Below are 56,131 nucleotides of genomic sequence, written 5' to 3'. Positions count from 1 at the left end.
GCCCGTACTTCGCGGTCGCCGAACTGGCTTGCCTGATACTTGATGTCGATGCCGTAGGCGCTTGTGTCCTGCGAAATGACGAGGATCTCCTTGACGCCGGCCTTGGCCAGCTTCTCGGCTTCGCGCAACACGTCGGCGGCGGGCCGCGATACGAGGTTGCCACGCAGCGCCGGTATGATGCAGAAGGTGCAGCGGTTGTTGCAGCCTTCCGAAATCTTGAGATATGCATAGTGGCGCGGCGTCAGCTTGACGCCCTGCGGCGGCAAAAGGTCGATGTAGGGATCGTGGCTCGGGGGGGCAGCCTCATGCACTGCCGCCATCACGCTTTCATAGGCTTGCGGGCCGGTGATGGCGAGGACGTTGGGATGTCTTTCACGGATGACGTCCGGCTCGGCGCCGAGGCAGCCGGTGACGATGACTTTGCCATTCTCTGAAAGTGCCGAGCCGATAGCGTTGAGTGATTCGTCGCGGGCCGAATCGAGGAAGCCACAAGTGTTGACGACGACCAGGTCGGCACCGTCGTGCTTGCGGGCGATCTCGTAGCCTTCGGCGCGCAGGCGCGTGATGATGCGCTCCGAATCCACAAGGGCTTTCGGGCATCCAAGGCTGACGAAACTGACGCGAGGGGCGGACATCAAAGCTTTCCGGATTTTCAGGATTGGCGGCGCAGTATCACACTTGTTGCCGCATTGGTATGGGCAGCGGCTGCGGCGAAACGCAACCGCCAGCTTCGACGAAGGCTCGCCGAAGCTGAAAGGCCGGCCGATGCGAATTCGAGTCGACGCGTCAGCTCACCGCACTGCTGACATGCGGCAAGACTTCCACCGCGCCCCGGTAGACCATGTCGAGTGCGACATAGAAGATGATCAAAAGGCCGATATAGGCGATCCAGCGATGGCGGTGCAGCAGCTTGGCGATGAAGCTCGCGGCAAGGCCCATCAGCGCGATCGAAAGGACGAGGCCAATCACCAGCACCTGGAAGTGATCGCGCGCTGCGCCGGCGACCGCCAGCACGTTGTCGAGCGACATCGACACGTCGGCGATGACGATCTGCAATGCCGCCTGACCCAAGGTCTTCTTACGCGCCTTGCCGGCCACCATATGATCGCTGTTGATATCGGAATTGGACAGCGCTTCGGTCGCCTCCACCTCGTCGGCATGCGACGTGCGCAGCTCGCGATACATCTTCCAGCACACCCACAGCAGCAAGATGCCGCCGGCCAGCAGCAGGCCGACAATCTGCAGCAGAGTGACGGTGATCGCGGCAAAACCGATACGCAGCACCGTCGCCGCCACCACGCCGATGAGAATCGCTCTCTTGCGCTGCTCGACCGGCAAGCCCGCCGCGGCCAGGCCGATGACGATGGCGTTATCGCCTGCAAGCACGAGGTCGATGGCGATGACCTGGAGCAGGGCAGAGAAGCCCGCGGCAGTGAAAATTTCCATCGACTGGAAGTCCCTTGCTGGTTGGCCGACCGTTCGCGTCGAATGCCTGGAGGGCCTAACGTGTATGGTTCCCGCGCGTCAAGGGACTGGTTGGAACAAGGTCAGCTATATACAGAGTTTGCGACAATCGGGCCGAAACACTGGCAAAATGCGGCCACAGCTCCCGAATGCCTAGTTATAGAGGTTGTATTTGGGCCAGTCGCTTTCCGGAATTTCATCACCGATCCGGTAGCGGAGCTGCAGGACTTCCACCTGGTCCGGCGCTGTCTCGCATCTGAATTTCAGCCGGTACCATTGTCCCTTGCTGCGAAACGCAGCACCCGGGCTCTTGATCGCATCGGCGCCCATTTCGGGCGTCGCAAAAGCGTAGGCGACGACACGATCGGCTTTGTATTTGTGGTCGTCGCGGGTAATCCGGTCGAGAATTTCGGCGTCGCATCGCTGCTCCAGCCGGGTTTGCGGATCGAGTTTCAGCAGGCCGGCGCGCAATGCGCTGTCCATTGCGCTGGCCGGCCAAGCCACTATCGTCCATGCGAGGACCGCAGAAAATAGTCTATTCATAGGCGGGAGAAGCACCATATCCGGGCGGAGAAATCAACCCGACGAAGCGCGGCTGCGCGGCGGGTGACAGTCTTCGCTTTGTGGCAGGTTGTTGATTACGCAATAGTATCACCGGTACCTGGTATCGTTGCCGCGATCAGCACCTGTCGCATTTCAGCGACGCGAGAGGTGGCGCGCGGCATGGGGCAGAGCGGCGGTTCTCCCCGACGCGGACCGGCCTGTTAAAACCAGGCAGTCGAGAATCCGACGAGCGGAAAACTCGACGTCATGCCTGCAGGATTGAAGAAATTGGCCGGATATGGCGGAGGGAGTGGGATTCGAACCCACGGTGGGCTTGCACCCACGCCGGTTTTCAAGACCGGTGCCTTAAACCGCTCGGCCATCCCTCCAAGGTGACTTTTCAATCACTTAGGATATCGCGAGAGGAGCGGGTTCGAGCTGTCGGTACCGGATTGGCACCAGGACGTTCCCCGACCGGTTCGCGTTCCATTCCTGTAAAGCCGCATTCAACGCCAAGTCAACCGTGGCGGCCGCACCTTTCGGCGCGATCCAGGACGGTGAGAAGCGCCATGGCGAGCTGTGTTTTGTGCTGAGTGTGGAAAATCGTTTTTAAAACCCGCACGGAGTATTAATCGTTGAGCGCTGATATGTTGAGCGCATTAGGGACATGTAAGTAAATCGTATTCTGGAGTTGATTTTGGCCGTACTTGGCGCTCTCCCGCCCGGTCTCCGCTGTAGACCAATCTGCGAAACCGACTGGGAGGGAGTGGTCGATTGCCTGTGCAGGGGCTTTCCGGCGCGTAACCGGAGCTACTGGACACACGCTCTGACCCGCTTGTCGCAGCGGCCTGTGGTTGCCGAGTTCCCACAATATGGCTTTGCCTTGGAGCACGCCGGTCAGATCGTCGGCGTTGTGCTCACCCTTTATGCTCGCTATCAGGGGTCGGAGAGCGAGGAAATCCGCTGCAATCTTTCAAGCTGGTCAGTCGATGCAGAATTCCGTCCTTATGGTGCCATGTTGGTAGCGGCGGTTCTCAAGCGGAAGGACGTGACCTACACGAACATTTCGCCGGCACAAGCGACATTGAAAGCCAACCGGGCGCTCGGCTTTCGGCTCTTCTCCAGCGGACAATTTACCTTCTTGCCGGCTTTAAGTTCGGCGCAGCGGTCATGTCGCGTAGTCGAAGTGCGTCCCGATCTTCCGGAATTGGCGATGCTGCCCGAGGATGAGAGATACATACTCGAGGAACACGCCGCGCTGGGCTGCCTGTCGTTGATCTGCATTTGCGACGGAGCAGCGTTCCCCCTGGTGTTGATGCCGCGCCGAATGTTGCACGGTGCTATCCGATCCCATCAGGTCATCTATTGCCGCTCGCTTGCGGATTTGAGCCGCTGCGCCGGTGCGACGGGGCGGTTTCTCTTGCGAAGCGGAATCCTGGTTTGCTTTGTCGACGCCAAGGAGCCGATTCCAGGTTTGGTGGGATGGTACCGGCCCAACAAGGGGCTGAAATACTTCAAAGGTCCCAGACCACCCGCACCTGGAGATCTGACGTTCACCGAGCTTGTGATCTTCGGTCCCTGATCTGCGCTGGCAGCCAGGCCAGGCCAAGGGCAAGGCGGGCCACGAACCGCGTTGCTGATCGATAAGCGATGACTTTCATGCCGATCGGCGAGACGATCCGTGCCACAATCTCGCCCGGTTCCGACCACAATCGGTTAATACGGTGATAAACAATTCCTGCGCACAAAAAGGGTTGGGGTAGGGCGTCGCCGGCGTTTCTGGAGTGGGTGCTTTGGCATCGCTGACGTTCATGCTGCGGTGCCTTCGTCGATGCTATAGGGGACGATCAAAATATGCAGACCACGGCGCGCCCGCGTCTTCGTCGCGCTTCCGCTTTCGCGCTGTTTGCCTTGTCGGCAGCCTTTCTTGCGGCATGTGCCGGGCCGCAGCAAAAGGCGATGGTCAACAAGAAACCTCGTTCCAAGGAATATTTTTCGGAAGCCGAGTATGGCGTGAAAGCCAGCCCGCGCGTGATGTTCAAGACATCTCGGGGACGCGACCAACTCGGCAAGCCCTATCAGGTGCGCGGCAAGTGGTATTATCCGAAGGAAGACAAACGTTACGCCAAGGTTGGCCTCGCGTCCTGGTACGGTGAGGCGTTCCACGGCCGGTTGACCGCCAACGGCGAAGTTTACGACATGGCAGATCTGACGGCGGCGCATCCGACCATGCCGCTGCCGAGCTATGCGCGGGTCACCAACATGAAGACCGGCAGCTCGGTGATTGTGCGCGTCAACGATCGCGGACCCTATCATGATGGACGCATCATCGATGTGTCGAAGCGCGCTGCTGAAATGCTCGATTATGCCAATATCGGTACGGCCGAGGTGAAGGTCGAATATGTCGGCCGTGCGCCGCTCGAAGGCAATGACGGGCAGTATCTTATGGCTTCGTATCGTCCAGGCAACAGGGCGCCGGATCCGTCGGACGGTCTGCCCAGCGGTGTCATGGTCGCGATGAATGGGCCGTCGCCAAGCCTGCCCGTGAGCGCTGCTGCCGTGCCGTTCCCCGGTCAGCTGACAAATTCCGGGCAGGGATCCGATGCAGGGCCTGTCATGGCGGTGCAAGCATCTGCTTCGGGAGACATTGTACTGCCCGATTTCGGCCCGATCGTGCCAGAGCGTCCGGAGATCAACCTGCCGGCGCAATCGCCGTTCACCGTGGCGTCGCTGTCTTATGCGGACGAGCGCGTGCAGCGTGCCTCCAACGCGTTCGCCGAGCTGGATGGCGCCGGCATGTCGCCCGCCGAAATTCTTCAATCGTGGAAGCGGCAAGCTCCTCCAACCGGGTCGCCCGCGGCCTATGTCGCGGCGGGTTCGTTCGAGGATGCCGCCGAAGCGGAGCGTGTGGCGGCCCAGCTTTCCAGCTTCGGCAAGACCGAGATCCAGCGCTCGGAACTTGAAGGCAAGGACTGGTACTCGGTCAACCTCTTTGCCGACGGCCGTGGTAGCCTGGACGAGATGCTGCAGGCAGCGTGGTCGCATGGTGCGCCGGATGCGCTTGCTGTACGCAACTGAGCTCGGGGCTGCCTGGTTTTTTTCGTGCGCGATTGATCCGCCAGGGAAAAGCCTGATGGCTTCCGCCAACTTGCAAAAGCGCCGGCTCACTGGTCGAACCCTGATGAAATTTTTTCACCCTTTCACCGGGCTTATGGCGCTCGGCCTGCTGCTGCTCTCGCTTGCGCCGGCCTCAGCACAGCTTTTCGAGACCAAGGCCGCGCAGGCCTTCATGATCGATGCCGACACCGGAACCGTGCTGTTTTCCAAGGACGCCGACAGCTTGATCCCGCCGGCCTCGCTGGCCAAGCTGATGACGATGGAAGTGGTCTTCGACGCCATCAAATCAGGGCGCATGACGCTCGATGACACCTTCGTGGTGAGCGAGAACGCCTGGCGCAAAGGCGGCGCTCCTTCGGGGACATCGACCATGTTCGCCAAGCTCAAGTCGACGATCAGGCTGGAAGACCTGATCCAGGGCGTGACCGTGCAGGCGGCCAATGACGGCTGTATCGTCATCGCTGAAGGGATGGCCGGGTCCGAGGCAAACTTCGCGGCGCAGATGACCGAGCGTGCCCGCCAGATCGGCTTGCAGAAATCGACCTTCGTCAATTCCACCGGTCTGCCGGCCGATGGGCAGCAAACGAGCGTTCGCGAACTCGCGCTTCTGGCGCTGCATATCTGGCGCAACTACCCGGATCTCTACCGCTATTACGGCCAGAAGGATTTTACCTGGAACAAGATTTCCCAGAGGAACCGCAATCCGCTGCTGGCCATGGATGTAGGCGCCGACGGGCTCGCGGTCGGCGCGAGCGAGCAATCCGGGTTCGGCATCGTCGGCTCGGTCAGCCACAATGGCACAAGGGTGATCGCGGCGATGAGCGGCCTGGCAAACGACCGTGAGCGTGCCGAGGAAGCGCGAAAGCTGCTCGACTGGGGCGTTCGCTCCTTCGAGAAGACTGAAATATTCGCCAAGGACGAAGTGGTTGGCGAAGCCCAGGTCTTTGGCGGCGCCAAGTCCGGTGTCGCGTTAAAGGCAAAAGGACCGGTGCAGATCTTCCTGCCGATCACCAACCGCGACAAGCTCACCGCCAGGATCGTCTATGACGGACCGGTTGCAGCGCCGGTGGAGGAGGGGCAGCCGGTCGGTGCGCTGCGCGTCTGGATCGGCGATACGCTGAGCCAGGAGACGCCGCTGTTTGCCGCCGAGTCGATCGGTGTCGGCTCGCTGCCGCAGCGCGCGCTCGATGCCGCCAAGGAACTGGCCGTCGGCTGGCTGCGTTAGCACCGTCGCGGTGGACCTTTTTTCCCGCCGGGACTATACGGTCCCCGAAGTATGGACAAAGGCTTTGGCGCGCGGATTTTTCATCACTTTTGAAGGCGGCGAAGGAGCAGGCAAGTCGACGCAGATCGAGCGACTGGCAAAGAAGATGCGCGCCAAGAAATACGATGTGCTGGTGACACGTGAGCCGGGTGGCTCGCCGGGCGCGGAGGCCGTCAGGCATGTCCTGCTTTCAGGCGCAGCCGAGCCGTTCGGCCCCAAGATGGAAGCGTTGCTTTTCGCCGCTGCGCGATCCGACCATGTCGAACAGGTCATCCGGCCGGCGGTCGAGCGCGGCTCAGTCGTGCTTTGCGATCGTTTCATGGATTCCTCGCGCGTCTACCAGGGCGTCACCGGCGGCCTCGACCCGGCATTCATGGACGCGTTGGAGAAGGTCGCCATCAACGGCATGGTGCCGGACATGACACTGATCTTCGACATCGACCCTGCCGAGGGCTTGAGGCGCGCTACCGCCCGGCGGGGCAGCACTGACGGACCGGACCGCTTCGAGAAGGAAACATTGGCCATCCACCAACGCCGGCGTGAGGCGTTTCTCGCGATCGCCGCAGCTGAACCCGAACGCTGCGTCGTCGTCGATGCGTCAGCCGACCTAGATGCGGTGGAGGATGTCGTTACCGCCACCGTCTTTGCGGCTCTCGAGAGGATGATGCCGGCGCAAAGAAGGCAGGCGGCGCCGGCATGATTTTCGAACGCATCGCGCCCGAACAGCACGACACGCTGGACGGGGTGCCAGAGCCATCCGAGACGCCACGTCTTGTCGGTCACCTGCAAGCGGCCAACATGCTGGCCACCGCTTACCGCTCGGGAAAGCTGCCGCACGCACTGATCTTTGCCGGACCGGTTGGCATCGGCAAGGCGACGCTGGCCTTTCACCTGGCGCATCATCTGTTGAAGCACCCGGCCTTCGAGCAGGCGCCGGAAAGCCTTGCCGTTCCAGATCCGGCTTCGTCACTGTTTCGTCAGATCGCCACCGGGGCACATCCTTCGGTGCTGCATCTTACACGCCCCGCCAACGACAAGACCAAGAGCTTCAAGACAGTGGTCACGGTCGACGAAATCCGCAAGGTCAGCCGTTTTCTGTCGTTGACCTCGCACGACGGCAGCTACCGGGTGGTTATCGTCGATCCCGCCGACGACATGAACACCAATGCTGCCAATGCCTTGCTGAAGAATCTTGAAGAGCCACCCGCGCGCACCTTGTTCATCCTCATCGTCCATGCGCCGGGCAGTCTGCTGCCGACGATCCGGTCGCGCTGCCAGATGGTGCGGTTGGCGCCGCTCGATGCCGAGAGCTTGATGACGATTCTGGAGGGCATCGAGCCGCCGCCACCGGAGGATCCTGCGGCGCGCGCGGCGCTGGCGCAGCGGGCAGGGGGCAGCGCGCGCAATGCGATCCTGTTGACGCAGTATGGCGGGCTTGAAATCGCCGCCACCCTCGACGCTCTGGTGATGTCCAAAAAGATAGATGTCGCAGGCGCCTACCGTCTTGCCGAGGCGGTCGCCGGCCGCGACCAGGCGATCCCGTTCGAGATATTCAATCGCCGCGCGCTTGATCTGCTGTCGGCCTGCGCCAGCCAGGCCGCGCTCGCCGGCGATCTCGCGCGGGCCAAAACGCTGTCGGATACTTGGCACGAGGCTTTGAACGCTATATCTGAAACCGAGACCTACAACCTCGACAAAAAGCAGCACGCCCTGACCATGATCGACCGCCTGAATTCTGCAATGCGAATGTGACGGCCGCTGGCGTGGCTTTTGAGCCCTGAGTATTGATTCCCAATCAATCGCAGGAACTTCGAAGCCACCACATTGGCGTCGGATGGCAATTGCCGTTTCGATGCGATATCTCACCGCGACATCTTTCATTCAGACATTCATGACGGCTCATCCATGGCACGCGAAAAATACTACGTCACGACGCCGATTTTCTATCCGAACGGCAAGCCGCATATCGGCCATGCCTACAATGTCATCGCCAGCGACACGCTGGCCCGCTTCCAGCGGCTCGATGGCAAGGACGTCTTCTTCGTCTCGGGAACCGACGAGCACGGTTTGAAGATGCAGCAGACGGCGGACGCCGAAGGCCTGACGCCGAAAGCGCTTGCCGATCGCAACTCGGCGATCTTTCGCTCGATGCTCGAAGCGACCGGTTGCTCGAACGATGTTTTCATCCGCACCACCGAGGAGCGTCATTACAAGGCCTGCCAGGCGATCTGGACGCGCATGGCGGAGAATGGCGACATCTACCTCGACCGCTACAGCGGCTGGTATTCGGTGCGGCAGGAAGCCTATTTCGACGAGGCCGAAACCAAGGTCGGTGACGACGGCGTGCGCCGCGAACCGCTCGGCTCGCCTGTCGAATGGACCGAGGAAGAGAGCTATTTCTTCCGCCTTTCCGCCTATCAGGACAGACTGCTCGCGCTCTACGAGAACAGCCCCGAATTCGTCGGACCGGCGGAGCGGCGCAATGAAATCATCAGCTTTGTCAAATCCGGCCTGAAGGATCTGTCGATCTCGCGCACCACATTCAAATGGGGCGTGCCGGTGCCCGGCGATGAGAAGCATGTGATGTATGTCTGGGTCGATGCCCTAACCAACTACATCACCGCCGCCGGTTATCCGGATCCGGCTAATGAGAGATGGTCTTTCTGGCCAGCAAACGTCCACGTCATCGGCAAGGACATCATCCGCTTCCACGCGGTCTACTGGCCGGCATTCCTGATGTCGGCCGGCATCGAATTGCCGAAGCGCGTGTTCGCACATGGTTTTCTGTTCAACCGTGGCGAGAAAATGTCGAAGTCGGTCGGCAATGTCGTCGACCCGTTCGCGATGATCGAGCACTACGGCCTCGACCAGGTGCGCTATTTCTTCATGCGCGAAGTGCCGTTCGGCCAGGACGGCAGCTACAGTCACGATGCCATCGTCAACCGCACCAATGCCGACCTCGCCAACGATCTCGGCAATCTGGCGCAGCGCTCGCTGTCGATGATCGCCAAGAACTGCGGCGGCGTGGTGCCTAAGCGCGGCGAATTGAGCGATGCCGACAAAGCGATCCTCGATCAGGCAGATACCGCCCTTGTCACGGCGCGCAGGACGATGGCCGACCAGGGCATCCACCTTGCTCTGGCGGCGATCTTTGGCGTAGTAGCCGAAGCCAACCGCTATTTCGCCGGGCAGGAGCCATGGGCGCTGAAGAAGACCGATCCGGCGCGCATGGAAACGGTGTTGTGGACGACCGCTGAGGCGATCCGGCGCATCGCGATCCTTTGCCAGCCCGTGGTCCCGACTTCGGCGGCGAAGCTGCTCGACCTGCTGGCGGTGCCGCCAGACAGCCGCGACTTCGCGCATGTCGCCGAGGCTCACGCGCTGGTTTCAGGCACGGCTCTGCCGGCGCCGGAACCGGTATTTCCACGTTATGTCGAGCAAACGGATACAAGCGCCTGATGCTGGTCGACAGTCACTGCCATCTCGACTTTCCGGACTTCGCCGAGGAGCGGGCGGCCATTGTCGCCCGCGCCCTTACGGCCGGCATCGGCCGAATGGTGACGATCTCGACGAGGGTGAAGCGATTTAGCCAAGTGCTTGAGATTGCCGAAACTTTCGATGAGGTCTATTGCTCGGTTGGCACCCATCCGCACAATGCGGCCGAAGAGCTTGATGTCACTGTCGATGATCTGGTGCGGCTCTCTGCTCATCGCAAAGTCGTGGCGATCGGCGAGGCTGGGCTCGACTATTTCTACGATCATGCGCCGCGCGATGCACAGGCGCAGGGCTTTCGCACCCACATCACTGCGGCGCGCGAGACCGGTCTGCCGCTGGTCATCCATTCGCGCGACGCCGACGATGACATGGCTGATATACTCGAAGAAGAAACAGGGAAGGGCGCCTTCCCCTTCATCCTGCACTGTTTTTCGTCCGGACGCAGGCTGGCCGAGATCGGTGTGGCGCTTGGCGGCTACGTTTCGTTTTCCGGCATCCTGACCTTCAAAAACTCCGCCGAGCTGCGCGCCGTCGCCGCCGATACGCCGCGCGACCGTCTGCTGGTTGAAACCGATGCGCCATATCTGGCGCCGATACCGTTCCGCGGCAAGCGCAATGAGCCCGCCTATGTCGCGCATACAGCCAAGGTGCTGGCCGAGACGATTGGCGTCGGCGAGGCCGAAATCGCTGATATCACCACGGATAATTTCTTCCGGCTGTTCAGGAAAATGCCGCGCCCGAGCGCGCCGGGCGCCTGACGCATGAGCGACCGGTTACGCCTTACCGTCCTCGGCTGCGGCTCATCGCCGGGCACGCCACGCATCACCGGCGACTGGGGCAATTGCGATCCCGCGAATCCCCGGAACCGGCGCACGCGCACCGCAGCGCTCGTCGAGCGAATCGCGGCGAGTGGCGCCCGAACCACGGTCGTCATCGACACCGGCCCGGATTTCCGTGAGCAGATGCTGCTGGCATCGGTCAAGCGCATCGATGCGGTGGTCTATACACATCCGCATGCCGACCATATCCACGGCATAGACGATTTGCGCGGCTTTGTGCTCGAGCAGCGCCACCGGATCGACATCCATGCCGATCAGGCCACCATGCTGCGCCTACGCGAGGCGTTCCGCTACTGTTTCGAAACACCGAAAGGCAGTTCGTATCCGCCGATCGTCAACGCCCATATCATCGACCACCACAGGCCGGTGGTGATCGAAGGCGAGGGCGGCGCCCTCACCCTCGAACCGCTGCTGCAGCTCCATGGCGACATCACCTCGCTGGGTTTCCGCATCGGCGGGCTGGCTTATTGCCCTGACGTCAGCGACTTTCCGGAGGCGACCGCCAAGCGTTTGCGCGGGCTGGACATGCTGGTTATCGACGCGCTGCAATACACCGTCCATCCGAGCCATCTGTCGCTTGGCCAGGCGCTTGGCTGGATCGGAAGACTGGCGCCGAAGAACGCGGTGCTGACGCATATGCATGTGCCGCTCGACTACGCCACGGTAATGGCCGAGACGCCTGATAACGTCGAGCCTGCTTATGACGGCATGACGATCGAAATCCCTTATGAATCAGCGTGAAGGACCAAGGTTTTACGGCTGGGGTTCCCGGGTTGGATCTCGCGAGGTGCTATCTTCACGCCACATCTAATCGGCCACGTCAGTTCCATAATCTATCTTATGCGACTAAAGCCTATAGCATCCGTTGGCGGTGAGATCAGACCGGTCACTCTTGGACATTCGCAACAGCGGGCATGCTAGGGTTGCGAATCATGAAGACACTCCCGCTGCTCGCAACTCTTGCCCTCACCCTCGCGTGCGCGCTCACTGGCGCGCGAGCGCAGGACTTTGATCGTGCTCCAGGCGAGAATGACCTGGCTTTCGCGAAACGTGTGGTTGGGTTCGCGGATAACGCCGATCCGCACACCACAGCCGTGAGCTGGAACGGCCTCCAGACACTCTTTGTCGATTACCAGACCGCTGAGGACTATCCGGAACGCCCGCTCGTCGCGCTGCAACGGCTAGCTGACAACAGGTATCGGGCAATCCAGGTCACGCTCGGTGAACAAGAGGGCGACACACCGGACATAGCGCTGGGCCTCGCCAACGCCGACCACGACCCGGCAAAAGAACTGATCGTGATACTTTCCTGGGCTCAGATGCACTACGATGTCGAAGGGACGCTGTACGAAGTTCGCATCTTCGATGACCCCAAGCCAGGCCAGAAGGCGCTGACTCAATTGAAAGCGAGCCGGAAGTTCGACGCCACATGCGACTGCCATTGGCGCGACGGCACAACGAAGCACTTCCGCTTCAAGACGATCGCGACGGTCAAGGCTGAACTGAAGCGCCTGGGCTATTAGCCGCCGGCGAGGGCTCGCTTCCCGGATGTTGCCCTCGCCGCCTCGCCTATGCTGACCCGCAATTGTCACCAGCGCCAGCACAGGCACGGGCTAGGTCGCTCGTCAGAACTCCATATCACCGAAATCCCCGCCATTATCGGAGCTGGAATCGCCTGCCTGATCGGCTTCGTCCGGCTGCGGCGTCGGCTGTTCAGCTGCCTTCGCTTCGCCGCCAAACATGCCGGCGATCGCGTTGCCGAGCAGCACGCCGCCCGCCACGCCCATCGCGGTCTGCGCGGCGCCGGCAAGAAAACCGCCGCCTGCCCGCTGTGGCGTGTCCTGTGGCCCTCCAGTTGCAACGGAAGCGGTGCGCCCTACCCGCGGAACCGAGCCTGAGCGCCTGCCGCCGCTGCGGCCGAAGAAGCCGCTGAGCGGTCCACCGCCGGCCGGCTGCTGCGCCTGCTCTTCCAGTTCTTCGATGCGTGCCTGAGCTGCGTTCAGGGCCTGCTCCTGCACCACGATCGTCTGGGCCATGTAATATGGCGCCCCAGGCTGCTGGGTGATCTGGTCCTGGATGAAGCGCTCTGCTTCGGCATCGCGCGGCGGCGCCTGGCGCTCGACGCTTGCCAATTTCTCGAAGAGCTGTCCGATCGCCTGTTGATCGTTTCTGTCCATAATGTCAACTCCGGTCTTGGTCCAACGCCGGCTATTCGCGCTCGCCGGTGAAGTTCAACAGCAGTTGGAAGATGTTGATGAAGTTCAGATAGAGCGAGAATGCACCGAAGACAGCGAGCTTCTGCTGTGATTCCGCACCGAAGTTTTCCGCATACTGCTCCTTGATAGTCTGGGTATCCCAGGCGGTGAGGCCGATGAAGACGGCGATGCCGATCACCGAGATCGCGAACTGGAGCGCGGTCGAGCCCAGGAAGATATTGACGATGCTGGCGATCACCACGCCGATCAGGCCCATGATCAGGAACGACGAGAACTGCGTCAGGTCGCGTTTGGTCGTGTAGCCGTAAAGGCTGGTCGCGCCGAACATGGTGGCGGCGATGAAGAAGGTGCGTGCGATGCTGGTGCCGGTAAAGACCAGGAACACGGAAGCCAGCGACAGCCCCATGACCGCGCAGAATGCCCAGAACATCGCCTGGGCGCCGGCCGCCGACATCGTCTGCATCCGAAACGAGAACAAGAGCACAAAGGCCAGCGGGGCAAGCATCACCACCCATTTCAGCTGGGTGGAGAAGATCGGCACGTAAAGGGCGGGCGTGGAAGCCACCAAGAACGCGATCACGCCCGTGACGACGAGGCCAAGGCCCATATAGTTATAAACGCGCAGCATGTGCCGGCGCAGACCTTCGTCGTAGACGGCTCCGGCTCGGGCTCCGGCCCCGATATATCCGAGATTGTTCATGTGGTTCTCCTTCTTGAAGGTCGATCAGTAGAGCGTTTTGGCGAGCGCTTCGGCCGTGCGATCGAGACCGCCGACATCGCTGCGTCCGACGACCGCGTAGGCGACCTCGCCGATCTGGAAATAGGCCGAGGAAACTTCGCCCGAGGGAACGACAGTCGGTTTGACGACGTCGAATGTTCCGGGCCGGATGGCGAACAGCGAGACCAGCCCCATCTCTTTTGTCTCGACGGCCATCTCGACGCTCGGGCCGAATTGCGATGGATAGATCTGCACGTCACGGACCGTCCAGTCCGCTGGCAGCGATGGCATCACGATCGCAGTCGCGGCGCGGATTTCATCGGCGTTGTAGCCGGGTGCCGCGGTTTGGGACGACATCGCCTCACGCATGAGTGTCGTGCGGTGCGCCCGCACCGCCTCTTCTACATAGGCGGGCGGATGGGTCGAAGCGACGACTTCCGTCACCGATATCGGCCCGATGAGCCCGTTCGCAAGCCAGCCGGCGGCGACGAAGACAGCGACCGCCGCCGCTCTCTGCAAAGCACCAAGGACGCGGCCGCGCGCCAATGCCCGTTCCAGCCGCCGTGCAGCATCGGCCGTCGCGGGCCGCGCCATGCCTTTCGATCCGGCAAGCGCCACACGCAATTCGTCACGCATCCGCAGGTCGGCCATCACCCGCGCGGCCGCTTCCGGGCGAGCCGAAAGGAACGCCTCGACCTCGATGCGACGAGCCACGTCCAGCTGATCGTCGACATAAGCGTCGAGATCGGTGTCGGTCACGGGATCGCGCAGTTGGTTCATCACCGACCTCCGACGATCTTCAGATGGCCTTTTGCGCGTGCCGGTGCCACGTCCTCCATCTCGCGCAGGGCCGCACGCGCCCTGCCGATGCGCGACATCAGCGTGCCCAACGGCACGCCGCTGATCTCGGCCGCCTCGCTATAGCTAAGCCCCTCGATGGCGACGAGATACAACGCCGAACGCTGCTCCTCCGGCAATTCGAAAAAAGCGTCGCGCACCTGCGCCAGACGGACCGAATGTTCCTGCGGAGCCTGGACATTCGCCTCGGCCAGATGGCCGGCCTGTTCGATGCGCATTGCTTCGGATTTGCGGGATCGCAAGCCGTCGATGAACGCGTTGTGGACGATCGACAGCAGCCATACGCGAAGATTTCCGCCGGAGCGGAAGCTGCCGCGTCGCTCGTAGGCACGCACCAGCGCATCATGCACCAGATCCTCTGCATCGGCGCTGTCGCGTGTCAGCGAGCGTGCATAGCGGCGCAGTGAACCGAGCTGTCCCAGAATATCGAAGCGTGGCATCGGCCGTTTCATGTCCTGTTTACGGAGCAGGTCGGCATTTTAATCCCGCCCTCCCCGAATTTTCTTGCGGCTCGCCGCGCTCGCGTTCTGGGAGATACCGCGCCTGCCTTCGCCCGGCAGATAGTATCGGCCGCCCTCGAGGCAGACCGACGCCGAGTTGGCGCATATGAAACTGCTGGCAAAGTATGGCCGGTTTGCGTATCACTCCGCCGCCAACGGAACCTTATCGATGTTCGAAAATCTCCAGCCCGCGCCTGCCGACAAGATCCTGGCCTTGATCGGCCTCTATCGCGCCGACCCGCGTGCCGACAAGGTCGATCTCGGGGTCGGCGTCTATAGGGATCGCGACGGCAAAACGCCGGTGATGCGCGCGGTGCGCGAAGCCGAAAAGCGGCTGCTGCAAGGCCAGGATACCAAGATCTATCTCGGCCTTGCCGGCGATACCGCCTTCAACGCGGCGATGGCCAGGTTGGTGTTCGGCCCAGCAGCCGACATGACGCGCATTCGTGCGGCGCAGGCGCCAGGCGGCTCCGGCGCGCTGCGGCTGGTAGCAGAGCTGCTGAAAAGGACCCGCACCGACGCGATGGTCTGGCTGTCGGATCCGACCTGGCCGAACCACATGCCGGTGATGCGCGCCGCTGGCCTGCAGACACGCGAATACCCCTATTTCGACGCTGCTTCTGGTGCGGTTCGCTTCGACGACATGCTGAATGCATTGAGAGCCGCGAATCCTGGCGACGTCGTATTGTTGCATGGTTGTTGCCATAACCCGACAGGCGCCAATCTAGACATCCCGCAATGGGCTGCCATTGCCGATCTTGTCGTTGAGCGCGGCCTGCTGCCCTTTGTCGACATCGCCTATCAGGGCTTTGGCGAGGGGCTTGATGCGGATGCCGCCGGCTTGCGCCTTCTGGCGGCGAAAGTTCCGGAAATGGTCGTTGCCTCGAGCTGCTCGAAGAACTTTGCCGTCTATCGCGACCGCGTCGGTGCAGCGCTGATCATGGCGAAAGACGGCGCGCAGGCGGATTTGGCGATGGGCCAGATGCTGTCGGCGGCACGCGCCATGTATTCGATGCCGCCGGACCACGGCGCGGCCGCGGTGCGCATCGTGCTTGAAGACCCCGCATTGCGTTCCGACTGGGAGGCAGAGCTTGAAGAGATGCGGCTGCGCATGCTGCGGCTGCGCGTCCAGTTCGCCGAGGCGCTGCGCCGGCAGTCCAACTCCGATCGTTTCGATTTCGTCGCCAGCCATCGCGGTATGTTTTCCCGGCTCGGCCTGTCGGAAGCGCAAGTCGAGCGGTTGCGCGCCGAGCATGCCATCTACATGGTCGGCGACAGCCGCATCAACGTTGCCGGCCTGCCCGAGGACGGCATGGATGCGCTCGCCAAGGCGATCGTCTCAGTGCTCGACTGATGCTTTTTGGTTGACCATGATCTTTCCGAAAACCAGCTTCCACTTTTCGCTGACGCAGTCGGTCCGTTCGGGATCATGGTCTGGCCGCCCATCTGTGGACAAGGCGCCCTCGCCGGCTGAAGCCGTTGGCCGCACAGCCGTGTGCAGGATAGCGTTCGCCTGATGAAACCCTCAAAAGACATTTCCCGGCTGATCGAGATAATGGCCGCGCTACGAGCACCGGAAACCGGCTGCCCGTGGGATATCGAGCAGGACTTTTCGACAATCGCGCCATACACGATCGAGGAAGCCTACGAAGTGGCGGACGCCATTGCGCGCGGCGACCTGGACGATCTGCGGGATGAACTCGGCGATCTCCTGCTGCAAGTGGTCTACCACGCGCAAATGGCCGAGGAGGCCGGTGAATTTTCATTCGGCGATGTGGTCCAGGCCATCACCACAAAAATGATCCGCCGCCACCCCCATGTCTTTGGCGACGACAAGGCGCGCAGCGCCGGCATGGCCAAGGGCATGTGGGAAAAGATCAAGGCAGAGGAAAAGGCTGAGAAACGCAGTGCGCGGCTCACCCGTGGGCTCGACCCGGAAGACCATGGCAAAGGCTTTCTCGACAGCGTGCCGGTCGCCCTGCCCGCGCTTACCCGGGCGCTGAAGCTGCAGGAAAAGGCCGCCCGCGTCGGCTTCGACTGGAGCGAGGCGGCGCCGATCCTCGACAAGATCGAGGAGGAGATCGGCGAACTACGCGAGGCGTTGGCCAAAGGCGACACTGCGCCGATCAAGGACGAGTTCGGCGATATGCTGTTTGCGGTCGTCAATCTCGGCCGGCACCTCAAAATTGATTCCGAAGCGGCACTCGGCGGCACCAACGAAAAATTCCGGTCGCGCTTCCACTATGTCGAGCGGACGCTGCAAGCGTCGGGAAATAGCCTCGAAGAGGCGACGCTGGACGAGATGGAAGCGCTCTGGCAGCAGGCAAAGAGCGCGAAGTAAACGCCCCTACCCGTTGTTTTGACGGCGCAATCGGCTTTCAATCTCTTGCCGAGCGCTGTGCGTGGCCTTGAGCGCGATGGTCACGCTGCCATCCTCATTGTCATCACGCGAGACGATGTCGCCGTTGCGGTAAAGCCAGTCGACGACGGCGAGTTGGTCGGGCTTGAGCGTGACGGTGAACGTCTCCAGTTCGCCCGACATCATCGTCTCGATGATCGCCTTCAGCGCATCGATGCCCTCCCCGGTTACCGCCGATATGGCGATCGGCGGTGCCTTCTTGCCGTCGGCACCATCGGCAAGCAGCCGCGCCCGGTTGCCCTCGTCGAGCCGGTCGATCTTGTTCCATACTTCGATGACGCGCTTGTTATCGCCGGCATCGACGCCGAGATCGGCAAGGATGCGCTCGACATCTTCGGCCTGCGCGGCCGTATCGGGATCGGAGATGTCGCGCAGATGAATGATGAGGTCTGCCTCGACCACTTCCTCCAGCGTCGCCCTGAAGGCCGCGACCAGATGCGTTGGCAGGTCGGAAATGAAGCCGACCGTATCGGAAAGGATGATCGGCGTGCCGTGCGGCAGGCGCACGCGGCGCAGCGTCGGGTCGAGCGTGGCAAACAGCATGTCTTCCGCCAGCACCCCTGCTCCGGTCAGCCGGTTGAACAGCGTCGACTTGCCGGCATTAGTGTAGCCGACGATCGCCACCACCGGAAATGGCACCTTCTTGCGCTTGGCGCGGTGTAGGTCGCGGGTGCGGCGCACGGTTTCGAGCTCGTGCTTCAGCTTGGTGATCTTGTCCTGCAGCACACGCCGATCCGACTCGATCTGGGTCTCGCCAGGGCCGCCGAGAAAGCCGGCGCCGCCGCGCTGGCGCTCGAGGTGGGTCCAGCTCCGCACAAGGCGGCCCTTCTGGTAGTTGAGATGGGCAAGGTCGACCTGCAGCGTGCCTTCCTTGGTGCGGGCGCGCTCGCCGAAAATCTCCAGGATCAGCCCGGTGCGGTCGAGCACTTTGGCGTTCAACTCTTTTTCGAGGTTGCGCTGCTGTACCGGGGTCAGCGGATGATCGACAATGACCACTTCCGCGTGGCCCTCTTTGACGATCTCGGCGAACTCCGCGACCTTGCCGCTGCCGAGCAAGGTCGCCGGGCGTGGATCGTTGACGGTCACCACCGCCGTGTGGACCAGGTCAAGGTCGATGGCGCTGGCGAGGCCGACCGCCTCGTCGCGACGGGCCTCGGCAGAACGGGTTAGGCGCGGGCGATTGGTATCGTCGTCGCCACGCGGCTGCCGGGTAAGCACCGGCACGATGACCACCGCCCGGGTCGGACCGTTGGCCTCTGTCCCGGTCTGATGTACTGGTTTTCCGCGAACGCTGCGGTCCGCGTCTTTCTCACGTGTCAATCAGGCGCCCTGGCTTTCCTCACCATCGAACATCTGAACCGGCTGGCTCGGCATGATCGTGGAAATAGCGTGCTTGTAGACAAGCTGGGAATGGCCGTCGCGACGCAACAGAACGCAGAAATTGTCGAACGAAGTGACCACGCCGGTCAGCTTCACGCCGTTGATGAGAAAGATGGTGAGTGGGTTTTTGCTCTTGCGAACTGAATTCAGGAACAGGTCCTGAAGATTTTGCGATCGTTCCGCCATTGTTCTTGTCTTTCGCCGATCCCCTTCGGTTTGCAGGCCAATGCGCCAAATTAGCCGGCACATGTCAAGCACGCAAACACCATCTTGCCGTCAGTTACGACAAGCAGAACGAGATATATTGATGTTCATTCCATCTGTGCGGTTATCAGGCTGGACTTTTTTCCGCAACGTCAAAAAAGGCCTGCCGTAATGAAACTGTTATCGAGCCCGGGTGGCCGTTGGCGACGGCAGCGCCATCAATCGCTACCACCGGCATGGCAATCGTGGTCGCGGAGCTGATGAAAACCTCGCGTGCGGCCTTGGCCTCGGCAACCGAAAAGCCGCGCTCCTCGATCTTCAGGCCCAGCTTGGCGGCGACATCGAACAGCGTCGTGCGGGTGATGCCGCGCAGGATGCCGTGCTCGGCGGGGCGCGTCACCAGCACGCCGTCCCTGGTGATGATCCAGGCGTTCGACGATCCACCTTCCTTGACGGTGCCGTCGACATCGACGAACCAGGCCTCCTGAGCGCCGGCTTCCTTGGCTTTCTGTTTGGCCAGCACGTTCGGCAACAGGCCGACCGACTTGATATCCACCCGATCCCACCGGTTCTCCGGCACCGTGATGACCCGGATCCCGCTCTCGGCCCGCTTCGCGGCGGCTGCAGGATCGGCTTTTTTGGCGGTCACCACCAGCGACGGCTTCGTGCCCGCCGGCGGGAAGAAAAACTCGCGGCTGGCGACACCGCGCGTCACCTGGACATAGACCAGGCCGTCGACGACATGGTTGCGGCGCACCACCTCGCGCACGACGAGCGGCAGCACGCCGCGCGTGATCGGCCAATCGATCGAGAGTTCGGTAAGCGAGCGGTTCAATCGGGCGAGATGGCGCGGCATGTCGACGATGAAGCCTCGTGCCACCTCGCAGACCTCGTAGACGCCGTCGGCGAATTGATAGCCACGGTCCTCAATATGCACGGAAGCTTCGGCGTGAGCGACATAGCGCCCGTTCACATAGGCAATGCGCGGCATGGCTAATCCCTGGAAGAAGTCCCAGCTTTCTTATGTGATTCCAACACGGCCGTAACCGATAATTGCGTGGGCCACGACTGGTTTGGCGTCAGACGCCCAGCGACTTCAGCTTGCGGTGCAATGCAGAGCGTTCCATGCCGATAAACTCTGCCGTCTTCGAGATGTTGCCGCCAAAACGGTTGATCTGGGCGATCAGATAATCCTTTTCGAATTGTTCGCGTGCTTCACGCAGCGGCAGCGCCATTATGTGCTGATCGGACTTGTTTGGAGTGCGCGGCATCACGTCGCCGATCTCGGCAGGCAAGAGGTCAGCGGTGATCGGCGCATCGACATTGTCGCCGCGCGCCAGGATCATCAGACGCTCGACATTGTTTCGCAACTGCCGAACGTTGCCCGGCCAGTTGTGCGCCTGTAGCACCGCCAGCGCGTCGTCGCCGATGCGGCGCGGCTTGATGCCGGCCTGGCGAGCGATCTGCTTCATGAAATTGTCGACCAGATAAGGAATGTCTTCGCGACGCTCGGCCAGTCCCGGCACCATGACCGGAACCACGGCCAGGCGGTGATAAAGGTCCTCGCGGAAACGGCCGTCGGCGATCATGGCTTCCAGGTTCTGCGAGGTCGACGAGATGATGCGCACGTCGACCTTGACCCGCTTGGTGCCCCCTACCCGCTCGAACTGCTGTTCGACTAGCACGCGCAGGATCTTGTTCTGCGTCTCGCGCGGCATGTCGGCCACTTCATCGATGTAGAGAATGCCGCGATGGGCCTCCTCCAGCGCACCGACCTTGCGTTCGACGCCGTTCGATTCGGTGCCGAACAGCTCGATCTCCATACGCTCGGGCGTGATGTTGGCGGCGCTCAGCGTTACAAACGGTGCACTCTTGCGCGCCGAGAGCGCGTGGATGGCGCGCGCCGCCAGTTCCTTGCCCGAGCCGGAGGGGCCAATGATCATGACGCGGCTGTTGGTCGGCGCGACGCGCTCGATGGTCTGGCGCAATTGGCTCATTGCCGATGACATGCCGATGAGGTCGAAAGTCTCGCCGCTGCGCAGCTTGAGGTCCGAAACCTCGCGTCTCAATTTGGAGGTTTCGAGCGCCCGTTCGGCAATGAGGATCAGCCTGTCGGCCTTGAATGGCTTTTCGATGAAATCATAGGCGCCGCGGCGGATGGCCGAGACTGCCGTTTCGATATTGCCGTGGCCCGAGATCATCACCACCGGCAGGTTCGGGTGCATCGTCTTGATCTCGTCCAGCAAAGCCAGGCCATCGAGCCGCGAGCCCTGCAGCCAGATGTCGAGGAAGATCAGTCTGGGTGCCCGGTCGGCGACCGCCGCCAGCGCGCTGTCGGCATCAAACGCCGTGCGTGTTTCGTGACCTTCGTCGCTCAGGATACCGGCGACGAGTTCGCGGATGTCTTCCTCGTCATCGACGATAAGAATATCAGAAGCCATTACCGACCTTTTCAGTTTCTTTTTCGTGTTCCGTCTTGCCCTCGCCGCGTATCGGAACGGTGGCGGCAACCGGCAGGATGATGCTGATCATTGCACCCCGCCCATCGTGGAAGTCCGCTGGTGCATCGTGCAATTCGAGTCGCCCGCCATGGTCCTCCACGATCTTCTTGACGATAGCGAGGCCAAGCCCGGTGCCTTTCTCGCGTGTCGTCATGTAAGGCTCGAGCAAGCGCTGCCGGTTCTCGCGCGGCAAGCCCCTGCCGTTGTCGATGACGTCGATTCGAATCGCGCCATTCTGACGCCCGGCTTGAATCCGGATTATGCCGTGCGGACGATCCTCTGCATCAAGTCCGTCGATCGCTTCGGCAGCATTCTTGATGACGTTGCCGAAAGCTTGCGCCATCAGCCGGCTGTCGAACGTGCCTTTGAGCGGCTCGCTGCCGAAGACGCGCTCGAAGGTGATGTCAGCCCGGCTCACTTCGACCAGGAACGAGGCTTCGCGCAACGAATCGCGCAGGTCGATGGCCTTCATTTCCGGTTTCGGCATGCGGGCGAACGCCGAGAACTCGTCGACCATGCGTCCGATGTCCTCCACTTGCCGGATGATGGTGTCGGTGCATTGATCGAAAACCTCACGGTCCTCGGTGATGACCTTGCCGTAACGGCGCTTGATGCGCTCGGCCGAAAGCTGGATAGGCGTCAGCGGGTTCTTGATCTCGTGGGCAATGCGCCGCGCCACGTCGGCCCATGCGGAGGAACGCTGTGCCTGGACCAGATCGGTAATGTCGTCGACCGTCACGACGTAGGATTTATCCTCCGAACCGTCGTCGCCGGCTTCGATGGTGATCTGCACGTTGAAGGTCCGTTCAGTGCCCGCACGATAGAAGGTGACCTGTTCGCGATAGACCGGCTTGCCCGACTTGCGGCCGATCTCGAAGACGCGCCCGACATGCGGCAGCACGGCGGAAAGGTTCTGCCCAAGCGCTGCCGTGGCGGATATGGCCAGCATCGTTTCGGCCGAACGGTTGACAATAGTGACGATGCCATATGGATCGACGCCGATGACCCCGGCGGTGACGCCGGCAAGCACCGCCTCCGAAAAGCGCCGCCGTTCATCGATCAGATCCTTGGCCGACAGGATCTCGTTGCGCTGCGATTTCAACTCCATCAGCATCTTGTTGAATGTGTCGCCGAGCGAGGCGACATCGCCATCGGAGGGGCGGACAGGCACGGCTACGTCGAGATTGCCGGTAGCGACCTCATCGGCCGCGCCGATGAGCTGACGAATCGGCCGCACCAGGCGGTCGGCCACCGCAATGCCAGTCCAGATGGCGGACAGGATGATGATCAGCGTCAGCGACAGATAGGGAAGCGCGAAAGCCACTTGCGAGGTGCGGCGATTGTCTTCGAGACCGCGATATTCGGCGGTGTTGGATTTGACGATCTGCCGTGCCTTGATCACCTCGGGATCGACGAGGCGGATGGTGTAGAGATAGAGCCCGTCGATCTCGCGCAGCTTGACGATGGCACCCATGATATTGCGGGTGCGCGGCTCTATCAGCACCGGCTTGCCGTCGGCAGCGCTTGCCACGGCGCCCTCAGGCGGCTCCGGCATAGCAAAGTCCGCGTCGGTCTTGGCGCTCATGACGAAGGAACCATCGGGCTTGATGAGTGCTGCGTGCGCCAGCGAGCGTCCCACCGCCTCCTTGTTCATGAGGTCAAGGAAACCTGTGCGATCGAGGCCGTAGAGCGTGCGCGAAGCGTCGAGGTCGTAAGCCATCGACAACGTCGTGCCCTGAAGATTTCGTGCGTTTTCCTGCACATAGGCGTCGGCAATCGACAACGACGAATTGACGATCGTCTTGGTGCGGATCTCGAACCAGCGGTCGAGGCCGATGTCGAGCGTGATCGACGCGATGATCGCAACCATGATCGCGGGGATGGCGGCGACCAGCGCAAACATCGCCACGATGCGCACATGTAGGCGCGACGCAGCCTTGCCGTGCCGTCGTGCCATCAGGATACGATGCACCTCGCGGCCGACCAGCAAGATCAGAAACAGCACGAACGCCGCATTAAGCGCAATCAGCGCCAGCGTCGTCCTTGCGTCGGGCGTGATCGGCGTCGCGCCAACCAGAATGGCGAAGGAGATCGCCGCCGTCACCAGCGCACCGGCAACGGCGATCACACCGGGCAGCGCAAGCAGCCGGCGACCGTCTCGCGCGCCGGTGTTGCTGAAAAGCGGTTTGCTCAGTGTCGGTGCGTGCAGGGCCATGTCGCCGTCTAGAGCCAGTGATTGCGTCGGATGTATGCAACGCATTGTGGCGATTATGCAACAAGTGTGGCCGAGACGGAAATCTTTCGGCGATCGATCCCCTGGAAAGCGCTCGTAAGGGGTTCGGCTAGATCTGCCTGGAGGACTTGTAGACGTTGACGCCGAGTTCGCGAATCTTCTTGCGCAGCGTGTTGCGGTTGAGCCCCAGCAGTTCGGCAGCCTTGATCTGGTTACCGCGCGTTGCGGTCATCGAGGCGAGGACCAGCGGATATTCGACCTCGGAGAGGATTCGCTGATAGAGGCCGGCCGGTGGCAAATCGCCGGCAAACGAGGCAAAATAGCGTTGCAGGAAATGCTCCACCGCCTGGCCGATGGAAAGGTCATCGGGAATGAGGTTGCCACCACCTGGAACGACAGGCCTTTCGCCGGTCTTCAACTCCGCCTCGATGATCTCGGCGGAAATCTCGTCCTGCGAATACAGCGCAGCCAGCCTGCGGATGAGGTTTTCGAGTTCGCGCACGTTACCCGGCCATGGATAGCGCTTCATCAGCTCGATGCCGCCGGTCGAGATGCGCTTGGTCTGCAGGCCTTCACTGGCGCCGAGCTTGAAGAAGTGCCGGACGAGGTCCGGAATGTCCTCCGATCGCTCGCGCAGCGCCGGCAGCCTGAGCGGCACAACGTTCAAGCGGTAGAACAGATCCTCCCGGAAAAGCCCCTGATTGATCAGCGTGCGTAGGTCCTTGTTGGTGGCAGCGACGATGCGCACGTCGGTCTTGATCGGCGTGCGGCCGCCGACCGTAGTGTATTCGCCCTGCTGCAACACACGCAGCAGCCGCGTCTGCGCTTCCATCGGCATGTCGCCGATCTCGTCGAGGAAGAGCGTGCCGCCTTCGGCTTGCTCGAAACGGCCGGTCGAGCGGTTCTGCGCGCCGGTAAAGGCGCCCTTCTCGTGCCCGAACAACTCCGATTCGATCAGGTCGCGCGGGATCGCTGCCATGTTGATGGCGACGAAGGGACCGCCCCGGCGGCGGCCGTACTCATGCAGCGCGCGCGCCACCAGTTCCTTTCCGGTACCCGACTCTCCGCTGATCATGACCGTCAGGTCGGTCTGCATCATGCGCGCCAGCATGCGGTAGATGTCCTGCATGGCCGCCGAGCGGCCGACCAGCGGCATCGTTTCCGGCGGCTCGTCGGCCCGCGTATCGATCTTGGGCCGCCGCGGCTCGGAAAGCGCGCGGTTGACGATGTTGAGCAGCTCGGTCAGGTCGAACGGTTTCGGCAGATATTCATAGGCTCCGGTTTCGGAGGCCCGGATTGCTGTCATGAACGTGTTCTGCGCACTCATGACGATGACCGGCAGTTCCGGTCGCGCCTTCTTGATGCGCGGCAGCATGTCGAAGGCGTTCTCGTCAGGCATGACAACGTCGGTGATAACCAGATCACCCTCGCCCGCCGCAACCCAGCGCCACAGCGTCGAAGCGTTGGAGGTGACACGCACGTCGTGGCCAACGCGCGAAAGCGCCTGGTTGAGGACGGTGCGGATGGCCGCATCGTCGTCGGCGACGAGAATATTGCCGCGAACGGTCATTTGCGGTCTCCTTCACCGTCGTCGTCGGTGCCAAACTGGGTTTCTTTCCACGCCGGCATCAGGATGCGGAAGGTGGTGCCGCGCGGGGTCGATTCGCATTCAATGATGCCGCCATGCTCGCCGACGATCTTTGCGACCAGCGCCAGACCGAGACCGGAGCCGTTCGGCTTGGTGGTGATGAAAGGATCGAACAGGATCGGCAGGATATCCTCGGAGACACCCGAACCGTTGTCGCGTACGCAGAATTCCAATGGCAGCGACACGCGGTCCTGAGTCCCGGGTACGGAAACGCGAATGCCCGGGCGGAAGGCTGTCGACAGCATGATCTCGCCCTGCGGATCACTGCCGATCGCCTCGGCGGCATTTTTTACCAGATTGAGGAACACCTGGATGAGCTGGTCGCGATTGGCAAAAACCGGAGGCAATGATGGATCATAGTCCTCCAATATCTTGATCCGCTTGGCAAAACCGTTCTTGGCGATTGCCTTGACATGGTCGAGCACGACATGGATGTTGACGGGATAACGGTCGATCGGCCGCTCGTCCGAAAATACCTCCATGCGGTCGACCAGCGAGACAATGCGGTCGGTCTCGTCGGTGATCAGCCTGGTCAGGGCGCGATCCTCGTCGGACGCCGACAGTTCAAGCAGCTGCGCGGCACCCCGAATGCCGGACAGCGGGTTCTTGATCTCATGGGCAAGCATCGCGGCAAGGCCGGTAACCGAGCGTGCCGCGCCGCGATGCGTCATCTGCCGGTCGATCTTGTCGGCCATTGAGCGTTCCTGGAACATCACCACGACCGAGCCTGGAAATTCAGTCACCGGTGCGACGTAGAGGTCGACTACCTTCTCGATGCCGAGACGTGGCGACGACACGTCCACCCGGTATTCGTTGACCGGCGCCCGGCGCTCGCGCACCTGGTCGACAAGCGTCAGCAGCGGACTGCCGAAAGGAATGAGCTTGTGCAGCGTGTTGCGGGCGAGCATCGTGGCGCTCGAGCGGAAAAAATCCTCGGCATCGGCATTGGCGAAGGTGATGAAGCCTTGTGGATCGACCATGATCACCGGCCGACGAATGGTGTTGAGCACAATATGCGCGGCGTCCGCCATATCCGTGCTCTGTGTGACGGTAGCGTTCATGCCGCACTCCGCAGGTTCGCCGCTTCGGGAGCGCTTGAGAACATCTCGCGCAGCAGGGCAATGACATGCTCCGGCTCGAAAGACGTGAGTATGGCCTTGCGCCGGTCGTCGCCTGTGGCGTCGTGGCGGTCGAGATACCAGCCGAGATGCTTGCGCGCCTGGCGCAATCCGCTTTCCACGCCATAGAGCGTCAGCATATCTTCGTAATGGGCAATCACGTAGTCGGTCAGCGCTTGCGGGCTGTCCGGCATGCCGGCTACCGGCTCGGCCAGCGCGGCCGCTACAATGCTGCCGGCAATCCACGGCGCGCCATAGTGCGCACGGCCGATCATCACCGCGTCGGCGCCGGACTGATCGAGGATCGACGCAGCCTCTGCCGGCGAGCCGACATCACCATTGGCAACCACCGGGATCGAGACGGCCTGCTTGACGCGTGCGATGGCACGCCAGTCGGCTTTGCCCTGATAGAACTGGCAACGCGTGCGGCCGTGCACCGTAACCATCTTCACCCCGGCCTGCTCGGCGCGTCGCGCCAGCATCGGCGCGTTGAGCGCACCTTCGTCCCAACCGAGCCGCATTTTGACCGTGACCGGCACGCCGACCGCGCCGATCACCGCTTCGATCAGCGACAGCGCGTGGTCGAGGTCTCGCATCAGTGCCGAACCGGCATAGCCGCCCGTCACCTTCTTGGCCGGACAGCCCATGTTGATGTCGATGATGTCGGCACCCTCGCCGGCCGCGATTCGCGCGCCCTCGGCCATGTGCGCCGCCTCGCGGCCGGCAAGCTGGACCATGTGGACAGGCAGCCCGGAATGACGGATGCGCAGGCCCGAGCCAGCCCTGCCCTTTGCGAGCTCACCGCTCGCCACCATTTCCGATACAACCAGCCCGGCGCCATGGGCATGGGCGCGCTGCCGGAACGGTTCGTCGGTAATGCCCGACATCGGCGCGAGAAACACGCGGTTGCGGATTCTCACGCCACCCACGTCCAGCGGCGAAGCCAATTTGGTCACATCAGGCATGCACAAAAACCAAGCACCTTCGGTTGCTGCACATTCTCTAGCCAGAACGACGGCAATGTGCAACGCGCAATGTCGTGACATTAAGGCGCATTTGGGAAAAATAAGGATCGCCGGACCGCATCAATCCTGGGTCTTCGGAAAGCGATACCACTTTTCGGGATCATGCGCTAAGCGTCTCGGCATGAGAGATGTGAGCGAAAAGCAAGCTGCGGACGACAAGGTCGCCGTGGTCATTGTTGCCGCCGGCCGCGGCGCGCGCGCCGGACAGGCCAATGGGCCGAAGCAGTATCAGCAGATTGGCGGCGGCGCCGTCATTGCACGCACACTCGACGCCTTTCTGACGCACCCGAAGATTGGACCTGTCGTTGTTGCTATCCATGCCGATGACGGCGCGCTTTTCCACCGCGCCGCCGGCGCGAACGCCGACCATGTCCTCGCTGTGACCGGCGGTACGTCACGGCAGGAGTCCGTCCGCCTTGGACTGCTGGCGTTGAGAAGCCATGCGCCGGGCCGGGTCCTGATCCATGATGCGGCTCGGCCGTTTGTCGACGCGGAACTGATAGACCGCACGATCGCCGCCATTGGCGAGCGCCAGGGAGCACTGCCTGCCTTGCCCGTTGCCGATACGCTCAAGCGCGAAACGGCCGAAGGCATGATCGGCGAAACCGTGTCCAGGGCCGGGCTTCATGCTGCACAGACACCGCAGGGCTTTCCGTTCTGGCCGATCCTGGCTGCGCACGAAAAGGCTCATCACCTGGGCAAAGCGGATTTCACCGACGATGCGGCAATCGCCGAATGGGCGCATATTCCGGTGAAGATCGTTCCCGGCTCGCCGGACAATGTCAAACTGACCTGGGCACGGGATATTGCAATGGCGGATCAGCGGCTTTCCAGCGCCTCACGTTTTCCCGACATCCGAACCGGCAATGGCTATGACGTCCATGCGTTCGAGCCCGGCGACCATGTCACCCTGTGCGGCGTCGCCATTCCGCACGACAGGAAGTTATCCGGCCATTCGGATGCCGATGTCGGCCTGCATGCGTTAACCGACGCCCTGCTCGCCACCTGCGGCGCAGGTGACATCGGTACGCATTTCCCGCCCTCCGACCCGCAGTGGAAAGGGGCCGCTTCACGCATCTTCGTCGAACACGCGGCCAAGCTGGTGCGCGCGCGCGGCGGGCGCATCGCCAACGCCGATATCACGCTTATCTGCGAGGTGCCGCGCGTCGGCCCGCATCGCGAGGCCATGACCGCAGCGCTTTCGGCAATGCTGCGAATTTCGCGCGATCGCATCTCGATCAAGGCGACAACCAATGAGAAGCTCGGCTTCGTCGGCCGTGAGGAAGGCATAGCGGCCATCGCGACCGCCAGCGTTGTATTTCCAGGGGATGTCCCTGAATGAGCAATAGCGATCTCGCAGATGCCCTGCTTCAGGCCTGCCAGCAGCGCGGCATCATGCTGGTGACGGCCGAGAGCTGCACCGGCGGCATGATCATCGCCGCGCTGACCGACATCGCTGGCTCTTCCGCGGTGGTCGATCGCGGCTTCATCACCTATTCCAACCAGGCCAAGACCGAGATGCTCGGCGTCTCGGCCGCTACGCTCGAGGCGCATGGCGCGGTCTCGCGCGAGACTGTGGTGGAGATGGCGGCCGGAGCCTTGGCCCATTCGCCGGCCGGGCTCGCCCTGGCGGTGACCGGCATCGCCGGACCGGACGGCGGCTCTGCGGAAAAACCTGTCGGCCTGGTCTGGTTCGGCGTTGCCGTGGCTGGGCGGCCGGTAGTCAGCGAATGCGAGCTGTTCGCCGACAAGGGCCGTGATTTCATCCGCCGGGAGACGGTCCGGCATGCCCTTGAGCTGGGTCTGCGCGCGCTCGCTGCGGATCAGGCTGCCGATGGCGCGTCGTAGATGATTTCGGCCCGTTTCTCGAACGCCTCGGAGAACATGCGGAAGGCGCGGTCGAACATGGTTCCCATCAGCGCACCCAAAATGCGGCTCTTGAACTCGTAGTCGATAAAGAAGCAGACGTTGCAACCGCCGCCCTCCGCCGGGTCGAAGCGCCAGACATTGCTTAGATATTTGAATGGGCCGTCGATGTATTTGACGTCGATGGCATTCTCGTCAGGCTTCAGCAGCACCTGCGTGGTGAAAGTCTCGCGGATCGCCTTGTAGCCGATGCTCATGTCGGCGATGAGCAAGGTGCGTCCGTCGCGTTCCTTGCGTGAGCGAACCGTCAGTGCCTCGCAAAGCGGCAGGAATTGCGGATAGGATTCGACATCGGCGACCAGAGCAAACATCTGCTCCGGCGTATGCGCAACGCGGCGATGGGCTTCGAATTGTGGCATGAAACCAGAACGTTAGGCGGTCTTTTTGAGAAGCGCCTCGCGCGCCGCCCGCAACCTGGCGAAATCGTCGCCGGCGTGGTGCGACGAGCGCGTCAGCGGGCTCGACGCCACCAGCAGGAAGCCCTTGGTCCTGCCGATCGTCTCGAAGGACTTGAATTCCTCAGGCGTGACGAACCGGATCACCGGATGATGCTTCTTCGAGGGCTGCAGATATTGGCCGATAGTCACGAAGTCGACATTGGCCGAACGCAGATCGTCCATCAGTTGCAGGATTTCGTTCCGCTCCTCGCCAAGGCCAACCATGATGCCGGACTTGGTGAAGATCGAGGGGTCAAGCTCCTTGACCCGCTGCAAGAGCCTGATGGAATGGAAATAGCGCGCGCCCGGCCGAACCGTCAGATAGTTCGACGGCACGGTCTCCAGATTGTGGTTGAAAACGTCGGGCTTGGCCGCCACCACAATCTCCAGCGCGCCTTCCTTGCGCAGGAAGTCGGGCGTCAGGATTTCGATCGTCGTCAGAGGCGTCGCCGCCCTGATCGCACGGATGACCTCGGCAAAGTGCTGAGCTCCGCCATCGGCGAGATCGTCGCGATCGACTGAGGTGATGACGACATGGCTTAGGCCCATTTGCTTGACGGCGTGTGCGACACGCGCCGGCTCACCGGGATCGAGTGCGGTCGGGATGCCGGTGGCGACATTGCAAAAGGCGCAGGCCCGCGTGCAGATCTCGCCCATGATCATGAAGGTGGCGTGCTTCTTCTCCCAGCACTCGCCGATATTGGGGCAGCCCGCCTCTTCGCAAACCGTCACCAGTTTGTGAGACTTCACGATTTCGCGCGTCTCGGCATAGCCTTTCGACATCGGCGCCTTGACGCGGATCCAGTCAGGCTTGCGCAGTACGTCCTGATCCGGCTTGTGCGCCTTTTCGGGATGCCGCAGGCGCGGCGCATTGGCAATCGTGTCGAGGACGGTGACCATGTGAAACCCGGCTCATTGGCAAGCGCTTGTCCGGCGCTCGCTCTATTCACGTCATCTAGGACTTTTCGGCGAAAAGAAAAAGGCCGTGATCGCGCATGGCGCGCTGGCCTTTTTCGCATAGCAAGTGCCGACACAGGTCAGCGGCGCACCAGTCGTCCCACCGCAATCAGAATGCAGGCGCCGATGAAGCCGGTGATCAGATAGGCGATCCAGCCGACGCCGAAGATGCCGATGTTCAGGGCCTGCAAGATGGCGTTCAACACGATTGCGCCGACAATGCCGAGAATGATGTTCATGAGGATGCCGGTATTGCTCTTCATGACCATCTCGGCGAGCCACCCCGCCAGTCCGCCGATGATGATGGCTGCTACCCAGCCCACGCCGTTCATTTCCATATGCCCTCTCCTTGTATGATGGATGATGCGTGCGAAACGAATTGCTCTGCCGTCGAGTTCCTTTGTGTCTTCCGCGTGAGACTCGCCCAATTAATTTATCATGCATTCAGTGCGCGACCATAGGCGTCGAGTACACTCTCCTTCATCATCTCCGACAGCGTCGGGTGCGGGAAGATCGTGTGCATCAGCTCTTCCTCGGTGGTCTCCAGGTTCATCGCCACGACGAAGCCCTGGATCAGTTCTGTTACCTCTGCGCCGACCATGTGGGCACCCAGCAACTGGCCGGTCTTCTTGTCGAAAATGGTCTTGACGAAGCCTTGGTCCTCGCCGAGCGCAATCGCCTTGCCGTTTGCGGCGAACTGGAAGCGGCCGACACGGATGTCCTTGCCGTCTTCTTTCGCTTTGGCTTCCGTCAGTCCGACCGAGGCGACTTGCGGATTGCAATAGGTGCAGCCCGGGATCTTCAGCTTGTCGGTGGCATGCACGCCGGGGAAATTGGCGATCTTTTCCACGCACACCACGCCTTCGTGCTCGGCCTTGTGGGCGAGCATCGGCGGTCCGGCGACGTCACCGATGGCATAGATGCCGGGTACGTTGGTCTTGCCGTAGCCGTCGACGACGACGCAACCGCGTTCCGTCTTCACGCCGAGCGCCTCGAGCCCGAGATTCTCGATATTGCCTTGCACGCCGACGGCCGAGATCATGCGGTCGGCCGTGATCTTCTCGACCTTGCCGTCCTTCATCTCGACATGCGCGGTGACCGAGTTAGTGCCCTTCTCGACCTTGGTCACCTTGGCTTCGAGCATGATCTTCATGCCCTGCTTTTCGAACTGCTTTTGCGCGAATTTCGAGACTTCGGCGTCCTCGGCCGGCATCACGGCCGGCAGCAGTTCGACCACCGTCACCTCCGCGCCCATGGTGCGGTAGAAAGAGGCGAACTCGATGCCGATGGCGCCTGAGCCCATCACCAGCAGCGATTTCGGCATCTCTTTCGGCACCATTGCCTCGAAATAGGTCCAGATCAACTTGCCGTCAGGCTCGATGCCGGGCAGCGCGCGCGGCCTGGCGCCGGTCGCCAGGATGATGTGCTTGGCGCTATAGGTGCCCTCGCCCTTGACGCCCTTGGGCGCCGGCGGCTGCGGCTCCATCGGCTTCTTCGACGATTTCGACACGACGATCTCGCCAGGTTTGGTCAGCTTGGCTTCGCCCCAGATGACGTCGACCTTGTTCTTCTTCATCAGGAAGCCGACGCCGCCGTTGAGCCGCAGCGAGACCTTTCGCGAGCGATCGACGACGGCGGCTGTGTCGACGCTGACCTTGCCATCGATCTTCAGGCCGTAGTCCTTCAGATGATCCGAATAGTGCATAATCTCGGCCGAGCGCAGCAGCGCCTTGGTCGGAATGCAGCCCCAGTTGAGGCAGATGCCGCCAAGGTGCTCGCGCTCGACGATCGCCGTCTTGAAGCCAAGCTGGGCCGAACGCACTGCAGTGACATAACCGCCGGGGCCGGAGCCGATGATGATGACGTCGTAGTTCTCAACCACGGCTTTCTCCTTCACAATTCCAACATGACGCGCACGAGCGGCGCCAGCGCTTGCCCGACGTTCCGCGTGTTTCCTGCGTCGAGGTGGACGCCGTCGAGCGGCGTGGTTTTGGCCACCCCGCCGGCATCGAAGAAGCCGCAGCCGGCCTCGTCGGCAAGAGCGGAATATTGCGGCGCCAGCCGCTTTGACGCGTCATCGCCGCCGGCGAACATTTCCTTGAACTCAGCGTTTTCCGTGCGGCTGACTACGGGCGGCGCGACGATCAGGATCTGAGGCGCCGGCCAATCGAACGGGTAATCGTGACCGCGCACGATATCGATCAGCCGTTGCATGCCTTGCTTGGCCGCGACCGGATTACCATGAATCCACGGCTTCATATCGTTGGCGCCGAGCATGATGATGATCAAGTCGATCGGTGCGTGCGTCGTCAGGATTGTTGGCAACAGCCTTGCGCCATTGCGGTCCGCCCCGGCCAAGTGATCGTCGAAGGCGGTGGTTCGGCCATTCAGGCCTTCGGCGATGACCTCGACGCCGCCGCCCAATGCTGCCTGCAGCACGCTCGGCCAGCGATCCGCCGGCGGATGACGGCCAAGGCCTGCCGCGTCATAGCCCCAGGTCAGCGAATCGCCATAGCAGAGGACCGTCTTCATGTGCCTGCCCCGCCGAAACTTGGTTGCGTGCGCCCCAATCGCCAGCGCACGAAAAGCCACTGGACCAGCACCGTAGCGATGCCTGGCAGGACGAGACCGGCGACGATAGGAAGATCGCTCGACCACTGGCGCTTGCTCGGCAGCTGGGAGAAAGTCCAGCCGATCAGGGCAACTCCAATGAGCACAAAAAATGCTAACCCTATGATCGCGGTCAGTTTTGTTGCCCGTCGTGGGTCCGACATGAATTGTGCGATGAAGAATGCGAGCGTCGCGAAGATGGTGACGAGAGCCGAGATCATGAATACAAGGATGTACTCCACGTCGGCATTGGTTGCGACGGCGAGCCACTGCACAACCAATCCGCCGGCCAAACCGGAAAGAAAGAAGGCAAAAAGGCTGGTGAAGAATTTCCGCACCGCCCTGTTCCCCTCTCTTAGACCAGCATGCCCATCGGATTTTCGATCATACGCTTGAAGGCGACGAGCAGCTCGGCGCCTAGCGCACCGTCGACTGCGCGGTGATCGGTCGACAGCGTCACCGACATGATTGTCGCGATCTTGATCTCGCCGTTCTTCACCACTGCGCGTTGCTCGCCGGCGCCGACCGCCAGGATCGTCGCATGCGGAGGGTTGATGACGGCAGAAAAATCCTTGATGCCGAACATGCCGAGATTGGACACCGCCGTGGTGCCGCCCTGATATTCTTCCGGCTTCAGCTTGCGGCTGCGGGCGCGGCCGGCAAGATCCTTCATCTCGTTGGAGATGACTGACATCGTCTTTTCGTCAGCACGCCGGATGATCGGGGTGATCAGGCCGCCGGGGATCGATACGGCAACGCCGACATCGGCGTGCTTGTGCTTGATCATGGCGTTTTCTGTCCACGACGCATTGGCATCCGGAACCGCCATCAGCGCCATGGCAAGAGCCTTGATGACCATGTCGTTGACCGACAGCTTGTAGGCCGGCGTTTCGCCCTTCTCGGTCTTCTTCACCGGCGCGGCCGCATTGATCTGCGTGCGCAGGGCTAGAAGTGCGTCGAGCTCGCAGTCGAGCGTCAGATAGAAATGCGGGATGGTGGTCTTGGCTTCGACCAGCCGCCTCGCAATGGTCTTGCGCATATTGTCGTGCGGGATCAGCTCGTAGGAGCCTTCGGCAAACAGTTTGAGCACCTGCTCGTCCGACATCGCTTTGGGTGCTGCGGCCGCAGGTGCCGGAGCGCCGGCGGGCGCCGCTTTTGCCGCTGGTGCCGCCTTGGCGCCGCCACTGGAAATTGCGGCATCGACATCGGCCTTGACCACGCGACCATGCGGGCCGGAGCCTGTCAGCACCGCGACATCGACGCCGGCTTCCCTGGCAATGCGCCGGGCCAGCGGCGAGGCGAAGATGCGCTCACCGCTTGCATGGCCGTTGGCGGTAGGCGGCGCTTCCGCCTTGGCTGCAGGTGCGGCAGGCTCCTGCTTCGGCGCTTCGGGCTTTGGTGTTTCAGCTTTGGAGACGTCCGCTTTCGGAACCTCAGCCTTTGCCGGCGTAGCGGCGTCACCGCTTTTCGCGGCAGAAGCAGCATCCTCGCCCTCGGCCGCCAACACCGCGATCAGCGCATTGACCTTGACGCCTTCAGTGCCCGCCGGAACCACCAGCTTGGCGACCGTGCCTTCGTCGACGGCTTCGACTTCCATCGTTGCCTTGTCGGTCTCTATCTCGGCAATCACGTCTCCCGGCGAGACCTTGTCGCCTTCCTTGACCAGCCACTTGGAAAGGTTGCCTTCTTCCATCGTGGGCGAAAGCGCCGGCATGGTGATGTTGATCGGCATTTTTCCTCCTCAGTTCCGCCCGGTTAGCGAACGGTGCTGGATATTGAACTGCTCCGACATTCTACCTCGGTAGCCTTCTTCCAATGCCTGAAGCGTCTCGATTTCAGGGATGCCATCTTGTTCCAGTCTCATCCTGGCTATGTGCATGCCGACATCAGCGAGCACCATGCCCCAGTTGTGAGCGTTTGGCCCAAAGAGGTCTTGCATCGTGACGACCGCGTCCGAACCAATCCAGACGCGGAGTATTTCATCGAATTCGCTATTCTCGACGACCACCGCGGGAACTTCTAGTTCGCGCGACATCTCGTTACCCCCGGTACGTCACGGCTTTGACCGCCTCGACGACCTCGCCGAAATTGGGCAGTGCCAGCTTTTCGAGATTCGCGGCATAGGGCATCGGCACGTCCTTGCCGGCTATGGTGATGACCGGTGCGTCGAGGAAATCGAAGGCGCGCTGCGAAACCTGGTTGGCGATATGGTCGCCGACCGAGTTCTGCGGAAAGCCTTCCTCGACCACCACCAGGCGATTGGTCTTCTTGACCGAGGCGATAATGGTGTCGAAGTCGAGCGGGCGGATGGTGCGCAAGTCGATGACCTCGGCATCGATGCCCATGCCGCGCAACTCCGCCTCGGCCTTGATCGCGTAGGTCATGCCGATGCCGAACGATACGATGGTCACGTCCTTGCCGGATTTGTGAATGCGCGCCTTGCCGATCGGCAACACGAAATCGTCCATCTTTGGCACGTCGAAGGAATGGCCGTAAAGGATTTCGTTTTCGAGGAAGATGACCGGGTTCGGGTCGCGGATCGCCGCCTTGAGCAGACCCTTGGCGTCGGCGGCGGTATAAGGCATCACCACCTTCAGGCCGGGAATATGGCTGTACCAGGCGGCATAGCATTGCGAATGCTGCGCGGCGACGCGGGCAGCCGCGCCGTTCGGGCCGCGAAAGACGATCGGGGCGCCCATCTGGCCGCCGGACATATAGAGCGTCTTGGCGGCTGAATTGATGATCTGGTCGATCGCCTGCATGGCGAAGTTGAAGGTCATGAATTCGACGATCGGCCTCAGGCCGGCCATCGCCGCGCCAACACCAACGCCGGCAAAGCCGTGCTCTGTGATCGGCGTATCGACCACGCGCCGCGGACCGAATTCTTGCAACAGGCCTTGCGTGATCTTGTAGGCGCCCTGGTACTCGGCGACTTCCTCGCCCATGACAAAGACATCGCCATCGCGGCGCATTTCCTCCGCCATTGCATCGCGCAAGGCTTCACGCACTGTGGTCGAGACCATTTCGGTGCCGGCCGGGATGTCCGGATCGGCGGCAATTTCCAGCTTGGGCGCGGCGGCAACAGGCGCTGCCGCTTCGTTCTTGGCCGGAGCAGCAGCGGGGGGCGGAGCGGCAGCGGGCGCTTCCGCTTGCGACTTGATAGCCTCCTCGCCGATGCCTTCGCCTGCCTCGTCGATGTCTTCGCCATCGACGGCCAGCACAGCGATCAGCGTGTTGACCTTGACACCCTCGGTGCCGGCAGGAACCACGATCTTGGCAAGCGTGCCGTCGTCCACGGCTTCGACTTCCATCGTTGCCTTGTCGGTCTCGATCTCGGCAATGGCGTCACCGGCTACGACCTTATCACCTTCTTTCTTCAACCATTTGGAAACATTACCCTCTTCCATGGTCGGCGAGAGGGCGGGCATGAGAATTTCGATCGGCATGTCCTTGCCCTCTCGTTAAAGTACGATGTCGGTCCAGAGCTCGGACGGATCCGGCTCCGCGTCGTTCTGGGCAAATTCTGCGGCGTCGGCGACAACGTCGCGGACTTCCTTGTCGATGGCCTTGAGTTCGTCCTCACTTGCCCATTTCTTATCGAGCAGCCGCGCTTTGACCTGTTCGATCGGGTCACGTTCGGAGCGCATTTTCTGCACTTCTTCCTTGGAGCGGTATTTTGCCGGATCCGACATCGAATGGCCGCGGTAACGATAGGTCTGCATTTCGAGAATGAGCGGCCCATTGCCGGCGCGGCACCATTCGGCGGCGAGGTCGCCGGCGGCCTTCACGGCGCGCACATCCATGCCGTCGACCTGGATGCCTGGAATCTTGAAGGAGGCGCCGCGGTGCGAGAAATCCGTCTCGGCCGAAGAGCGCGAGACCGAGGTGCCCATGGCGTAGCGGTTGTTCTCGATGATGTAGATCACCGGAAGCTTCCACAGCGAGGCCATGTTGAAGCTTTCGTAGACCTGGCCCTGGTTCGCGGCGCCATCGCCGAAATAGGTCAGCGTCACATTGTTGTTGCCGCGATAACGGTTGGCGAAGGCAATGCCGGTGCCGAGCGACACTTGCGCGCCGACGATGCCGTGGCCGCCGTAAAAATGCTTCTCCTTGGAGAACATGTGCATCGAGCCGCCCTTGCCCCTGGACAGGCCGCTACGGCGCCCGGTCAGTTCGGCCATGACGCCGCGCGGCGACAACTCCATGGCCAGCATATGACCATGGTCGCGATAGGCGGTGATCATCTGGTCGCCATCGATCAGCGCCATCTTCATGCCGGTAACGACCGCTTCCTGGCCGATGTAGAGGTGGCAGAAACCGCCGATGAAGCCCATGCCGTAAAGCTGGCCGGCCTTTTCCTCGAAGCGGCGGATGAGCAGCATGTGCCGGTAGGCGGCAAGCTCCTGGTCCTTGGTGAACTCAACAGGCTTTGGGGTGGAAAGGCCCGGCGTTTTGCCGTCGGATTTGGATTTGGCAGGCGCTCTTCTGGTGGCGGTGGCCATGCATCACTCCCTGTTGGCGTCTCTTAGCGGACAGCGAGGGAGATCAGTTCTCCCACCGATTTGAGGCAGGCTAACATGCAGGGAAGGCTTTCGCCATGCCGAAAACGCATGGCTGTCATGCATCTAAGCAATTAAAATCATTGCAAATATCGCTGATTAACTGAGATCAGGTTATCTTGCGACCGGCAGCATGATGGTGATCTCGTCGGCGTGCGACAGATTAAGTGCCTTGCGCGCCTGCTCGTCCAGCATGTCCTTCTCCAGCGTGCCCTCATGCATCAGCTGAACGCGGCGCTCGAGGTCGATCCGGCGCGCCTTGACGGCATCGAGCCTGCCCTGCAATTCGGCAGTCTCGGCTTCGAGCTGATACTTGGAATAGATGCCGAACTCGCCATGATAGGCATGGAAGCCGAAATAAGTCAGGAACACCACGCAGAGCGAGGGGATGATCAGCCGGCCGGTGTTTCTTTGCTTGTGCTGGCGTGTCCACATGGTCCGAATCCTCTACGCCGCCTTTGTCGCCCGATTGTGCTTAATGGACGGTTACAGACCGTTGGATTCAGAGCCAGGAAGCAAAAAAGGGCGGGAATGTCCCCGCCCTCGCCGCCGCGGATTTTCTCTCGAAAATCAGCTTTTCACGATGGACTTGCCGGCATATCGCGCCTGCTTGCCGAGCTCCTCCTCGATGCGGATGAGCTGGTTGTACTTGGCCATGCGATCCGAGCGTGACAGCGAGCCCGTCTTGATCTGCCCGCAATTGGTGGCAACGGCGAGGTCGGCGATGGTCGAATCCTCGGTCTCGCCCGAGCGGTGCGACATCACCGCGGTATAGCCGGCCTTGTGCGCGGTCTCGACGGCGTCGAGCGTTTCGGTAAGCGAGCCGATCTGGTTGACCTTGACCAGGATCGAATTGGCGACACCCATGCGGATGCCGTCGCGCAGCCGCGCCGTGTTGGTGACGAACAGATCGTCGCCAACCAGCTGCGTTTGCTTGCCGATGAGATCGGTCAGTATTTTCCAACCGTCCCAGTCATCCTCCGCCAGGCCGTCCTCAATGGTGATGATCGGGTAGTCGGCAGCAAGCTTGGCCAGATATCTGGCCTGCGCCTTCGGGTCGCGGGTTTTCCTCTCGCCTTCATAGACGTAGTTGCCATCCTTGAAGAATTCGGTCGCCGCGCAGTCGAGGCCTAGCGCAACCTCCTCGCCGGGCTTGAAGCCAGCCTGCTCGATCGATTCCATGATGAAGTCGAGCGCGGCCGGCGCGCTCTTCAGGTTGGGGGCAAAGCCGCCCTCGTCCCCGACATTAGTGTTGTGGCCGGCGTCCTTCAGCTTCTTTCGCAGCGTATGAAAGATCTCCGAGCCCCAGCGCACGCCGTCGCGCAGCGTCGGCGCGCCGATCGGCAGGATCATGAATTCCTGGAAATCGATCGGGTTGTCGGCATGCGCGCCGCCATTGATGATGTTCATCATAGGCACCGGCAGCACATGGGCCTTGGTGCCGCCGACATAACGGTAGAGCGGCAGGTCGGCCGCTTCGGCCGCGGCCTTGGCCACCGCCAGCGACACGCCGAGGATGGCATTGGCGCCGAGCCGGCTCTTGTTGGGCGTACCATCGAGTTCGATCATGGTCTGATCGATATGGATCTGATTCTCTGCCTCCATGCCGCCGATCGCCTCGAACAGCTCGCCGTTCACCGCCTCGACCGCTGTCAGCACGCCCTTGCCGAGATAGCGGGGGCCGCCATCGCGCAGTTCGACCGCCTCATGCGCGCCGGTCGAGGCACCGGACGGCACCGCGGCGCGACCCATCGAGCCGTCTTCGAGCACGACGTCGACCTCGACGGTCGGATTTCCGCGGCTGTCCAGGATTTCACGCCCGACAATGTCGATGATGGCCGTCATTGCGATGTCCCCGATTGATCGATTGAAGCGTCGCGCACCTCTTAGCCAAAGTGCCGCAAAACGCAATCGGGGCACTTGCAAATATTGCCCGCGCGCTACGGGATTCACGAAGCACGAAGCGCTGTCATCATTTGTCATACGCGGCATGCCGGTTTCTGGTTTATGGCTGTTGTCGCGCGGGGCGAAACAGGAGGAGTTTCGCCATGTCCCAGTTGAGCGGTATTGTGAGTTTGTTCCTGATCGCGGCTGCGTTCCTGACGTCGTGCGACAATCAGCAACCCCCGCAGGGATCGTCGCCTTTGCCGACCCTGCAGACTGCGCAGTAGCATCCCGCCACATCGAAAGGCCCCCGTTTTCCCGGGGGCCTTTTTGATTCCAGGAGACTAGTCAGTGCCAGTAAGGTCAGTGCCAGTAAGGCTCGACCTTGTAGTAGTTGTATGAGGCGTCACGTGCGGCCTCGCCGTCGGCGCCGGTCAGCTCGTTGATCGAATAGGAAGGAGCGGCCATCAGCTGGTCTTTGGTGAACGGCACGACATAGCCGCCCTTGTTCTCATCATAGTCAAGGCTCGCCCACGGAATGGCATGGTATTTCTCGCCGATTCCGAGAAATCCGCCAAAACCGATCACGGCAAACATGATTCCGTTCGACAATTTGTCGAGCATGACGTCCTCGATGTCGCCGATATGAGTGCCTTCCGTATTGTAGACCGATGTGCCGATAACCCGCGAAGCGGCGATGGCTTCGGTGTGTCCCGTCTGGGTCGTCATGGTGTGCTCCTCGTCGTCGTTGACATTAGATTTTGACAATGAGGGCCGCGGGCTAAGGTTCCAGGCGGGTTCGAAATTCTTCAAAGTTTTCTTGGCCGCGCTGCTGTGGCGCAACTGCTGGTTCAACCCACGCTTTTGGCAATGCGATCGAACGCCATCAGCCGTTCAAGCAATGCGGGAAGATCCTTCAGCGGCACCATGTTGGGACCGTCGGAAGGCGCGTTGTCGGGGTCCTGGTGCGTCTCGATGAAGACGCCGGCGACGCCAACCGCGACGGCCGCGCGCGCCAGCGTCTCGACAAAGCGCCGGTCACCTCCAGACGAACCGCCCTGCCCACCCGGCTGCTGCACGGAATGGGTGGCATCGAAAATCACCGGCGCGCCGATCTCGGCTATGATCGGCAGCGCCCGCATGTCGGACACCAGGGTGTTGTAACCAAAGGATGCGCCGCGCTCGGTGACCAAGACATTGGCGTTGCCGGAGCCGATGATCTTGGCGACGACGTTCTTCATGTCCCACGGCGCGAGGAATTGCCCCTTCTTCACATTGACCACCTTGCCGGTTCTTGCCGCAGCAATCAGCAAATCGGTCTGCCGGCTAAGGAAGGCAGGAATCTGCAGGATATCAACATGCGGCGCGACGATCGCGCATTGTTCCTCGGTATGGACGTCAGTCAGGATCGGCAGCGAAAAATTCTTGCGCAAATCGTCGAAGATCGGCATTGCCGCTTCAAGTCCCGCACCGCGCGTGCCGCCAAGCGAGGTGCGATTGGCCTTGTCGTAACTGGTCTTGTAGACGAGCCCAATGCCGAGCCTTTCGGTCAGTTCCTTTAGCGCACCGGCCATGTCGAAAGCGTGCTGCCGCGATTCCAGCTGGCATGGACCGGCGATCAGCGACAGGGGCGCGCTGTTGCCGAAAATGACCTTGCCGACCGCAACGGAAGAGTTCGGCATCAGTGGATTGAGCTTGTTCATGCGATCTCCCGGAAAATGAAGGCTGCGCCCTGCCCTGGCGCCGGCGGCACGATGATATCACCGCCGCGCATGTGATGTTCGACGGAATTGGCTGCAAGCAGCTTGGCGACGGCATCGCCGTGCCTAATCGAAAAGACGATCCCAGCAAAGCGGAGTTCAGATGGTGCGCCGGCAGGAATGCCGAAGCGTGCCGAATAGGCTGCAGGATCCAGAACGGTCACGACGGCATTCGGCAGCTCATAGACAGTGCCGCCGCCCTGAGCCTCGATTCTGGCTGCGATCAAAATCACATTGCGTTGTTCGAAAGGTTCGCCACTGACTGCCACGACTTCGACAATGCCGGTTGCGCTATTAGCGTGGGCCTGCAACGCAGTGCGGTCGAGGTTCGGCGCATTGATCCGCTCGCAGGCGAAGAGAAAAGCGTCCGTTGTCTTGCCTGTAGCCGCGAAGGCCAGTTTGAACGATGCGGTGTCGCTCTTTCCCGCCGCATCGGTGAAGGCGCGCGAAAAGCTTAGCGCGTCTCCCGCCGACAGACCGGCTTCCATGTAGCGCGCGTGGTCCGCGGCGGCGCTTTCGGTGCCCAGCGCCACGGCAGAAAATCCTTCATCGCCGTTTTCTTCGCGATACGCGCGATCACGCGCGACAAAGACATTGCGGTTCGCGATCGCCGTTGCCACGGCCTGCCGGTCAGCGACCGCGAGCGGCTCGAGATAGGTACCGTCGGTGAGAAAGACACAGCAGTTTTCCGTTCCGAAAGGGTGGATACCTGTCGGCGCAACGGTAAAGCCGAGCGAGGTCAAGCGCGCCCGCGCAACATCGAGGCTCGCTGTCGGCAGCACCAGGTGATCGAGCGGACGAGGCCTTGCGGGGGTGTTCTCGGTCATGTCCCGCGCGATGTGCCTCATTCCTGACAATGGTTCAAGGGCTTGGCTGACGCCTCAGCGGCAAGACCACCTCAGCCCGTAGGGGACGGCGGCTCGTCAACTTGCAACGATGTCGGCCGAATAACGCAATTCGCGCAGAGGTTTGACCCGGCTGGTTGTCTCTGCATAGAGCGGATGCGCCTTGTAGGCGGCGAGCGCCGCTTCGTCCTCGAACTCGGCATAGACGACCACATCGATCTCATCCGAAAGCGGGTCGACCTTGGTGTTGAGCGTTACCTCGAAATGACGCGAATGAGGTATCTTGCCAAGCGCCAGGAGGCCCGTGCGCACTACCTCGACATCCGCTTTATGCCGTGCGCTGAAGAAAACGATATGCCGGATCAACCCAGCCTCCTCGACCGTTGGACCGGCGTTCTTTTGTGTCAGCGGCAGCGTGCCGTCAATCGGCAGGTTTGTCGCGTCTGCGAACCGTAGCAACGAAGAGAAACTACACCATGCTGGTTACATAGTGCACGATGCGGGTCACCTCCCTGACCGTCCTGTCGAGGTAGCGGCCTTGGTTGTAAATGCCGTCCCAGATCAGGAAAAAGGTGACAGTCGTGATGACGATGACATAACGCATGACTGAAACTAGCGCATATGGACGGTTGCAACCATAGCGATTCCAACGCTGCTGGGGACCCTCCACGGGAATCTTAGCCGCCTTTTGATCTGCTCTGCCGCCGTCAAAAAGTCCGATCGCGACGCAGGATGCGGCCATGACGGTCAATGGGAATCATACCATGCGCAAACGAACGATCTCCCTCGTTGCAATTCTTGTTTCTGCAGGCGGCGTCTGGCTCAACAACACCTCACTGCTGTCGAGCCGGCCGGCCGGCACCCCTTCGGTGCTTGCCCATCGCGGCCTGGCTCAGGATTTCGACCGTACGAACCTCGGATCGGAAACATGCACGGCCGCTCGCATGCTGACGCCGCGCCATTCCTTCCTCGAAAACACGATACCGTCGATGGAAGCCGCTTTCGCGCTCGGTGCGGATGCGCTCGAACTCGATGTCCATCCCACTACGGACGGCAAGTTCGCCGTCTTCCACGATTGGACGCTGGATTGTCGTACCAACCTGCTCGGTCCCTATTCCGGCGGCGGCTTTTCACAAGGCCTCGACGACCCCGCCTCGATCGACCAACTGCCGGACGATTATTCCGGTGGGATTTCGACAGACGCGCTGGATCTGGTCATGCCTGCCGTCAAGCGGCGTTTCGGACCACCTGTTTGAAGAGGCACCTGTCTCAAATGGATTGGCCATATCGGGACAGTATCTTAGCGCTGAGACAGTTTCGAGCCGACGCTCAAATCCTCAAAGAGTGATGCGGTATTTTGCAAAGCCTGCTTCGCCCTCGCCCGCCGGCTCGATCTTCAGCGACTTCACTTGCGCAATGAAATCCTTCGCCTTGGCGCCGGTCTCGAATACGACGCTGGTTCCCGGTAGTGGCGCAAACGACCAGTTGGCGTCCGCCGACGGGTTGATGGTGCCTTTGCTGACGATATAGCGCACGATCACGTCGCGGTTGGTGTCGGGCGCTTCGTAGATGATTTTCGAGGCATTGATCTCCGGGAAATTGCCGCCGCCGCCGGCCCGGTAGTTGTTGGTGGCGACGACGAATTTCCGTTTTGGATCAATTGGTTTGCCGTTGAACATCAAGTCAATGATGCGGTTCGAGCCGGCGTTAACCAGCCCGCCCTTCGAATCATATTTCGGTGGCTGCGACAGATCGATCTTGTAAGTGACCCCGTCGATTACGTCGAAATTATAGGATGGGAAGTCAGTGTTGATGAGCGCCTGGTCGGCTTTTCCCGGTTCGATCCGGTTGAAGATGCCGGCCGACATTTCCAGCCATTCCTTCACCTCTGCTCCCGTGATTTCGACGGCGCGCACCGTGTTTGGATAGAGGTAGAGGTCGGCGACGTTCTTGATGGCGATATCGCCCACCGATACGTCGGTGTAATAGTCGGCGCCGTTGCGCCCGCCCGCCTTGAACGGTGCCGCCGCCGACAGCAGCGGCATATCCTTCCACTCGGTGTTCTTCAGGATGTCCTTCAAGTACCAAGTCTGCGCCTGGCTGACGATCTGCACCGACGGATCGTCAGCGACCAGGGCAAAATAGGAATAGAGCGGCGCCGAGGTTTTGCCGACCGGCCGGCGCACATAGGCAAGCGTCGCCTCGTGGTCCTGTTTGAGCCCGTCGACGATGCGCTGGTCGTCCGCGACGGTCGGCTTGTTCGTCTTGTCGACTCGCTCAAAGATAGGCCTGGCCTCAGAGGTCGCCGAGACGATTTTCCACGTCGATCCGTCGCGCTCCAGCAACAGATCGATCAGCCCCATATGCGAGCCCCAGAAGCCGGCCATGACGGCGGGCTTGCCTTGCAACGTGCCTTTCGCCGGATCGACGGCGTCCAGCGACTGAAAGTCCTTCTTGCCAGGGAAGACCAGATGCTGGTGACCGGTAAACACCGCATCGATACCTTCGACACCGGCAACGAAGAAGGAGGCATTCTCCATCATGTCGCTTTGCTTCACGTCGATGCCTGAATGGGAGAGTGCAATGACGATGTCGGCGCCTTCTTCCTTCATCTGCGGCACCCACGCTTTGGCCGCCTCGACGATGTCGCGCGTCTTGACGCTGCCTTCGAGATTTTTCAGGTCCCAGACCATGATCTGCGGCGGCACGAAGCCGATGATGCCGATCCTGATAGGCTGCTCGGCGCCCGATCCGTCCTTGATCTTCCTGTCGAGGATGACGTAAGGCTTGAGATAGAGCTTGTCGTCGCGCGGGTTCGCGGCAAGCTCCGTGCCGCGGATCAAATTCGCGCAGACGAACGGGAAATTAGCACCGGCCAGCACCTTGTCCATGAACGACAGGCCGTAGTTGAACTCGTGGTTGCCGAGCGTCGAGCATTCGTAGCCGAGCAGGTTCATGCCCTTCATGACCGGATGCAGATCGCCATCCTTCATCCCCCTCTCGTAGGCGATGTAGTCGCCCATCGGGTTGCCTTGCAGAAGGTCGCCATTATCGATCAGCATCGCGTTGGTTGCTTCCTTGCGCACGGCTTCAATCAATGATGCCGTTCGCGACAGCCCCATCGTGTCGTTGGCTTTGTCGGCGTAGTAGTCGTAAGGCAGCACGTTCACGTGGATGTCGGTCGTCTCCATAATCCTAAGATGCGCCTGATTGGCTTGAGCCCGGGCGGAGAACGGGTGTAGCATGATCAGCGCTCCGCTGGCGGCGACGCCGGCGAGGAAATCGCGGCGTGAGACGAGGTGGCGCAATTGGGACATTCGTTTTCTCTTTCTTCCACGACGTGACAGGTCCTGCCCGAAGCAAAGCTTCGCGCCGAAATCCAGCCGAGTCCAGAAGCCGATTCCATCAAGAGGAGGTGACGCGCCGATGAATGTCCGGCAGCGAACAATCAGCCCTTATCGTCGTCACCCTGGGTGATCAGCCGAGCGCTGCGCTGACCGGTGAAGTAGATCCATAGCCAGCTCAGGGAAACCGCAAGCCGGTTACGAAAGCCGATCAGGAAGTAGATATGCGCCAAGCCCCATAACCACCAGGCAAGCCGGCCGGTAAGCTTGATCCAGCCGAAATCGATGGCCGCCGCGCGTTTGCCTATCGTCGCCAAATCGCCGTCATGCCTGTAGCTGAAAGGACGCGGTGTCGCGTCACCGGCAAGCCTTGCCCTGATCGTCGCGGCGACGTGCCGTCCCTGTTGCTTGGCGGCGGGCGCGACGCCCGGCACCAGCCGGCCATCCGGCCGCAGGACGTGCGCTGCGTCACCGATGACGAAAATCTCCGGGTTTCCCGGCACACTCAGGTCGGGTTCGACAAGCACCCTGCCCGCGCGGTCCGCTGCCGCGCCGAGCCATTCGGCGGCCGGCGAAGCGGCGACGCCCGCCGCCCACAGGATTGTCCTGGCCGGCAAATGTGTGTCGCCGAAGACGACACCCTCGGCATCGCAGCGCGTAACCGCCCTGCCGAGTTCGACGGTCACGCCGAGCCGCTCGAGCGCCTTCGTGGCATAATCGGAGAGTTCCGGCGCGAAATTGGCAAGGATGCGTTCGCCGGCCTCAATCAGCACCACACGCGTCTGCCGCGTGTCGATGTTGCGGAACTCGCCGCGCAGGGTGTCGTGTGCCAGTTCGGCAATGGTGCCGGCCAGTTCCACGCCGGTCGGCCCGCCGCCGACGATCGCCAGCGTCAGCAATGCCTGGCGCTTGGCGGGATCGGTTTCCCGCTCGGCCTCCTCGAAAGCCAAAAGAATACGCCGTCGAATGGTGGTGGCGTCCTCCAGCGTCTTCAGGCCCGGGGCGAATGGCTCCCATTCGTCATGGCCGAAATAGGCGTGCCGCGCGCCGGTGGCCAGCACCAGCGTGTCGTAAGCGACCGTGCCGCCGTCCTGCAGCAGCACCCGCTTGCCGGTGCGGTCGATGCCAGTCACAGTCGCAAGCAGCGTCGTCACATCATTGCGCCTGCGCAGGAGATGGCGGATCGGCCAGGCCACTTCGGAGGTGGCCAGCGCCGTCGTCGCCACCTGGTAGAGCAGCGGCTGAAAAAGGTGATGATTGCGCCTGTCGATCATGGTGATGCGCACCGGTGCGCCGGCAAGTGCGCGGGTGAACTCGAGGCCGCCGAAACCGGCACCTACGACGACGACGTGATGGTTGGCTGTGTTCATCTCACTCATCCCTCTCGCCAAGACTGATGTAAGTATCGTTGTGCAGTGCAGCAATGGCTGCGCTGCAACTGCCTGGGACTCGTCTCTTGATGTCGTGAATACGCATGCTGCAGGCTCATTCCCGGATATAGCCTACGTCCAGGATACGACTTGGTTGGAACTGTATATTGCAGGTGAAGCATGGCTAGGGATGAAGACGAAGGCTCAGCGCAGTACGCCTCGCCGCCTTGTTTTATGCACGAGCTCGACCCGGAGTTCCAAGCGCCGCTATCCGACTGGACCGACGTAAAGCGCTGGCGCAAGGCCGAGCGCGAGCGGTTGATCGCATCCCGCCTTGCCGTTTCAGCCGACACGCGCGCAGCCATGTCGCAGCGCATTGCCGAAGGGCTCGACGCGGTGATCGGCGACGTCGCCGGCCGCATGGTCAGCCTCTATTGGCCGTTTCGCGGCGAGCCGGACCTGCGCCCGTGGATGGAAACCGTTAACGCGCGGGGCGGGCGCACGGCGTTGCCCGTCGTCGTGGAGAAAGACCGGCCGCTTGTCTTTCGCGCCTATACCCACGGAGACCGGCTGGAGAAGGGCGTCTGGAATATCCCGATACCGGCCGAGGGCGATCCGGTGCTGCCTGACATCGTCATTTCGCCGATTGTCGGCATCGATCCCGGGCAGTTTCGCCTGGGTTATGGCGGCGGTTTCTTCGATCGCACGCTTGCGGCTATGCCCTTCAAACCGCTGGTCATCGGCGTCGGCTACGAAGTGCAGCGGATCGCCACCATCTACCCGCAGCCGCACGACATTCCGATGGACCGTGTGGTGACCGAGGCATTCAACACCTAGGCGAGTTCGGGGCCTAGGCGAGTTCAGGCTTCATTCCCACGGCCGTGCGATCGACGATTTCGCGCAAGGCAAAAGACGAATTGATCTTCGTCACATGCGGCATTGCCGACAGCCACTCCTTGTGGATACGTTCGTAGTCGACGAGATCCTTTGCCGCGATGCGCAGGATGTAGTCATATTCGCCCGACATCAAATGGCAGGACAGGACGTTCGGGCAGCGCTTTATCGCCGCCTCGAAATCCGACAACGTCTTCTCGAATTGCCCGGACAGCGATATATGCACGATCGCCGTCATCTGGTGCCCAAGTGCAGCATTGGAAAGCCGGGCATGATAGCCGCGGATGGTTCCGGATTTTTCCAGATTGTCCAGTCGCCGCGAACAGGCCGACTGCGACAGGCCAACCTTCTCGGCGAGCGCTGCGTTCGGTATCCGCCCGTCTTTCTGCAATGTCTCGAGAATGGCGATATCAATCCTGTCGAGCGGCATTTTTGCGGGTTCCTGCGACAATTCTAATGTTTTGCGCAACGATTATCGAACAGTGGCCTCTCAGGCAAGCGCATTCGCAAACACCTACCGAGCGATTCGTGGTTCACTATCTCTAGACAGGGAACAGCCCCAAAAAGGGGGCGGATCAGGAGAAAAAAATGCGCGTCGGTTGCCCCCGGGAAATCAAGAACCATGAATACCGCGTCGGCCTGACACCCGGTTCGGTCCGCGAATATGTCGCGCATGGCCATGAAGTGCTGGTCGAGACCGGCGCGGGCGCCGGCATCGGCGCCGACGACAACGCGTATCGTGCCGCCGGCGCCACGATTGCCAAGACGGCCGCCGACGTGTTTGCCAAGTCGGACATGATCGTGAAGGTCAAGGAGCCGCAGCCCAACGAATGGGTTCAGCTCCGCGACGGCCAGATCCTCTATACCTATCTGCATCTTGCTCCGGATCCGGAGCAGACCAAGGGCCTGCTGGCCTCCGGCGTGACCGCAATAGCTTACGAGACCGTCACCGACGAGCGCGGCGGCCTGCCGCTCCTAGCACCGATGTCGGAAGTCGCCGGCCGCCTGTCGATCCAGGCGGGCGCCACGGCGCTGCAAAAGGCCAATGGTGGCCGCGGTGTGCTACTTGGCGGCGTGCCCGGCGTGCTGCCCGGCAAGGTCACTGTGCTCGGCGGCGGCGTCGTCGGCCTGCATGCCGCACGGATGGCGGCCGGCCTTGGCGCCGACGTCACTATCATCGACCGCTCGATCCCGCGCCTGCGTCAGCTCGACGACATCTTTGGCGGCCGCGTCCACACCCGCTACTCGACCGTCGAGGCGCTGGAGGAAGAATGTTTTTCGGCTGACATCGTCGTCGGCGCCGTGCTGATCCCGGGGGCAGCAGCACCCAAGCTGGTGACGCGCGAAATGCTGTCGGGCATGAAGAAAGGCGCCGTGCTGGTCGACGTCGCCATCGACCAGGGCGGCTGTTTCGAGACCTCGCACGCCACGACCCATGCCGAGCCGACCTATGAGGTTGACGGCGTCATCCACTATTGCGTCGCCAACATGCCGGGTGCGGTGCCGGTCACCTCGGCCCACGCGCTCAACAATGCGACGCTGCATTATGGCCTGCAGCTCGCCGACAAGGGCCTCAAGGCGCTGGTAGACGACCACCATCTGCGCAACGGGCTGAACGTCCACAAGGGCAAGATCACGAATCGCGCAGTGGCCGAAGCGCTCGGTTACGAGCTGGTCGAGCCGAAGGCCGTTCTCGCCGCCTGAGCTGTCCGAATCTGCCTCTCCAGTGCCCGTCGGATTCGTCCGACGGGTTTTTTCTTATGTCGAAAAACTGAAAAGTGTCGAGGCGCGCGGAATGACCGGACAACAAAAAAGCGGAGCCAAAGCCCCGCTTCCTCGGTTGTCGAAAATTCCCGCCGGTTCATCCGCGGTCGGCAAATCGATCGACAGTCTCTTTCTACCGCCGGTATGCGACGGGAGTACGACAGCCCCAAGCCGGTGCAGCCTGTCCGGTTACCCGCGGTCGATCCGGCACTGATAGCAATTGTTGCGCGCCGAGCGGATGTGGACGTAAGCGATGTCGTCGCGTTCGAACAACGTCTCTGCCCGTGCGGCAATGGCGTCGGTCGGAATTACGCCGCCGCTGCCGTAAACGATGCGGTCGTCCTTGCCATAACCGCGCACGATGTAATCGCTGCTTTCGAGCATTTCGGGAAGCAACTCAACCTCGACAGCGCGTTCGCATTCTTCAGCATGAAGAAAGATCGGCCCGGTTTCGGCATAAGGCTGCAGCTCCGGAAAAGGCCGATACGCCAGAACAAGATAGGCCTCTCCTGTAGCAACGTTCTTCAGGCAGTGACGGCAAGGCACGCCGTCGCCGTCCGAAATCTGCCGCTCTGGCTTAAGGCCATAAGCATCCGCCCCGCCGCGCTGAAGTGCCCGGACGGCATCGGTTGGCAAGGCTTTGAATTTTAGCGTCATGGCATAATCTCCGGTGTTTCGACTGGAGATTATGCCTCCCATGCAGAGCTTCCCACCCGATTCCTGCCGAAACGGATCAATCCATCAGCGCGTCGAGACCACGAACCAGACCTTTGATCTGCTGTACCCGTCTGATGGCGAGCAGCGTGCCCGCCACATAAGGCGCCGCGGACGAACCAGCGTCGTGGCGGATGGTCAGCCGCTCGTCTGGCAGGCCGAACAGCGCCTCGCAGGACAGGATGTAGGACGGCAGGCGAAGCGCGTGCACTTGCACCCCCTCGCCTGCGCCGACCGCACCACCGCGTGTAGCGGGCACGCCAGAGACCTCGGAGACCGGCTTTGCCGTTGAGGCCTTGCGGATGTCGGCCAGCGCCTCAGCAAGCTCCCGTGCGGTACCGGAGGGCGCGTCGGGCTTCTTTGCACTGGCATAATCGATGACCTCGACATCCGGCACGTATTTTGCCGCCATAAGTGCAAACCGCTTCATCAGCGTGGCGGTGATGGAAAAGTTGCCGGCGGCAACGACGCCGACGCCTTTGGCGCGCGCCGCGGCGTCGATCTCGGCATAGTCGGCAGCACCCAGTCCCGACGTGCCGATCACCGTGTGCCGTCCCTTGTCGATGGCGAGCAGCACATGGTCTTTCACGACATGCGGCTTGGTGAAGTCGACCAGCACGTCCGACGGCGCCTCCAGCGCCTCGGCCAGCGTGGCCGAAACGGTGATACCATTAGCCGGCATGCCAACCAGCAGGCCGGAATCCTGCCCCGCGCCGCTGCGTGACACAGCCCCGGCCAGCGCCATGTCGCCTTGCGCTCCGATCGCCGGAACCAGCGCCTTGCCGACCCAGCCGGTCGCGCCGGCCATTACCACGCGTATTGCCATCGTGCGATCCTCCATCGGTTTTTAGACGATAGCGATATGGAAAGAGCCAAGCTCATTCAAGTCGGGTCCGCCTTTGAGTGTTGATCCAGAGACCCTGGGACGTGGCAACGACAAGCTGAAGCTTGGATGAACGGGCCTGAAAAAATCAAGGCCGCATGACGCTGGCCGCCCGCTCGGCAAAAGACATTGGATGTACGACCTCCTTTTTTTGCGCCACTGGCGTAAAGCCGAGTTTTTGATAGAGCGGCAGTGCCGCTGGGTGATCGAGGGTGCAGGTCTGCACGGTCACCCGCTTTGGCCCGTGCGACCAGGCTGCGGCGATCGCCGCACCGAGGAACCAGCGGCCGATGCCTTGCCCGGTCGCGTGCTCCATCATTCCGAAATAAGCGAGTTCGACTTCCTCCGGCAAATGCGGCTTGAGATCGAAGAAGCCGGCCGGCGCACCATCCAGATAAAGCACCCTGATATCGCGATCCTCGCGGTGGATGCCCGCCGCAAGCTCCTCATCGCTCAGCCTCAGCACATTGACCCAGTGCCATTTGCGGCCCACCCGATCCATCAAATAGCGGTAGAAATGCAGCGGAATGTCTTTGGTCTTGAGCAGCGCGATCTGGCGGTTGTACGGCAGCGGCGGCGAATAGGCAGGCGGCACATGCATTTCGAGAAACGTCACGGTGACGTCGATGTCTTCCAGCGATCCGTCTTCCATCACTGTCAGTCCTTGTCCGTCACGACGGGCGTGTCGGAAAGCCCGCCCCATTCGGTCCATGAACCGTCATAAAGCCTGTTATCGGCATGGCCAAGCGTCTCCAAAGCCAGCGTGATGGCTGCCGCGGTGACGCCCGACCCGCAGGAGGTGACGACCGGCTTCGACAGGTCGATGCCGGCGTCCTCGATCACTTTACGCAGCCTGTCCTTGGGCAACAATTCGCCGTTATCCGAAAGCGCCGAAAACGGCACGTTGTGCGCGCCCGGCATATGGCCGGAGCGGATGCCGGGGCGCGGCTCCGGCTCGGTGCCGGCAAAACGGCCAGGCGAGCGCGCGTCGGCGATCTGGCTTTCCCCCGTCTCGACGATCCGGCGCATGTCGGCAAGGCTGGCGACGCGGGCGGCATCGAAGTTGGCATAAAACACGCAAGGCGCGATCTTCGTCGGCTCCGCCGTCACCGGCCGTCCGGCGGCTTTCCAACGATCGAAGCCGCCGTCGAGTATATAGACCTGGAACACGCCCATGACGCGAAACAACCACCAGGCGCGCGGTGCAGAAAAGAACCCTGGCCCGTCGTAGACAACAATCGTGTCATCGGCCGAAATACCCATCGCGCCGACATATTGCGCGAAATGCTGCGGCGACGGCAGCGTATGCGGCAGAGCCGCGTCGGGGTCCGAAACCGCATCCTGGTCGAGGAAGCCGGCCCCTGGAATATGCGCTGCGTCATACTCGGCGCGCGCGTCACGCTTTTGCGCCGGCAGATACCAGGACGCGTCGACGATCGTCAGGCCGGGCTCGCCGAGCCGCTTCTGCAACCAATCGGCATCGATGGTGAAAGGACTGTCGTCGGCCATCTTTTCTCTCCTGTCCCGCCTGTCGCAGTCCTATATCAGGCTGGCGGCATAGGACCAAAGCGAATGCGGAAGCGCCGGTTCTCGCGGCCCTTCTTCTCGATCTTGCCGATATGGATCTCGCCGATTTCGCCGGTGCTCTTTACATGGGTGCCGCCGCAAGGCTGGCTGTCGATCGAAGCGTTCTCGCCGATGCAGACCAATCGGATCTTTCCCGTGCCGGCCGGAGGGCGCACATTCTTGGATTTCACCAGGCCCGGATTGGATGCCAGTTCCTCGTCGGAAATGAGCCGGGTGAAGATCGGGTGGTCGGCTCGCACCAGCTCCATCAGTCTGGCCGTCACGTCTTCCTTGGTAAAGCCGGCGTCCGGGATGTCGAAATCGATACGGCTGTCGTCCTCGGAAACCGCGGCGCCGGTGATCGGGAATGGACAGACGACGGTAAGCAGGTGGCAGGCAGAATGCATGCGCATCAGCAACTGCCGCCGCGGCCAGTCGATGGCGAGCCTTAGGCGCTCGCCCACCTTTGGAACTGTCTGCTCCGGCGCCGGCACATGGATGATCTCGTCCTTGGTTTCGCCGGTGATCGTAGCGGCAATCGCTATGCCGGTGCCGTCGGCGCGTTCGAGGCTGCCGGTGTCGCCTGGCTGCCCGCCCGATGTGGCGTAAAACACCGTCCGGTCCAGAATGATGCCGCCGCGATCGTTGACTGCGACGACGGTGGCGTCGGCCGTCCCCAGATAGGCGTCGTCACGAAATAACGCCTCGGTCTTGTGCGCCATCACGCAACCCTTTCGAACGGTACCGAAATCGTGCTCTGTTGCTCCATCCAGCCCGGCACCGGCAGCTTCTTTTCGCGCAGGAATTCAGGATTGAACAGCTTCGACTGGTAGCGCGTGCCGTAGTCGCAAAGCATGGTCACGATGGTGTGGCCGGGGCCTAGCTCGCGCGCCAGGCGAATGGCGCCGGCAATGTTGATGCCCGTCGAACCGCCAACGCAAAGCCCCTCCTCCTGGATCAGGTCGAATACGATCGGCAGCGCGTCCTCGTCGGGGATCTGGAAGGCAAAATCGGGTGTAAAGCCTTGGAGGTTGGCGGTGATCCGCCCCTGCCCGATGCCTTCGGTGATCGAACTGCCCTCGGATTTCAGCTCGCCGCTGGTGTAGAAGGAATAGAGCGCTGCCCCCAGCGGATCGGCCAGCGCGATCTTGACCTCGTTGTTTTTGGCCTTCAGCCCGAAACCGACGCCTGCCAGAGTGCCGCCGGAACCGACCGCCGACACGAAACCATCCACCTTGCCGTCGGTCTGGTTCCAGATTTCTTCGGCCGTGGTGCGGATATGGCCGTCACGGTTGGCGACATTGTCGAACTGGTTGGCCCAGATCGCGCCGTTCGGCTCGCTCTTCGCCATCTGCTCGGCCAGCCGGCCCGACAGCTTCACGTAGTTGTTCGGGTTCTTGTAAGGCACGGCGGGCACTTCGATCAGCTCGGCACCGAGCAGTTTGATCGTATCCTTCTTCTCCTGGCTCTGGGTGTCGGGAATGACGATCACCGTGCGGTAGCCGAGCGCCTTGGCAACCAGTGTCAATCCGATGCCGGTATTTCCAGCCGTCCCCTCGACGATGACGCCGCCGGGCCGCAGCAGCCCGCGCTGCTCCGCATCGCGGATGATAAACAGGCCGGCGCGGTCCTTTACCGACTGCCCGGGATTCATGAATTCGGCCTTCCCCAGGATCTCGCAGCCGGTTGCTTCCGAGGCCTTGTTGAGGCGGATCAGGGGCGTGTTGCCGATCACGTCGATCACAGAACGGGGCATGGAGATTCCTTTGTGGGTGCGGCGAAACCCTAGAAACCCGAAGCTTCGGTTTCAAGGCAAGAATTTGCCTGGTCCAGTCGCATTTCGCACACTGCAATTCCTGCAGCCAGGCGCGCCCGGCCGGTATTCATTTCAACCATGTACCGAAAAGCACTCTTTTCATTCGATTTCTTCACCGTTAGAGCACAAGCTAAGAAGAGCCGGCGGGGCGCAGCATGACACTCTATCGGGCCAATCCGAAGCATGGCGTCGCCTGGATTACGGGCGGCAGCAGCGGTATCGGCCGTTCGCTGACCAAGGATCTTGCCGCTCGGGGCTATGTCGTCGCGGTGACTGCGCCAGATGATCATCCGATCGATACGCTCATCGTCGAAACGGCGCAGATGGCGGGCCGTGTCGCGGCCTATCCTTGCGACGTGACCGACGAAAAACGTATGGCGAAGACGGTTGCAGCGATCGAGAAAGATCTCGGTCCGATCGTGTTGGCAGTGTTCAACGCTGGAAGCTATATCGCAACGCCGGGCGAGGATCTTGTGGCGCACAATTTCCGTCGGTCTTTCGAGGTCAATTATTTCGGCATCATCAATGGCCTGGTGCCCGTCATCGAACGCATGCGCGTACGCTCGCGCGGCCATGTCGTACTGATCGGTTCGGTCACCGCCTATTTCGGCTGGCCGACCACCGCCGCCTATGGCGGCACCAAGGCGGCAGTCAATATCCTGGCCGAGTCGCTGAAATACGATTTCGACAAGATGAACGTCCGCATCCAGGTGATTAATCCGGGCTTTGTCGACACGCGGCTGACCGAAAAGAACTTCCTGCCGATGCCGGGCTTGATGCCGGTCAATCTGGCCTCGCGCCGCATCGCGCAGGGCATCGAATACGGCGGCTTCGAAGTCACTTTCCCACGCCGCCTGAGCTGGACGCTGAAGCTGCTCAGGATGCTGCCGAGGCCGTTCTGCCGATGGGTGATCAGCACGGTCACCCGCTGGAATGCGCGGCCGCTGAATTTCGACCGCAAGCCACCGGTCGAGTAGGATCCAGGATGGAGCGACGATCATGTTTGCGGTCGCTGTGGCGCCACGTCATTGCCGGCGACGCGCTGTCGCCGTCGACCACGGCTTTCCTCGCGTAGCGGATCGTCGTGTGGATCGAGGCGGTGGTAAAGTGAACCAAAGGCCTCAAGCAAGAGGGGGCCCCGCGCAAAGCGCCGGGGGCCCCGTTTAATAAGTTATTAAACACCCACGAATTGGCGCCAGCAAAACCCGGAAAAATTTAAGACCACGCGCGCGCGCCCGTTGACCCCCACAGCCCGGGGTT

The 56,131-nt window shown here is 61.6% G+C and carries 57 protein-coding genes, 1 tRNA gene and 1 pseudogene (1 of these 59 cut by a window edge); 17 read left to right on the top strand and 42 right to left on the bottom strand.

Features of this window, described 5'->3' with window-relative positions; all coding sequences use genetic code 11:
* The 4 genes from rimO to NKH21_RS21990 all read right to left on the bottom strand — a co-directional run.
* A protein-coding gene (gene rimO / locus NKH21_RS22005) for a 30S ribosomal protein S12 methylthiotransferase RimO (RefSeq protein WP_352666758.1) crosses the window boundary here: on the bottom strand, positions 1-635 show its beginning. It extends 679 nt beyond the left edge of the window; only the first 635 of its 1,314 coding nucleotides appear in the window; the start codon lies at positions 633-635; the stop codon falls past the left edge of the window.
* A 151-nt stretch (positions 636-786) separates the two neighbouring features.
* Positions 787-1,446 carry a TerC family protein gene (locus NKH21_RS22000; RefSeq protein ID WP_352666760.1) on the bottom strand — a complete coding sequence of 220 codons (660 nt, stop codon included), beginning with the start codon at positions 1,444-1,446 and terminating at the stop codon, positions 787-789.
* Between the two features lie 171 nt (positions 1,447-1,617).
* Entirely contained in the window at positions 1,618-2,025 is a 408-nt protein-coding gene (locus NKH21_RS21995) for a DUF930 domain-containing protein (RefSeq protein ID WP_352666763.1), read from the bottom strand.
* Between the two features lie 281 nt (positions 2,026-2,306).
* Positions 2,307-2,396: transfer RNA gene (locus tag NKH21_RS21990), tRNA-Ser, on the bottom strand.
* 461 nt (positions 2,397-2,857) lie between these two features.
* On the opposite strand from NKH21_RS21990, the gene NKH21_RS21985 reads away from it, so the two are divergent.
* The 9 genes from NKH21_RS21985 (at position 2,858) to NKH21_RS21945 (ending at position 12,245) form a co-directional block, all read left to right on the top strand.
* Positions 2,858-3,589, top strand: a complete 732-nt coding sequence (locus tag NKH21_RS21985; protein ID WP_352666766.1) for a hypothetical protein — start codon at positions 2,858-2,860, stop codon at positions 3,587-3,589.
* A gap of 272 nt (positions 3,590-3,861) precedes the next feature.
* Entirely contained in the window at positions 3,862-5,085 is a 1,224-nt protein-coding gene (locus NKH21_RS21980; protein ID WP_352666768.1) for a septal ring lytic transglycosylase RlpA family protein, read from the top strand.
* 133 nt (positions 5,086-5,218) lie between these two features.
* A complete protein-coding gene (locus NKH21_RS21975) occupies positions 5,219-6,349 on the top strand; it encodes a D-alanyl-D-alanine carboxypeptidase family protein (RefSeq protein WP_352666878.1) in 1,131 nt (376 codons plus the stop codon).
* Between the two features lie 64 nt (positions 6,350-6,413).
* A complete protein-coding gene (tmk, locus tag NKH21_RS21970; protein WP_352666770.1) occupies positions 6,414-7,088 on the top strand; it encodes a dTMP kinase in 675 nt (224 codons plus the stop codon).
* Positions 7,085-8,140: a DNA polymerase III subunit delta' gene (locus NKH21_RS21965; protein WP_352666773.1), complete on the top strand. Its 1,056-nt coding sequence runs from the start codon at positions 7,085-7,087 to the stop codon at positions 8,138-8,140. The genes tmk and NKH21_RS21965 overlap by 4 nt, the downstream gene beginning before the upstream one ends.
* Positions 8,141-8,260: 120 nt before the next feature.
* Positions 8,261-9,847 (top strand): methionine--tRNA ligase, encoded by a 1,587-nt coding sequence (gene metG / locus NKH21_RS21960; protein ID WP_352666881.1) that lies wholly within the window; start codon positions 8,261-8,263, stop codon positions 9,845-9,847.
* The gene (locus NKH21_RS21955; RefSeq protein WP_352666776.1) at positions 9,847-10,641 is read left to right on the top strand and encodes a TatD family hydrolase; all 795 of its coding nucleotides are present in this window, start codon (positions 9,847-9,849) and stop codon (positions 10,639-10,641) included. Before metG ends, NKH21_RS21955 begins: the two co-directional genes overlap by 1 nt.
* 3 nt (positions 10,642-10,644) lie before the next feature.
* A complete protein-coding gene (locus NKH21_RS21950) occupies positions 10,645-11,463 on the top strand; it encodes an MBL fold metallo-hydrolase (protein WP_352666778.1) in 819 nt (272 codons plus the stop codon).
* Positions 11,464-11,654: 191 nt separating this feature from the next.
* On the top strand, positions 11,655-12,245 hold the full coding sequence (locus NKH21_RS21945) for a hypothetical protein (protein WP_352867513.1): 591 nt from the start codon (positions 11,655-11,657) through the stop codon (positions 12,243-12,245).
* 102 nt (positions 12,246-12,347) lie between these two features.
* On the opposite strand, the gene NKH21_RS21940 is transcribed toward NKH21_RS21945, so the two are convergent.
* Genes NKH21_RS21940 through NKH21_RS21925 form a run of 4 tightly spaced genes read right to left on the bottom strand, consistent with a single transcriptional unit; the run spans position 12,348 to position 14,966 of the window.
* On the bottom strand, positions 12,348-12,899 hold the full coding sequence (locus NKH21_RS21940) for a DUF2076 domain-containing protein (protein ID WP_352666783.1): 552 nt from the start codon (positions 12,897-12,899) through the stop codon (positions 12,348-12,350).
* 31 nt (positions 12,900-12,930) lie between these two features.
* Positions 12,931-13,638 (bottom strand): Bax inhibitor-1/YccA family protein, encoded by a 708-nt coding sequence (locus NKH21_RS21935; protein WP_352867511.1) that lies wholly within the window; start codon positions 13,636-13,638, stop codon positions 12,931-12,933.
* 24 nt (positions 13,639-13,662) lie between these two features.
* On the bottom strand, positions 13,663-14,436 hold the full coding sequence (locus tag NKH21_RS21930) for an anti-sigma factor family protein (protein WP_352666789.1): 774 nt from the start codon (positions 14,434-14,436) through the stop codon (positions 13,663-13,665).
* Complete coding sequence (locus tag NKH21_RS21925) at positions 14,436-14,966, bottom strand: sigma-70 family RNA polymerase sigma factor (protein ID WP_502903421.1); 531 nt, start codon at positions 14,964-14,966, stop codon at positions 14,436-14,438. Before NKH21_RS21925 ends, NKH21_RS21930 begins: the two co-directional genes overlap by 1 nt.
* Positions 14,967-15,183: 217 nt before the next feature.
* Here NKH21_RS21925 and NKH21_RS21920 point away from each other — a divergent pair, with 217 nt between their 5' ends.
* A complete protein-coding gene (locus NKH21_RS21920; RefSeq protein WP_352666794.1) occupies positions 15,184-16,368 on the top strand; it encodes an amino acid aminotransferase in 1,185 nt (394 codons plus the stop codon).
* Positions 16,369-16,530: 162 nt separating this feature from the next.
* Positions 16,531-17,355, top strand: a complete 825-nt coding sequence (gene mazG / locus NKH21_RS21915; RefSeq protein WP_352666797.1) for a nucleoside triphosphate pyrophosphohydrolase — start codon at positions 16,531-16,533, stop codon at positions 17,353-17,355.
* Positions 17,356-17,361: 6 nt separating this feature from the next.
* Here the strand turns inward: mazG and hflX are convergent, their stop codons facing one another.
* The 8 genes from hflX to dusB form a co-directional block, all read right to left on the bottom strand.
* The gene (gene hflX, locus NKH21_RS21910) at positions 17,362-18,753 is read right to left on the bottom strand and encodes a GTPase HflX (protein ID WP_352867508.1); all 1,392 of its coding nucleotides are present in this window, start codon (positions 18,751-18,753) and stop codon (positions 17,362-17,364) included.
* On the bottom strand, positions 18,754-18,999 hold the full coding sequence (gene hfq / locus NKH21_RS21905) for an RNA chaperone Hfq (protein WP_006202172.1): 246 nt from the start codon (positions 18,997-18,999) through the stop codon (positions 18,754-18,756). It lies immediately after the preceding gene.
* Positions 19,000-19,144: 145 nt separating this feature from the next.
* Positions 19,145-20,008 (bottom strand): D-amino-acid transaminase, encoded by an 864-nt coding sequence (locus NKH21_RS21900; RefSeq protein WP_352666800.1) that lies wholly within the window; start codon positions 20,006-20,008, stop codon positions 19,145-19,147.
* Positions 20,009-20,096: 88 nt separating this feature from the next.
* On the bottom strand, positions 20,097-21,458 hold the full coding sequence (gene ntrX, locus NKH21_RS21895) for a nitrogen assimilation response regulator NtrX (RefSeq protein WP_352491356.1): 1,362 nt from the start codon (positions 21,456-21,458) through the stop codon (positions 20,097-20,099).
* The gene (locus NKH21_RS21890) at positions 21,448-23,733 is read right to left on the bottom strand and encodes a sensor histidine kinase NtrY-like (protein WP_352666802.1); all 2,286 of its coding nucleotides are present in this window, start codon (positions 23,731-23,733) and stop codon (positions 21,448-21,450) included. Before NKH21_RS21890 ends, ntrX begins: the two co-directional genes overlap by 11 nt.
* Before the next feature lie 127 nt (positions 23,734-23,860).
* On the bottom strand, positions 23,861-25,321 hold the full coding sequence (gene ntrC, locus NKH21_RS21885; protein WP_352466165.1) for a nitrogen regulation protein NR(I): 1,461 nt from the start codon (positions 25,319-25,321) through the stop codon (positions 23,861-23,863).
* A complete protein-coding gene (locus tag NKH21_RS21880) occupies positions 25,318-26,460 on the bottom strand; it encodes a two-component system sensor histidine kinase NtrB (protein WP_023675075.1) in 1,143 nt (380 codons plus the stop codon). Before NKH21_RS21880 ends, ntrC begins: the two co-directional genes overlap by 4 nt.
* The gene (dusB, locus tag NKH21_RS21875; RefSeq protein WP_352666808.1) at positions 26,457-27,482 is read right to left on the bottom strand and encodes a tRNA dihydrouridine synthase DusB; all 1,026 of its coding nucleotides are present in this window, start codon (positions 27,480-27,482) and stop codon (positions 26,457-26,459) included. The genes NKH21_RS21880 and dusB overlap by 4 nt, the downstream gene beginning before the upstream one ends.
* A 181-nt stretch (positions 27,483-27,663) precedes the next feature.
* On the opposite strand from dusB, the gene NKH21_RS21870 reads away from it, so the two are divergent.
* The gene (locus NKH21_RS21870) at positions 27,664-28,884 is read left to right on the top strand and encodes a bifunctional 2-C-methyl-D-erythritol 4-phosphate cytidylyltransferase/2-C-methyl-D-erythritol 2,4-cyclodiphosphate synthase (protein WP_352666811.1); all 1,221 of its coding nucleotides are present in this window, start codon (positions 27,664-27,666) and stop codon (positions 28,882-28,884) included.
* Positions 28,881-29,390, top strand: a complete 510-nt coding sequence (locus tag NKH21_RS21865) for a CinA family protein (RefSeq protein ID WP_352666813.1) — start codon at positions 28,881-28,883, stop codon at positions 29,388-29,390. Before NKH21_RS21870 ends, NKH21_RS21865 begins: the two co-directional genes overlap by 4 nt.
* Here NKH21_RS21865 and NKH21_RS21860 read toward each other — a convergent pair.
* From NKH21_RS21860 to NKH21_RS21780, 17 genes are all read right to left on the bottom strand, one after another.
* A complete protein-coding gene (locus NKH21_RS21860; RefSeq protein WP_352666816.1) occupies positions 29,366-29,827 on the bottom strand; it encodes a type II toxin-antitoxin system RatA family toxin in 462 nt (153 codons plus the stop codon). The two genes, NKH21_RS21865 and NKH21_RS21860, sit on opposite strands and share 25 nt — an antisense overlap.
* Before the next feature lie 12 nt (positions 29,828-29,839).
* Positions 29,840-30,805, bottom strand: a complete 966-nt coding sequence (gene lipA / locus NKH21_RS21855) for a lipoyl synthase (RefSeq protein WP_352666818.1) — start codon at positions 30,803-30,805, stop codon at positions 29,840-29,842.
* Positions 30,806-30,942: 137 nt separating this feature from the next.
* Positions 30,943-31,200 carry a GlsB/YeaQ/YmgE family stress response membrane protein gene (locus NKH21_RS21850; protein WP_292655302.1) on the bottom strand — a complete coding sequence of 86 codons (258 nt, stop codon included), beginning with the start codon at positions 31,198-31,200 and terminating at the stop codon, positions 30,943-30,945.
* 98 nt (positions 31,201-31,298) lie between these two features.
* Positions 31,299-32,744: a dihydrolipoyl dehydrogenase gene (gene lpdA, locus NKH21_RS21845; protein WP_352666821.1), complete on the bottom strand. Its 1,446-nt coding sequence runs from the start codon at positions 32,742-32,744 to the stop codon at positions 31,299-31,301.
* Between the two features lie 11 nt (positions 32,745-32,755).
* Positions 32,756-33,394 carry an SGNH/GDSL hydrolase family protein gene (locus tag NKH21_RS21840; RefSeq protein WP_352666824.1) on the bottom strand — a complete coding sequence of 213 codons (639 nt, stop codon included), beginning with the start codon at positions 33,392-33,394 and terminating at the stop codon, positions 32,756-32,758.
* A complete protein-coding gene (locus tag NKH21_RS21835; RefSeq protein WP_352666827.1) occupies positions 33,391-33,810 on the bottom strand; it encodes a hypothetical protein in 420 nt (139 codons plus the stop codon). Before NKH21_RS21835 ends, NKH21_RS21840 begins: the two co-directional genes overlap by 4 nt.
* Before the next feature lie 17 nt (positions 33,811-33,827).
* Complete coding sequence (locus tag NKH21_RS21830; RefSeq protein ID WP_352666830.1) at positions 33,828-35,204, bottom strand: pyruvate dehydrogenase complex dihydrolipoamide acetyltransferase; 1,377 nt, start codon at positions 35,202-35,204, stop codon at positions 33,828-33,830.
* Between the two features lie 9 nt (positions 35,205-35,213).
* Complete coding sequence (locus NKH21_RS21825) at positions 35,214-35,507, bottom strand: DUF5076 domain-containing protein (protein ID WP_036262673.1); 294 nt, start codon at positions 35,505-35,507, stop codon at positions 35,214-35,216.
* 4 nt (positions 35,508-35,511) lie between these two features.
* Positions 35,512-36,918, bottom strand: a complete 1,407-nt coding sequence (locus NKH21_RS21820) for a pyruvate dehydrogenase complex E1 component subunit beta (RefSeq protein ID WP_352666833.1) — start codon at positions 36,916-36,918, stop codon at positions 35,512-35,514.
* A 15-nt stretch (positions 36,919-36,933) separates the two neighbouring features.
* Positions 36,934-37,974 (bottom strand): pyruvate dehydrogenase (acetyl-transferring) E1 component subunit alpha, encoded by a 1,041-nt coding sequence (gene pdhA, locus NKH21_RS21815; protein ID WP_352491368.1) that lies wholly within the window; start codon positions 37,972-37,974, stop codon positions 36,934-36,936.
* Positions 37,975-38,145: 171 nt separating this feature from the next.
* The gene (locus tag NKH21_RS21810) at positions 38,146-38,466 is read right to left on the bottom strand and encodes an FtsB family cell division protein (RefSeq protein WP_292655325.1); all 321 of its coding nucleotides are present in this window, start codon (positions 38,464-38,466) and stop codon (positions 38,146-38,148) included.
* Positions 38,467-38,601: 135 nt separating this feature from the next.
* Positions 38,602-39,876, bottom strand: a complete 1,275-nt coding sequence (eno, locus tag NKH21_RS21805; protein ID WP_352666837.1) for a phosphopyruvate hydratase — start codon at positions 39,874-39,876, stop codon at positions 38,602-38,604.
* A gap of 402 nt (positions 39,877-40,278) precedes the next feature.
* Positions 40,279-40,644: a PRC-barrel domain-containing protein gene (locus NKH21_RS21800; protein WP_023675091.1), complete on the bottom strand. Its 366-nt coding sequence runs from the start codon at positions 40,642-40,644 to the stop codon at positions 40,279-40,281.
* Positions 40,645-40,766: 122 nt separating this feature from the next.
* Positions 40,767-41,618: a 3-deoxy-8-phosphooctulonate synthase gene (gene kdsA, locus NKH21_RS21795; RefSeq protein WP_352666840.1), complete on the bottom strand. Its 852-nt coding sequence runs from the start codon at positions 41,616-41,618 to the stop codon at positions 40,767-40,769.
* Positions 41,615-42,502, bottom strand: coding sequence for a VOC family protein (locus NKH21_RS21790; RefSeq protein WP_352666842.1), 888 nt, complete (start codon positions 42,500-42,502; stop codon positions 41,615-41,617). The genes kdsA and NKH21_RS21790 overlap by 4 nt, the downstream gene beginning before the upstream one ends.
* A gap of 96 nt (positions 42,503-42,598) precedes the next feature.
* Positions 42,599-42,886 carry a Dabb family protein gene (locus NKH21_RS21785; protein ID WP_352666844.1) on the bottom strand — a complete coding sequence of 96 codons (288 nt, stop codon included), beginning with the start codon at positions 42,884-42,886 and terminating at the stop codon, positions 42,599-42,601.
* A 103-nt stretch (positions 42,887-42,989) separates the two neighbouring features.
* Positions 42,990-43,124 (bottom strand): hypothetical protein, encoded by a 135-nt coding sequence (locus NKH21_RS21780; protein ID WP_292655342.1) that lies wholly within the window; start codon positions 43,122-43,124, stop codon positions 42,990-42,992.
* Positions 43,125-43,284: 160 nt separating this feature from the next.
* Here NKH21_RS21780 and NKH21_RS21775 point away from each other — a divergent pair.
* A pseudogene (locus tag NKH21_RS21775) lies at positions 43,285-43,620 on the top strand (glycerophosphodiester phosphodiesterase family protein); the annotation flags it as partial.
* Positions 43,621-43,857: 237 nt separating this feature from the next.
* Here the strand turns inward: NKH21_RS21775 and NKH21_RS21770 are convergent.
* Positions 43,858-45,837, bottom strand: a complete 1,980-nt coding sequence (locus tag NKH21_RS21770) for a bifunctional 2',3'-cyclic-nucleotide 2'-phosphodiesterase/3'-nucleotidase (RefSeq protein WP_352666847.1) — start codon at positions 45,835-45,837, stop codon at positions 43,858-43,860.
* Positions 45,838-45,968: 131 nt separating this feature from the next.
* The gene (locus NKH21_RS21765) at positions 45,969-47,234 is read right to left on the bottom strand and encodes an NAD(P)/FAD-dependent oxidoreductase (protein WP_352666849.1); all 1,266 of its coding nucleotides are present in this window, start codon (positions 47,232-47,234) and stop codon (positions 45,969-45,971) included.
* A gap of 180 nt (positions 47,235-47,414) precedes the next feature.
* Between NKH21_RS21765 and NKH21_RS21760 the strand changes: the two genes are divergently transcribed.
* Entirely contained in the window at positions 47,415-48,071 is a 657-nt protein-coding gene (locus NKH21_RS21760) for a 5-formyltetrahydrofolate cyclo-ligase (RefSeq protein WP_352666851.1), read from the top strand.
* Positions 48,072-48,084: 13 nt separating this feature from the next.
* Here the strand turns inward: NKH21_RS21760 and NKH21_RS21755 are convergent, their stop codons facing one another.
* Positions 48,085-48,558, bottom strand: coding sequence for an Lrp/AsnC family transcriptional regulator (locus tag NKH21_RS21755; protein WP_023675099.1), 474 nt, complete (start codon positions 48,556-48,558; stop codon positions 48,085-48,087).
* A gap of 158 nt (positions 48,559-48,716) precedes the next feature.
* On the opposite strand from NKH21_RS21755, the gene ald reads away from it, so the two are divergent.
* Positions 48,717-49,832, top strand: coding sequence for an alanine dehydrogenase (gene ald, locus NKH21_RS21750; protein ID WP_352491375.1), 1,116 nt, complete (start codon positions 48,717-48,719; stop codon positions 49,830-49,832).
* A 249-nt stretch (positions 49,833-50,081) separates the two neighbouring features.
* Here ald and NKH21_RS21745 read toward each other — a convergent pair whose 3' ends face one another.
* The 6 genes from NKH21_RS21745 to NKH21_RS21720 form a co-directional block, all read right to left on the bottom strand.
* The gene (locus NKH21_RS21745) at positions 50,082-50,549 is read right to left on the bottom strand and encodes a DUF1203 domain-containing protein (protein ID WP_352666854.1); all 468 of its coding nucleotides are present in this window, start codon (positions 50,547-50,549) and stop codon (positions 50,082-50,084) included.
* A 76-nt stretch (positions 50,550-50,625) separates the two neighbouring features.
* Positions 50,626-51,432 (bottom strand): 4-hydroxy-tetrahydrodipicolinate reductase, encoded by an 807-nt coding sequence (gene dapB, locus NKH21_RS21740; RefSeq protein ID WP_352666856.1) that lies wholly within the window; start codon positions 51,430-51,432, stop codon positions 50,626-50,628.
* A 145-nt stretch (positions 51,433-51,577) separates the two neighbouring features.
* Complete coding sequence (locus tag NKH21_RS21735; RefSeq protein ID WP_352448953.1) at positions 51,578-52,141, bottom strand: GNAT family N-acetyltransferase; 564 nt, start codon at positions 52,139-52,141, stop codon at positions 51,578-51,580.
* Between the two features lie 5 nt (positions 52,142-52,146).
* Positions 52,147-52,998, bottom strand: coding sequence for a 3-mercaptopyruvate sulfurtransferase (gene sseA / locus NKH21_RS21730; RefSeq protein ID WP_352666859.1), 852 nt, complete (start codon positions 52,996-52,998; stop codon positions 52,147-52,149).
* A 35-nt stretch (positions 52,999-53,033) separates the two neighbouring features.
* Positions 53,034-53,777, bottom strand: coding sequence for an alanyl-tRNA editing protein (locus NKH21_RS21725; protein ID WP_352867489.1), 744 nt, complete (start codon positions 53,775-53,777; stop codon positions 53,034-53,036).
* Positions 53,777-54,811 (bottom strand): cysteine synthase A, encoded by a 1,035-nt coding sequence (locus tag NKH21_RS21720; RefSeq protein WP_352666863.1) that lies wholly within the window; start codon positions 54,809-54,811, stop codon positions 53,777-53,779. The genes NKH21_RS21725 and NKH21_RS21720 overlap by 1 nt, the downstream gene beginning before the upstream one ends.
* A 215-nt stretch (positions 54,812-55,026) precedes the next feature.
* Here NKH21_RS21720 and NKH21_RS21715 point away from each other — a divergent pair, with 215 nt between their 5' ends.
* Positions 55,027-55,848, top strand: a complete 822-nt coding sequence (locus tag NKH21_RS21715) for an SDR family oxidoreductase (RefSeq protein ID WP_352666866.1) — start codon at positions 55,027-55,029, stop codon at positions 55,846-55,848.
* Positions 55,849-56,131 lie beyond the last annotated feature (283 nt).

The organism is Mesorhizobium sp. M1329, from assembly GCF_040318035.1.
GTDB lineage: Bacteria > Pseudomonadota > Alphaproteobacteria > Rhizobiales > Rhizobiaceae > Mesorhizobium.
This window is presented reverse-complemented; position numbering and strand designations above follow the sequence as displayed.

Bases quoted from the DNA above. Each gene is read 5' to 3' on its own strand.
- NKH21_RS22000 (WP_352666760.1), bottom strand. From the start codon at position 1,446: ATGGAAATTTTCACTGCCGCGGGCTTCTCTGCCCTGCTCCAGGTCATC.
- NKH21_RS21995 (WP_352666763.1), bottom strand. From the start codon at position 2,025: ATGGTGCTTCTCCCGCCTATGAATAGACTATTTTCTGCGGTCCTCGCA.
- NKH21_RS21980 (WP_352666768.1), top strand. From the start codon at position 3,862: ATGCAGACCACGGCGCGCCCGCGTCTTCGTCGCGCTTCCGCTTTCGCG.
- NKH21_RS21975 (WP_352666878.1), top strand. From the start codon at position 5,219: ATGGCGCTCGGCCTGCTGCTGCTCTCGCTTGCGCCGGCCTCAGCACAG.
- NKH21_RS21965 (WP_352666773.1), top strand. From the start codon at position 7,085: ATGATTTTCGAACGCATCGCGCCCGAACAGCACGACACGCTGGACGGG.
- NKH21_RS21955 (WP_352666776.1), top strand. From the start codon at position 9,847: ATGCTGGTCGACAGTCACTGCCATCTCGACTTTCCGGACTTCGCCGAG.
- NKH21_RS21950 (WP_352666778.1), top strand. From the start codon at position 10,645: ATGAGCGACCGGTTACGCCTTACCGTCCTCGGCTGCGGCTCATCGCCG.
- NKH21_RS21945 (WP_352867513.1), top strand. From the start codon at position 11,655: ATGAAGACACTCCCGCTGCTCGCAACTCTTGCCCTCACCCTCGCGTGC.
- NKH21_RS21940 (WP_352666783.1), bottom strand. From the start codon at position 12,899: ATGGACAGAAACGATCAACAGGCGATCGGACAGCTCTTCGAGAAATTG.
- NKH21_RS21935 (WP_352867511.1), bottom strand. From the start codon at position 13,638: ATGAACAATCTCGGATATATCGGGGCCGGAGCCCGAGCCGGAGCCGTC.
- NKH21_RS21930 (WP_352666789.1), bottom strand. From the start codon at position 14,436: ATGAACCAACTGCGCGATCCCGTGACCGACACCGATCTCGACGCTTAT.
- NKH21_RS21925 (WP_502903421.1), bottom strand. From the start codon at position 14,966: ATGAAACGGCCGATGCCACGCTTCGATATTCTGGGACAGCTCGGTTCA.
- NKH21_RS21920 (WP_352666794.1), top strand. From the start codon at position 15,184: ATGTTCGAAAATCTCCAGCCCGCGCCTGCCGACAAGATCCTGGCCTTG.
- mazG (WP_352666797.1), top strand. From the start codon at position 16,531: ATGAAACCCTCAAAAGACATTTCCCGGCTGATCGAGATAATGGCCGCG.
- hfq (WP_006202172.1), bottom strand. From the start codon at position 18,999: ATGGCGGAACGATCGCAAAATCTTCAGGACCTGTTCCTGAATTCAGTT.
- NKH21_RS21900 (WP_352666800.1), bottom strand. From the start codon at position 20,008: ATGCCGCGCATTGCCTATGTGAACGGGCGCTATGTCGCTCACGCCGAA.
- ntrX (WP_352491356.1), bottom strand. From the start codon at position 21,458: ATGGCTTCTGATATTCTTATCGTCGATGACGAGGAAGACATCCGCGAA.
- NKH21_RS21890 (WP_352666802.1), bottom strand. From the start codon at position 23,733: ATGGCCCTGCACGCACCGACACTGAGCAAACCGCTTTTCAGCAACACC.
- ntrC (WP_352466165.1), bottom strand. From the start codon at position 25,321: ATGACCGTTCGCGGCAATATTCTCGTCGCCGACGACGATGCGGCCATC.
- NKH21_RS21880 (WP_023675075.1), bottom strand. From the start codon at position 26,460: ATGAACGCTACCGTCACACAGAGCACGGATATGGCGGACGCCGCGCAT.
- dusB (WP_352666808.1), bottom strand. From the start codon at position 27,482: ATGCCTGATGTGACCAAATTGGCTTCGCCGCTGGACGTGGGTGGCGTG.
- NKH21_RS21870 (WP_352666811.1), top strand. From the start codon at position 27,664: ATGAGAGATGTGAGCGAAAAGCAAGCTGCGGACGACAAGGTCGCCGTG.
- NKH21_RS21865 (WP_352666813.1), top strand. From the start codon at position 28,881: ATGAGCAATAGCGATCTCGCAGATGCCCTGCTTCAGGCCTGCCAGCAG.
- NKH21_RS21860 (WP_352666816.1), bottom strand. From the start codon at position 29,827: ATGCCACAATTCGAAGCCCATCGCCGCGTTGCGCATACGCCGGAGCAG.
- lipA (WP_352666818.1), bottom strand. From the start codon at position 30,805: ATGGTCACCGTCCTCGACACGATTGCCAATGCGCCGCGCCTGCGGCAT.
- NKH21_RS21850 (WP_292655302.1), bottom strand. From the start codon at position 31,200: ATGGAAATGAACGGCGTGGGCTGGGTAGCAGCCATCATCATCGGCGGA.
- NKH21_RS21840 (WP_352666824.1), bottom strand. From the start codon at position 33,394: ATGAAGACGGTCCTCTGCTATGGCGATTCGCTGACCTGGGGCTATGAC.
- NKH21_RS21830 (WP_352666830.1), bottom strand. From the start codon at position 35,204: ATGCCGATCAACATCACCATGCCGGCGCTTTCGCCCACGATGGAAGAA.
- NKH21_RS21825 (WP_036262673.1), bottom strand. From the start codon at position 35,507: ATGTCGCGCGAACTAGAAGTTCCCGCGGTGGTCGTCGAGAATAGCGAA.
- NKH21_RS21820 (WP_352666833.1), bottom strand. From the start codon at position 36,918: ATGCCGATCGAAATTCTCATGCCCGCCCTCTCGCCGACCATGGAAGAG.
- pdhA (WP_352491368.1), bottom strand. From the start codon at position 37,974: ATGGCCACCGCCACCAGAAGAGCGCCTGCCAAATCCAAATCCGACGGC.
- NKH21_RS21810 (WP_292655325.1), bottom strand. From the start codon at position 38,466: ATGTGGACACGCCAGCACAAGCAAAGAAACACCGGCCGGCTGATCATC.
- eno (WP_352666837.1), bottom strand. From the start codon at position 39,876: ATGACGGCCATCATCGACATTGTCGGGCGTGAAATCCTGGACAGCCGC.
- NKH21_RS21800 (WP_023675091.1), bottom strand. From the start codon at position 40,644: ATGACGACCCAGACGGGACACACCGAAGCCATCGCCGCTTCGCGGGTT.
- kdsA (WP_352666840.1), bottom strand. From the start codon at position 41,618: ATGAACAAGCTCAATCCACTGATGCCGAACTCTTCCGTTGCGGTCGGC.
- NKH21_RS21790 (WP_352666842.1), bottom strand. From the start codon at position 42,502: ATGACCGAGAACACCCCCGCAAGGCCTCGTCCGCTCGATCACCTGGTG.
- NKH21_RS21780 (WP_292655342.1), bottom strand. From the start codon at position 43,124: ATGCGTTATGTCATCGTCATCACGACTGTCACCTTTTTCCTGATCTGG.
- NKH21_RS21770 (WP_352666847.1), bottom strand. From the start codon at position 45,837: ATGTCCCAATTGCGCCACCTCGTCTCACGCCGCGATTTCCTCGCCGGC.
- NKH21_RS21765 (WP_352666849.1), bottom strand. From the start codon at position 47,234: ATGAACACAGCCAACCATCACGTCGTCGTCGTAGGTGCCGGTTTCGGC.
- NKH21_RS21760 (WP_352666851.1), top strand. From the start codon at position 47,415: ATGGCTAGGGATGAAGACGAAGGCTCAGCGCAGTACGCCTCGCCGCCT.
- NKH21_RS21755 (WP_023675099.1), bottom strand. From the start codon at position 48,558: ATGCCGCTCGACAGGATTGATATCGCCATTCTCGAGACATTGCAGAAA.
- ald (WP_352491375.1), top strand. From the start codon at position 48,717: ATGCGCGTCGGTTGCCCCCGGGAAATCAAGAACCATGAATACCGCGTC.
- NKH21_RS21745 (WP_352666854.1), bottom strand. From the start codon at position 50,549: ATGACGCTAAAATTCAAAGCCTTGCCAACCGATGCCGTCCGGGCACTT.
- dapB (WP_352666856.1), bottom strand. From the start codon at position 51,432: ATGGCAATACGCGTGGTAATGGCCGGCGCGACCGGCTGGGTCGGCAAG.
- NKH21_RS21735 (WP_352448953.1), bottom strand. From the start codon at position 52,141: ATGGAAGACGGATCGCTGGAAGACATCGACGTCACCGTGACGTTTCTC.
- sseA (WP_352666859.1), bottom strand. From the start codon at position 52,998: ATGGCCGACGACAGTCCTTTCACCATCGATGCCGATTGGTTGCAGAAG.
- NKH21_RS21725 (WP_352867489.1), bottom strand. From the start codon at position 53,777: ATGGCGCACAAGACCGAGGCGTTATTTCGTGACGACGCCTATCTGGGG.
- NKH21_RS21720 (WP_352666863.1), bottom strand. From the start codon at position 54,811: ATGCCCCGTTCTGTGATCGACGTGATCGGCAACACGCCCCTGATCCGC.
- NKH21_RS21715 (WP_352666866.1), top strand. From the start codon at position 55,027: ATGACACTCTATCGGGCCAATCCGAAGCATGGCGTCGCCTGGATTACG.